The organism is Mucilaginibacter straminoryzae, from assembly GCF_022953055.1.
GTDB lineage: Bacteria > Bacteroidota > Bacteroidia > Sphingobacteriales > Sphingobacteriaceae > Mucilaginibacter > Mucilaginibacter straminoryzae.
In genome coordinates this window covers 173015-230685 of the sequence record NZ_JALJEJ010000006.1, presented here as the reverse complement: position 1 = coordinate 230685, position 57671 = coordinate 173015, and the positions used below count along the sequence as shown (strand labels likewise).

At 43.5% G+C, this 57671-nt stretch carries 42 protein-coding genes (2 of these 42 running past the window's edge); 19 read left to right on the top strand and 23 right to left on the bottom strand.

Translation table 11 applies throughout. From position 1 onward, the window contains the following. A protein-coding gene (locus MUY27_RS14175; RefSeq protein WP_245130838.1) for an aspartyl protease family protein crosses the window boundary here: on the top strand, window positions 1–259 show its final stretch. The gene continues 926 nt to the left of window position 1, outside the view; 259 of the gene's 1185 nt are visible here — the last part of the coding sequence; its start codon lies beyond the left edge, outside the window; the stop codon is at window positions 257–259. 17 nt (window positions 260–276) lie between these two features. Here the strand turns inward: MUY27_RS14175 and MUY27_RS14170 are convergent, their stop codons facing one another. Then, window positions 277–549, bottom strand: coding sequence for a hypothetical protein (locus tag MUY27_RS14170; RefSeq protein WP_245130837.1), 273 nt, complete (start codon window positions 547–549; stop codon window positions 277–279). 350 nt (window positions 550–899) lie between these two features. Between MUY27_RS14170 and MUY27_RS14165 the strand changes: the two genes are divergently transcribed. Continuing rightward, complete coding sequence (locus MUY27_RS14165; protein WP_245130836.1) at window positions 900–3908, top strand: outer membrane beta-barrel protein; 3009 nt, start codon at window positions 900–902, stop codon at window positions 3906–3908. Window positions 3909–3970: 62 nt separating this feature from the next. Here MUY27_RS14165 and MUY27_RS14160 read toward each other — a convergent pair whose 3' ends face one another. The 4 genes from MUY27_RS14160 to MUY27_RS14145 are packed head-to-tail and all read right to left on the bottom strand — an operon-like array spanning window position 3971 to window position 11377. Next, window positions 3971–4345 (bottom strand): response regulator, encoded by a 375-nt coding sequence (locus MUY27_RS14160; RefSeq protein ID WP_245130834.1) that lies wholly within the window; start codon window positions 4343–4345, stop codon window positions 3971–3973. A 51-nt stretch (window positions 4346–4396) separates the two neighbouring features. Next, window positions 4397–9256, bottom strand: a complete 4860-nt coding sequence (locus tag MUY27_RS14155; protein ID WP_245130833.1) for a chemotaxis protein CheB — start codon at window positions 9254–9256, stop codon at window positions 4397–4399. A 41-nt stretch (window positions 9257–9297) separates the two neighbouring features. Further along, the gene (locus MUY27_RS14150; protein WP_245130829.1) at window positions 9298–10824 is read right to left on the bottom strand and encodes a GAF domain-containing protein; all 1527 of its coding nucleotides are present in this window, start codon (window positions 10822–10824) and stop codon (window positions 9298–9300) included. After that, complete coding sequence (locus MUY27_RS14145; protein ID WP_245130827.1) at window positions 10817–11377, bottom strand: biliverdin-producing heme oxygenase; 561 nt, start codon at window positions 11375–11377, stop codon at window positions 10817–10819. The genes MUY27_RS14150 and MUY27_RS14145 overlap by 8 nt, the downstream gene beginning before the upstream one ends. A gap of 192 nt (window positions 11378–11569) precedes the next feature. Between MUY27_RS14145 and lspA the strand changes: the two genes are divergently transcribed. Then, window positions 11570–12088 carry a signal peptidase II gene (gene lspA, locus MUY27_RS14140; RefSeq protein ID WP_245130824.1) on the top strand — a complete coding sequence of 173 codons (519 nt, stop codon included), beginning with the start codon at window positions 11570–11572 and terminating at the stop codon, window positions 12086–12088. A gap of 3 nt (window positions 12089–12091) precedes the next feature. Here the strand turns inward: lspA and pdeM are convergent, their stop codons facing one another. Continuing rightward, on the bottom strand, window positions 12092–12754 hold the full coding sequence (gene pdeM / locus MUY27_RS14135; protein WP_245130822.1) for a ligase-associated DNA damage response endonuclease PdeM: 663 nt from the start codon (window positions 12752–12754) through the stop codon (window positions 12092–12094). Between the two features lie 98 nt (window positions 12755–12852). On the opposite strand from pdeM, the gene MUY27_RS14130 reads away from it, so the two are divergent. From MUY27_RS14130 to MUY27_RS14120, 3 genes are all read left to right on the top strand, one after another. Further along, a complete protein-coding gene (locus tag MUY27_RS14130) occupies window positions 12853–13362 on the top strand; it encodes a DinB family protein (RefSeq protein ID WP_245130820.1) in 510 nt (169 codons plus the stop codon). Between the two features lie 15 nt (window positions 13363–13377). Further along, on the top strand, window positions 13378–14133 hold the full coding sequence (locus tag MUY27_RS14125; protein ID WP_245130817.1) for a hypothetical protein: 756 nt from the start codon (window positions 13378–13380) through the stop codon (window positions 14131–14133). 177 nt (window positions 14134–14310) lie between these two features. Further along, window positions 14311–16443, top strand: coding sequence for a carboxy terminal-processing peptidase (locus MUY27_RS14120; protein WP_245130815.1), 2133 nt, complete (start codon window positions 14311–14313; stop codon window positions 16441–16443). 54 nt (window positions 16444–16497) lie between these two features. On the opposite strand, the gene MUY27_RS14115 is transcribed toward MUY27_RS14120, so the two are convergent. Then, window positions 16498–16992, bottom strand: a complete 495-nt coding sequence (locus tag MUY27_RS14115; RefSeq protein WP_245130813.1) for a DinB family protein — start codon at window positions 16990–16992, stop codon at window positions 16498–16500. A 125-nt stretch (window positions 16993–17117) separates the two neighbouring features. Between MUY27_RS14115 and MUY27_RS14110 the strand changes: the two genes are divergently transcribed. The 5 genes from MUY27_RS14110 (at window position 17118) to MUY27_RS14090 (ending at window position 21924) form a co-directional block, all read left to right on the top strand. Beyond that, window positions 17118–18272 (top strand): ligase-associated DNA damage response exonuclease, encoded by a 1155-nt coding sequence (locus MUY27_RS14110; RefSeq protein WP_245130811.1) that lies wholly within the window; start codon window positions 17118–17120, stop codon window positions 18270–18272. After that, a complete protein-coding gene (locus tag MUY27_RS14105) occupies window positions 18269–19885 on the top strand; it encodes an ATP-dependent DNA ligase (RefSeq protein WP_245130809.1) in 1617 nt (538 codons plus the stop codon). The genes MUY27_RS14110 and MUY27_RS14105 overlap by 4 nt, the downstream gene beginning before the upstream one ends. A gap of 75 nt (window positions 19886–19960) precedes the next feature. Further along, complete coding sequence (locus MUY27_RS14100) at window positions 19961–20917, top strand: DUF2975 domain-containing protein (protein WP_245130807.1); 957 nt, start codon at window positions 19961–19963, stop codon at window positions 20915–20917. Window positions 20918–20919: 2 nt separating this feature from the next. Next, a complete protein-coding gene (locus tag MUY27_RS14095) occupies window positions 20920–21126 on the top strand; it encodes a helix-turn-helix domain-containing protein (RefSeq protein ID WP_245130805.1) in 207 nt (68 codons plus the stop codon). Window positions 21127–21156: 30 nt separating this feature from the next. Further along, complete coding sequence (locus tag MUY27_RS14090; RefSeq protein WP_245130802.1) at window positions 21157–21924, top strand: DUF1835 domain-containing protein; 768 nt, start codon at window positions 21157–21159, stop codon at window positions 21922–21924. A gap of 32 nt (window positions 21925–21956) precedes the next feature. Here the strand turns inward: MUY27_RS14090 and MUY27_RS14085 are convergent, their stop codons facing one another. Continuing rightward, a complete protein-coding gene (locus tag MUY27_RS14085) occupies window positions 21957–22964 on the bottom strand; it encodes an SDR family oxidoreductase (RefSeq protein WP_245130798.1) in 1008 nt (335 codons plus the stop codon). 231 nt (window positions 22965–23195) lie between these two features. Between MUY27_RS14085 and MUY27_RS14080 the strand changes: the two genes are divergently transcribed. From MUY27_RS14080 to MUY27_RS14060, 5 genes are all read left to right on the top strand, one after another. Then, window positions 23196–24470: a hypothetical protein gene (locus tag MUY27_RS14080; RefSeq protein ID WP_245130795.1), complete on the top strand. Its 1275-nt coding sequence runs from the start codon at window positions 23196–23198 to the stop codon at window positions 24468–24470. A gap of 130 nt (window positions 24471–24600) precedes the next feature. Beyond that, the gene (locus tag MUY27_RS14075) at window positions 24601–24993 is read left to right on the top strand and encodes a YMGG-like glycine zipper-containing protein (RefSeq protein WP_245130793.1); all 393 of its coding nucleotides are present in this window, start codon (window positions 24601–24603) and stop codon (window positions 24991–24993) included. 126 nt (window positions 24994–25119) lie between these two features. Further along, the gene (locus MUY27_RS14070; RefSeq protein WP_245130791.1) at window positions 25120–26235 is read left to right on the top strand and encodes an acyltransferase family protein; all 1116 of its coding nucleotides are present in this window, start codon (window positions 25120–25122) and stop codon (window positions 26233–26235) included. A 225-nt stretch (window positions 26236–26460) separates the two neighbouring features. Further along, the gene (locus MUY27_RS14065) at window positions 26461–28893 is read left to right on the top strand and encodes an ABC transporter permease (RefSeq protein WP_245130789.1); all 2433 of its coding nucleotides are present in this window, start codon (window positions 26461–26463) and stop codon (window positions 28891–28893) included. A gap of 133 nt (window positions 28894–29026) precedes the next feature. After that, window positions 29027–29989 carry a phytanoyl-CoA dioxygenase family protein gene (locus MUY27_RS14060; RefSeq protein ID WP_245130787.1) on the top strand — a complete coding sequence of 321 codons (963 nt, stop codon included), beginning with the start codon at window positions 29027–29029 and terminating at the stop codon, window positions 29987–29989. A 19-nt stretch (window positions 29990–30008) separates the two neighbouring features. Here the strand turns inward: MUY27_RS14060 and MUY27_RS14055 are convergent, their stop codons facing one another. From MUY27_RS14055 to MUY27_RS14030, 6 genes are all read right to left on the bottom strand, one after another. After that, entirely contained in the window at window positions 30009–30971 is a 963-nt protein-coding gene (locus MUY27_RS14055; RefSeq protein ID WP_245130784.1) for a pectinesterase family protein, read from the bottom strand. Next, complete coding sequence (locus MUY27_RS14050) at window positions 30968–31732, bottom strand: rhamnogalacturonan acetylesterase (protein WP_245130783.1); 765 nt, start codon at window positions 31730–31732, stop codon at window positions 30968–30970. Before MUY27_RS14050 ends, MUY27_RS14055 begins: the two co-directional genes overlap by 4 nt. Continuing rightward, complete coding sequence (locus MUY27_RS14045) at window positions 31729–33066, bottom strand: pectate lyase family protein (RefSeq protein WP_245130781.1); 1338 nt, start codon at window positions 33064–33066, stop codon at window positions 31729–31731. Before MUY27_RS14045 ends, MUY27_RS14050 begins: the two co-directional genes overlap by 4 nt. A gap of 59 nt (window positions 33067–33125) precedes the next feature. Next, the gene (locus MUY27_RS14040) at window positions 33126–34904 is read right to left on the bottom strand and encodes a RagB/SusD family nutrient uptake outer membrane protein (RefSeq protein WP_245130778.1); all 1779 of its coding nucleotides are present in this window, start codon (window positions 34902–34904) and stop codon (window positions 33126–33128) included. A 9-nt stretch (window positions 34905–34913) separates the two neighbouring features. Continuing rightward, window positions 34914–38156, bottom strand: coding sequence for a SusC/RagA family TonB-linked outer membrane protein (locus MUY27_RS14035; RefSeq protein WP_245130776.1), 3243 nt, complete (start codon window positions 38154–38156; stop codon window positions 34914–34916). 538 nt (window positions 38157–38694) lie between these two features. Further along, the gene (locus MUY27_RS14030) at window positions 38695–39387 is read right to left on the bottom strand and encodes a winged helix-turn-helix domain-containing protein (RefSeq protein ID WP_245130774.1); all 693 of its coding nucleotides are present in this window, start codon (window positions 39385–39387) and stop codon (window positions 38695–38697) included. Window positions 39388–39467: 80 nt separating this feature from the next. On the opposite strand from MUY27_RS14030, the gene MUY27_RS14025 reads away from it, so the two are divergent. Next, entirely contained in the window at window positions 39468–40979 is a 1512-nt protein-coding gene (locus MUY27_RS14025) for a serine hydrolase domain-containing protein (RefSeq protein WP_245130771.1), read from the top strand. 85 nt (window positions 40980–41064) lie between these two features. Here the strand turns inward: MUY27_RS14025 and MUY27_RS14020 are convergent, their stop codons facing one another. Continuing rightward, window positions 41065–44778: an ATP-binding protein gene (locus MUY27_RS14020; protein ID WP_245130769.1), complete on the bottom strand. Its 3714-nt coding sequence runs from the start codon at window positions 44776–44778 to the stop codon at window positions 41065–41067. Between the two features lie 433 nt (window positions 44779–45211). On the opposite strand from MUY27_RS14020, the gene MUY27_RS14015 reads away from it, so the two are divergent. Continuing rightward, complete coding sequence (locus MUY27_RS14015; RefSeq protein WP_245130767.1) at window positions 45212–46567, top strand: alkaline phosphatase family protein; 1356 nt, start codon at window positions 45212–45214, stop codon at window positions 46565–46567. A gap of 166 nt (window positions 46568–46733) precedes the next feature. Here MUY27_RS14015 and MUY27_RS14010 read toward each other — a convergent pair whose 3' ends face one another. The 3 genes from MUY27_RS14010 to MUY27_RS14000 form a co-directional block, all read right to left on the bottom strand. Next, on the bottom strand, window positions 46734–47471 hold the full coding sequence (locus tag MUY27_RS14010; protein ID WP_245130765.1) for a YEATS-associated helix-containing protein: 738 nt from the start codon (window positions 47469–47471) through the stop codon (window positions 46734–46736). Window positions 47472–47473: 2 nt separating this feature from the next. Next, window positions 47474–49213 (bottom strand): NACHT domain-containing protein, encoded by a 1740-nt coding sequence (locus tag MUY27_RS14005; RefSeq protein ID WP_245130762.1) that lies wholly within the window; start codon window positions 49211–49213, stop codon window positions 47474–47476. 444 nt (window positions 49214–49657) lie between these two features. Beyond that, window positions 49658–50071 (bottom strand): hypothetical protein, encoded by a 414-nt coding sequence (locus MUY27_RS14000; protein WP_245130760.1) that lies wholly within the window; start codon window positions 50069–50071, stop codon window positions 49658–49660. A 540-nt stretch (window positions 50072–50611) separates the two neighbouring features. On the opposite strand from MUY27_RS14000, the gene MUY27_RS13995 reads away from it, so the two are divergent. Continuing rightward, window positions 50612–51790 carry a cysteine desulfurase family protein gene (locus MUY27_RS13995; RefSeq protein ID WP_245130758.1) on the top strand — a complete coding sequence of 393 codons (1179 nt, stop codon included), beginning with the start codon at window positions 50612–50614 and terminating at the stop codon, window positions 51788–51790. Here the strand turns inward: MUY27_RS13995 and MUY27_RS13990 are convergent. The 5 genes in view from MUY27_RS13990 to dndD are tightly spaced (at most 13 nt apart) and all read right to left on the bottom strand, a layout consistent with a single transcriptional unit that may run on beyond the window. Then, entirely contained in the window at window positions 51787–52620 is an 834-nt protein-coding gene (locus MUY27_RS13990; protein WP_245130755.1) for a restriction endonuclease, read from the bottom strand. The two genes, MUY27_RS13995 and MUY27_RS13990, sit on opposite strands and share 4 nt — an antisense overlap. Before the next feature lies 1 nt (window position 52621). Continuing rightward, on the bottom strand, window positions 52622–53917 hold the full coding sequence (locus MUY27_RS13985) for a DGQHR domain-containing protein (RefSeq protein WP_245130752.1): 1296 nt from the start codon (window positions 53915–53917) through the stop codon (window positions 52622–52624). Then, window positions 53914–54456, bottom strand: coding sequence for a hypothetical protein (locus MUY27_RS13980; protein ID WP_245130749.1), 543 nt, complete (start codon window positions 54454–54456; stop codon window positions 53914–53916). The genes MUY27_RS13985 and MUY27_RS13980 overlap by 4 nt, the downstream gene beginning before the upstream one ends. Window positions 54457–54469: 13 nt before the next feature. Next, window positions 54470–56032 carry a DndE family protein gene (locus tag MUY27_RS13975; protein WP_245130747.1) on the bottom strand — a complete coding sequence of 521 codons (1563 nt, stop codon included), beginning with the start codon at window positions 56030–56032 and terminating at the stop codon, window positions 54470–54472. Beyond that, window positions 56022–57671, bottom strand: partial view of a DNA sulfur modification protein DndD gene (gene dndD, locus MUY27_RS13970; protein ID WP_245130746.1) — the 3' portion only. It continues 447 nt past the right edge of the window; only the last 1650 of its 2097 coding nucleotides appear in the window; its start codon lies beyond the right edge, outside the window; its stop codon occupies window positions 56022–56024. Before dndD ends, MUY27_RS13975 begins: the two co-directional genes overlap by 11 nt.

Genomic DNA, 57671 nt, shown 5'->3' with positions numbered 1-57671 from the left:
CGGCCTGGAATACTATGCCGATGGCAAGGATTTACATACGATTGTCATCAGCCGGGTGGAACCGGGTTCGGCAGCAGATGACATTGGTTTACGGAAAGACGATATCATTACCGCCGTCAATTTTAAGCCGGTAGCTGAAATGACCATACAGGATATCGACAACATCTTTAAGTCTTATAATGACCGTAGCCTGCTACTCGATATCTTTAGGGATAAAAAGCGACAACGCTTTATTTTAACGCTCAAAAGAAGAATATAAAACCAGAAGTACAGCGGTTATTTTAGCTGGCTGATATTTTCAAAGAAGGCAGCCTGTAGATCGAGCAATGATTTCACTTTTACCTTTTCGCCATAAGTGTCAAAACACATAAAGCGCGCTTTCTCTGGTGAATCGTCTTTAGATTTCTCAAAAAAATTGAAGGTCTCAAAAAAATAGTGCCTGGTGGTGATCCTGTTTTTCTGATCAGTATTCACCGTGTTCAGTCTAAAACCAATCGTGTCGATCCAGTTATGCACTTTGGTATGCAGATTCGCGCCTCTGATATTCATAGCTGACTATTTTTTAGTTTAAAAGGAACGAACGGTTGAAAATTATGTTTTAAGAATTTGTAATTGAATGAGTTGCGTGTTCAAGGGCTGCTGGTTTGTGTGGTAAATAACAACGATTTTAATGATACAGATGATAATTACACCATTCCTTAAGAAACAGTATTAAAAAATATTATGATATGCCTAAAAATGGCCGAAAAAGCCCTATTGTAACATTTATAATAGATATTAAGGTTCTAAATGTAACAATCCTATAGAAAACAAATAATTATACCAAACTAATTGAACCTTTGCACGATGAATGTGTCATTAGGTGACAAATTCAACAATGATATTGATCCAATAGGCAAATGAAACGTATACCCTTATTACTTGTAATTTTATTTTTTGGCTTTTCTTATGCATCTGCGCAGGTTGCGCACGAGGTTAGAGGAACTGTTATTGATTCTACAAAAGCTACCTTGCCGGGCAGTGTAGTTACCCTTGTTTCAGATAAAAAGGATAGTGTAAACGCCGCAGCAGATGTGAACGGCCGTTTTACCTTCCCTAATATAAACGGCACCAAAATCACACTGACTATCAAATCCATCGGCTACCAGACACTGATTAAGCATTACAGCATTGATGCTAACATGCGTGTGGCCGATCTGGGTAATATTCTGTTAAAAGTTGCCAACACCACCCTGAACGAGGTAAAGATTGTCGGGGTGAACGCGGTGGCGGTAAAAGAAGATACCGTTGAATATAAAGTAAGCGCTTTGAACGTAAGACCTAACGCCACCCTTGAGGATGCCTTGAAAAAGGCGCCGGGTGTGGATGTAGACCCGACATCGGGAGCGGTAACCGCGCAAGGCCAGCAGATTACCAAAGTGCGTATTAATGGTAAGGATTACATGGGCGGCGACGTTACCTCGTTGACCCGCAACATCCCGGCAGATCTTCTGGAAAGTATACAGGTGGTAGACGACTACGGCGATCAGGCTAATTTAACCGGTATTAAAACCGGGGAACCTAATAAAGTGCTGAACGTCAACATCAGGAAAGACCGCAACTACGGTTACTCGTTACAAGCAACCGGCGGCGATGGCAGCGACTTATTGCCTAAAAATACAGCGCCGGCTTCGGGAGCCGGGGCATTAACCCCGCAAAGTAATGATAACCGTTACCTGGGATCATTGAATTACTTCAGTTTTAAAGGCGACAGGCAAATTTCTGTTTTAGGAAATCTGAATAATACCAACGTAAACACCTTCTCTTTTGGCAGCCCCAGCGGTGGTTTCGGCGGTGGCGGTGCGGGCGGCAACTTCGGCGGCGGTGGTGGCGGCGGCCGCGGTAACGCTGCACGTTTCGGTGGCGGCGGTAGCTTAACCAGCAGCCAGAACGGTATTACTAATGCACATTCTATCGGAGGTAACTACCGTGATCAATGGGGTAAGCATATTGCGGCCTACGGCAGCTACAGCTTTGCAGATAACAGCACATTTACTAATAGCGTATCGCAACAGTTGAATACCGGCCAATTCCCGAGTAGCACCAACCAGACTAGTACAGAGAACGATAATAATATCAATCACCGGTTTAACTTCAACATTGAGTACCGGCCGGATACCATTAATTACTTAAAGGTAACGCCTACATTTACTTACGCAAAAACGCTTACCCTGTCTGACGATAATGTGCTGAACCAGCAAACATCGCGCACAACGGGGCAGCTGTATACCAGCACGGCATATACCTCACAAACTTATGCGAATTCATCAGCGCCGAACCTGGGTTTAAGCGCAATGTATAATCACCGCTTCAGCACCAAGGGCCGTAATTTTAACGTGTTAGTGAATTTAAGCACCGGTAGCAATGATCAGTCGCAGAACCCCATATACAATTATTCGGCGGGTACACCACTTGCTCCGCTTAACCAGCTGATTACTACTAACAGCAACAATCATGCGGTGAGCACAAGCTTGTCTTATTTAGAGCCCGTTGGTAAAGTTTCTTTTATGGAGCTGAACTACGCGTATAATAATACCTATACCTCCAGCGATAAGGAAACCGATACCTTAAATACTTTTGGTACACGTACCAATTATGCTAGGTTAAGTAACAACTTCAATTATACATTTATTACTCACCGCGCGGGTTTAAACTACCGGGTGATCGAGAAGAAATATAACTATACATTAGGTTTAGGGATACAACCGGCTATTCTTGATGGTAATTCTATCACCACCGGTGTACAAACTCACGTAACAACTGTTAACTTCTCGCCAACGGCCCGTTTTGTTTACAACTTTGCACGCAGCAACTCTTTAAGCATTAATTATAATGGTAACAACAATATGCCAAGCTTTAGCCAGTTGCAGCCTGTTACCGATTTCTCAAACGCGTTATACCCTGTACAAGGTAACCCTAACCTGAAGCCGGAATTTGCCAACAACTTTAACATCAGGTACAACAAATTCAGCTTCCAGACAGGTGATGTAATTTTTGCCAACGCTTCGTTCACGCAAACCAATGATAAGATCTCCACAAATGTGATCACGGTTCCAAGGAGCAAGGCGTTAAGCAATAATGCAGAATACCGCGATCTGCAGAATACCATCTTAACCAGGTATGTAAATACCGATGGTTATTATTCGGCTAATGGCTTCTTTACTTATGCTAAGCCATGGGCTAACCGCCGTTATACATTAATGTTCAACGGAAGCGCCACCTACTCAAATAACGTGGGTTACGTAAGCAGTGTAGACTCTGTAAACGCAGCGCTTACCAGCCAGAAGAACATTGCCAAGAATTTGATATTAACGCCGGGCATGCGTTTCCGCGTAGATCTGACGGATATTGTAGACGTGCAGTTCCTGTCCAATTACTCTATCAATAAAACAAATAACTCTGTAAAGAATAACCTGACACAGGGCGGTGCCAATGTAAGAACCTGGACACTGGGTATCAATGGTAAAAACTATTTCTGGAAAGACTGGACTTTAGGCTATGATTTCAGCCACCAAATTAACTATGGTTATACCGTTGCGGTTACGAACCCTAATATTTTAAATGCGTATGCTGAACGCCGCTTCCTGAAGAACAATGCAGCGACTATTCGTGCTTCTGTATTCGATGCCTTTAACCAGAATACAGGCTTCAGCAGTAACACTACAGCTACGTCTATTACACAAACCAATACCAACAGGCTTGGCCGTTACTTCTTGCTAACGTTCACCTTAAGGTTACAGAAATTTGCCGGAAGAGCGCCTACGCAACAGCCTGGTGAAAGAGGCTTTAGAAGAGATGGCGGTGGCTTTGGTGGCCCTGGTGGTGGTCCCGGCGGCCCTGGCCCGGGTGGTCCGTCACTTAACGAATAAAACGGAAAAACCCTGTTGCATTTGGCAACAGGGTTTTTTTATATCATTTAAATGAGATCTGTTTATTGCTTAACCAGTACGGTGTTGATGATCTGCTCCAGATCATCCAGGTCAAAAGGTTTTGCCAGATAAGTTTCTGCACCTGCGTGTTCTGCCAGTAACTGGATATCGCTATTTGCCGAAAAATAGATTACCGGGATGTTTTTCAACTCCTCATCATTCTTAAGTGTTTGGGTTGCTACAATACCGCCTGCATCAGGGATCCAATTGTCCATTAAAATCACTAACGGATTTACGCTGGATACCTTTTCAATAATATTATTGCAATCGGTATAAGTGTGTACTTCCCAGCCCTGTTCTTCAAGGATGTACGAGCAGATGGACAATATGTCCTCATCGTCATCGAAAATGATGATTCTTTTTGTTGATTCGTCCATAGATAGTTATGCAGAAAACAAATCTAATTATTAATTAAATAATTCCAATTATTATTTTTTTGTCACTGGTATAGAAAACCAGAACGTAGAGCCTTTGTTTTCTTCACTTTCAACACCAATCTCACCATGATGTCTTTTTATGATTTCTGCGGAGATATATAAGCCTAAACCTAAGCCTGAGAATTTATGTGATGATTCCTGCACACGGAAAAAACGGTCAAATACAAAGTCTTTCTTATCATGCGGGATACCGATACCAAAGTCGGTCACGGAAACCTTCAGCATCTGATCAGAAGTAATCTCTAACGTAACAATTACCTTACCCGCTTCTGGCGAATACTTTATGGCATTCGACAGGAAATTGCTGATCACCTGCTCAAGTCGCGGGCGGTCTGCATATACATCTACATCAGCCGCACCCTGGATAATGATCTTATGCGTGTTGATGTTAGCCTGCGTATCTTCTACGCATTCGGTAATTGCTCCCTGCGCGTTAAACCATGCCAGATTAAACAGCATTTTGCCGGCCTGAATACGGGTAACATCCAGCAGGTCTTCTACAAGAGCCGTTAACCTGGCCGTTTGCTTGTCTGCTTTATCTATGAAAGGATAGATATTCCTAACGTCGGAATTTTTACCGGCCATCCGCTGCATAATCTGCAATGAGCCTTTTAAGCTGGTAATCGGTGTTTTAAGCTCATGGCTGGCAATGCTCATAAACTCGTCCTTCTTCTGCATCAGTTGCTTGGTGGCCTCCTGCGCTTTAAGCAGGTCTGTTACGTCAAAGCCGAAGAATGCAATGCCATCAACTTTGCCATGCTCTGAAAATACCGGCGTGAAAATAAAATCGAACCAGCTGCCCACGTCTTCACCCGTGATTGGGTCCTTACGTTTTATTTTAAAGGCTTTACCAATGTATGTACGCTTGGTTTTCAGCACATACTGGTCTATCTCTCTCAGCTTGTTTCCGAATGTCTCTGGATTAACCTCTGCAGTGGTTTTGCCCAAATAGTCGATATGGCCAATAAATTCTTCGAAAGACTTATTCCCGAACTCATAACGCAGCTCTTTACCCCGGCGGATGGTAATTAGCGCAGGGGCATTTAAAAAGATGCTATAAAATTCGTCTTGTTGTTTTTTAATCAGCTTTTGAAGCTCTTTTCTACGGCGCTCGGTTTCCTTCTGATCGCTAATGTTGATAATATAGGCTACTGCATTCGCTTCTTCATTCTCAAGCCTGGCGGCACCCATCAAAACGCTTACCCGCTTACCATCTTTACGGATGTACTCCTTTTCGAACGGTGCACAGAAGCCTTTTTCCGAAAGTTCGTCTACAGCCCATTGTGAAATGGCCTGGTATTCCGGCGGGGTAATTTTATTCCATTTAAGCTGACCGTTTGTAAGAGATTTACGATCATACCCAATCATATTAAGAAAGGCATCGTTAGCCTCTAAAATGGTACTATCAGCGTCTGAAAATACCATGCCGACCATATTAGATTCAAATACCTTACGGAAGCGGTCTTCGCTGGTGTTCAGTTTCTTTTCGGCCTCCATCAGGCGTGTCACGTCCACTATGGAGCCCACCATGCGGTAAGGAGTATCAAACTCGTCGTGCAGGATACTGCCGCGATCTAAGATAATGGCGTAATCGCCATTGGCCTTTAAAAAGCGATACTCGGCAGACCATTGTTTTTTATTGTGGTTGATGGAGTCGTAAACGCTGCTTTCCACTCGCTTACGATCTTCCGGATGTATTTTGTTGAACCAGAACCCAATGCTTTCCGTCTCTTCATTACGGTGGTAACCAAACATAGAGGTGAAGTTATCGCTCCGCCACATGTGGTTAGTCACCAGGTTCCAGTCCCAGATGGTATCGTTGGTTGCTTTTGAAACCAGGTTGAAGCGTTCTTCACTTTCAGAAAGGCGGCGGGTACGCTCCTGCACCTTATCTTCCAGTTCGTCGTTTAGCTTCTTAAGGTTTTCACGGGCGGTGATCAGCTCGTTATAGTTCTTGCGTAGCTTTTGCTCTGCATTTTTACGGTCGGTAATATCAGTAAACGTGGTTGCCAGGCCATCCGCCATTTTTACCGCGACCACCTGGTACCATTGCTGATTGCGCGATTGGTATTCAGACTGGTATACCTGCCCGGTTTCTACCACATTTACGTAGCGTTCAAACAGTTCGTTCTCTGCTAATTGGGGCAGATCGTTATTCAGCGTCAGGTTAATCAGTTCATCCTTATCACGGTTCAGCATTTTCGCAGCAACATTGTTGGCTGCAATGCATTTAAACCCATTGATCTTACCTTCTTTATTCCTAACGGCGTTAAAGGCAATAATGGCGCTGGTGGTAGAATTAAATACACCTGATATAATGTTGTTCAGCTCTGTAATAACAGAGATATCCACAAAGCTGATCACAACACCGTCTTTCTGCTTGTCTTTACGGATGTAAGGCAGAATACGCATCAGGCAGCGGACGCCACTTTTCAATTGTACTTCTTTTTCTATCAGCCCCCCGTTATGTACCACCTGCTGCAGGTCATGTACAAAGTTCTCGGCGTAGATATTATGAGAAATATGGCTGATCGGGCGGCCAATATCCGCTTCGATCAGGTTGATCATCTTAACTGATGCCGGATTAAATTTCCGGATGACCAGGTTGTTATCCAGGAAAACCTGTCCGATGTCTGTACTTTTAAAGTAGTTGTCCAGGTCATCGTTCAGTTCTATCAGTTCTTTGATCTTTAGCTGGTGCTCGGTATTCAGCGTATGCAGTTCCTCGTTCAGCGATTGCAGCTCTTCATTGCTCGACTGCAATTCCTCATTAGCTGATAACAGTTCCTCATTGCTCGACTGGAGTTCCTCATTCGTGGTATCCATCTCTTCAACCGCCATCTGAAGGTTGTTGCGCGTCTCCGTCAGTTCCGCTTCCAGTTCAAGGATGTAGTCGTTTTGCTGAAGATTGTCAATCAGGTTATCCTGCATCAGGTCCTTATCGCCTACGGTATCCAGGCCAGATTCATGCAGCATGATCAATGTATAAGCCATAGCTGATTGCGCATCAGGTGGCTTTACATAGATATTGATCAGCTGATCTTTAGTGTCTTTTTTAATCCGGACTCGTTTAAGCGCAACTTTTTTGTTTTCTTTCCAGGATTTACGGATAGCAGTGTTCAATATGGCGGAGATCTCGCGGGGAACCATATTCAACAGGTTCAGATCCAGCTTTCTTTCAGGGAGCGAAAGGTAGCGCCTGAAATTCCCCATCGTTTCTTTGATCTCGTAATTCTTATCAATATAAATACCTACACAACCAAATTCTTCGGCCAGCAGTTCGTTAACATCATCGGCGATGGTCTTGATTGATTTCTGCGCCGGTTTCAGCAGGTTTTTTATCTTATCGGCAGTATGGTCGCTAACCGGGCTGCCCGTGGTATGGTAGGTGTTGTGTGTAGCATAGTTGATACTACCGGTTTTCTTATAAAATTTCCACTTGCCGTTCACTTCCTGCATGCCATCCTTCAATACGGCGGCGCTTTCACTGGAGCCCAGGAACAGGTAACCGCCCGGATTAAGCGAAAAATGGAACGTGGAAAGCACTTTTTGCTGCAACAGGTTGTTCATGTAAATGAGCATGTTGCGGCAGGTGATCAGATCATTCTTGATGAACGGCGGCGCTTTGGTCACATTATGCCTTGCAAAAACAATCAGCTTGCGGATAGGCGCAATTACTGAATAGTTCTTCCCTTCTTTGATGAAATATTTTTCCATCAGTACCGGGTCTATATCTTTAACCGCAGCAGGCGCATAGCAATTTTTCGAAGCAATTTCTACGCTCGAAGGATCTATATCTGTGGCAAATATTTTTACTTCTAACTGCTTTCGCTGTTTTTGCAGGTAGTCGTACACTAAAATAGCAACAGAATAAGCTTCTTCGCCCGTGCTACACGCGCATATCCAGATTTTTAACGTTTCACCATTTTCCTTGGCATCAACAATCTGCGGGATGATCTGCTGCTCGAGGCATTCAAAAGCCTGTTTATCCCTGAAGAACCGCGTAACACCGATCAGGAAATCTTTACCCAGGGCCTCAATTTCGGCCGGGTCAGATCTAAGGATGTTAACATATTCGGGCAAGTTTGATGTGCCCGTATTGGTCATGCGGCGCGCAATGCGGCGGATGATGGTAGGGGTTTTATATAAGTTGAACTCCTGGCCGCTATTCTTATAGATCAGCGCGAATATTTCGTCCAGAAGGGTATCATCGATCTTTCCTTTTGTAAGTACGTTTACCGGCTTTTGCTTGATATAGTTAAAAAGCTCTTCCTGCATTTTTGCAGGGGGCAAAATAAAATCTGCATTACCCGAGGTGATAGCGCTGTTAGGCATGCCGTCGAACTTGGCCGTGTTCGGGTCCTGAACAATCACCATACCGCCGCACTCTTTAATGGCCTCGATGCCCTTAGTACCGTCTGTACCGGTACCTGAAAGGATAATGGCAATGGCTTTTTCTTTTTTCTCCTGCGCTAAAGTCAGTAGAAAAGTATCTATGGCCGTGTTAGGGCTTTTATCATGTGTCTTATCAGCCAGTCGCAGGCGGTTGCCTTTAATGGTGATCAGCTTATTGTTGGGAATGATGTAAACGCAATCCGGCTGGATCAGCATGTCCTGCGCTGCTTCGAGCACCCGCATATGGGTATGCTTTGAAACCAGCTCTACCAGCAGGCTTTTATAGTCTGAAGAAAGGTGCTGAATAACAATAAAAGCAAAGCTCGAGTTATTCGGCATGTGGTCAAAAAACTCGTGAATAGCCTCTAACCCGCCTGCAGAGGCGCCAATAGCTACCACATACTTTTGCCCGCTAACGGTATTTGCAGTGGATGGTATTGTTTTGGCTTCGCTCATTACTTATTCTAAAAATGCCTTAGTTAATTACCAACGGTCAATCAGTTGTATAATTGCTTGGTCTGAAATTCAAATGCAAAACTGCGCAGCATCTCTGCTGCATTAATTTCGTGGCGGCTCCATGGCAGTGAAGTTTGCCGCACGGTTTGCTGCCATAGTTTAAATGAGTTTCGGGGATGATATGCTTTCCCATCCGGTTCAAAATTGATCGCCTTTTCAGGATCACCGCCCCAGCTTACCGTTTTAACAAACTCTGGTCTGAAGCAGATGATATAGTTCCCTTTATCGGCATCAACCGGGATGGCCAGTATACCGCTTGCAATATCGGCATATTCCGCAGCATCTTCGTAAATGGCTGCTAAATTGTCATTCGCATAAGTTTTAACCACATTCTTGCCTTGCAGCCATATCACCAGATTTTCCACCGAATCTTCGTTAGGCGTTTCGCCAATCCGGGTTTGCTGGTTATTGTTTACTACCACCGCACCTGTAGCATTAAACATATCTAACAGGTTTTGTTCTTTATCTTTCAGCAAGCCTGCCGCCAGGTCGCTTTCGGTATAAACTTTATCAATCAGCGAGGTGCGCTTATTTTGCAGCTCCGCTTCGCGGTCAAACTCTTCTTTACTGTAAATAGAAGATATCTTGTTAGAAACCACGCTCGAAAGTAATTCAAACACGGTGCAGATCTCGTAATTAACGTATTTAGGCGTGGTGTTATGGCAGGAAATCAGTCCCCATAATTCACCGTCTTTGATCACCCTGATAGACATAGAAGCATCAACGCCCATATTTTTCAGGTATTCCAAATGCACTGCGGCAACGCTGCGCAGGTTACAATCTGAAAGATCGATAAATGTATGGGTAATAGGGTTGATGACCGGGTATAACCTCACCGGATTATAATTCCGCGTAGGAATTAAACGGTAGGGGTTCTTCAGATACAGCTGGCGCGCCTGTTTAGGCACATCTGATGCCGGGAAGGTATAGCCCAGATATTTTTCGAGCTTTTCATCTTTCTCCTCGGCGATAACGGTTCCATTCCAGTTGCTGTCAAACCGGTACATCATGATGCCGTCAAATCCAGATAACTTTCTTAATTCACGGACGGCGGTATCGCAAACCTCCTGTACAGAGCCGGCCAGCTCGATATTGGCCATGGAATATTTGATCTCCTGAAATACCTCGGTAAAATAACGGTCGGTATTTTCTGCTACTTTTTCAAGTTCGATGATCAGGTATTGCTCTTTGATATGGATCAGTGCCAGCATACGCTGGTTGGTGGTGTTCACTTCAAAGTTGAAGCTTAGGGGTAACTTACCGGTAGCATCCGTAGCAACCTTTTGTTTCAGGGTTTCAAACTGGGCTTTGCCAAGAAAGCGTTCTATGCTTTTGTTGATGATATCCGCAGGCGGCAGGTTAAGCAGTTCTTCTGTGTTTTCACTTACCTGTACAACGGTAAAATCCTCTTTTTGCAACACCAGCAGATAGCCGTAAGGTTGAATCAGGTTGATGTTATGCAGCGGTAAACTGCCGCAAAATTCCGAATCATAGTTTTTATTAGCCATGCTGCTCTATCCAGTTGTTGAATTTTAAAAAGGTATTTTGCGCGCTGGCAATAATCGCCTGTTCTTCGGCGGGCTGCCATGCCTGGGTGTTGATGTATGTTTTAAAGCGTTCCCACATCTCCGTGGCTTTGCTGCCATAGCTGTTGAAAAAACTAAGCCCGTCCTGGAGGCCAAGCCGATCTGAAACCATTTTACTGATAATGCTTCCGCCCAGTGTTGAACCCTCTATAACGTAAAGTGCGCCAACCGCCTGTGGGATAGTCGTGATCTCTGGCAGGGCCCCGTTTACAGCTTTTGATGCGGGATTGCCGCCGAGGGCTTGAATATCATTAGAAAGGGAACTGGTTTTGCGCCGTTCTTCGTAATCGGGTAGTACCGACTGATCTATCTGATGATTGATCTGGTCTTCCAATCCGCCGAAATAAGAATAGAACAGCTGCAATAAATTAATGTAATCTTCAGCCGATGAAAGGCTTTTAAGTCGGGAGATAATTTTTTTTTCTAACCCCTGATGGTGTGCAGTGGTCTGTTCCTTAATAACGTCGGCAAGCATTAGATAATAAGCAGATGAAAATAGATAAAATACTAAGCTAAGATAAAAATTTTAATTATTGGCAATTAAATTAAGCAGATAGTAAAATTGGTACTGGCGGGATTTTACAATAACGCAAATTAACAACCATTTATTCACACCTGGAAATAATAGGCGTTTTGTATACTTGCAAGCGGCAGAATTCTATTAAATATGCGTAAAAATAAAGGCCTTCGCCTGATTCTGATACTGGCTATCATTGCGGTTAACATCGGTTGCGACCAGCTTTCAAAAAAGATCGTACGTGAAAAACTGTATCCGCAGGTGCAGCTAAGATACTGGGGCGACCATCTGATGATCACCAGGGTAGAGAATACCGGGGCTTTCCTCAGTGCGGGAGACAATATCGGCGGATATGCACGCGTGTTGTTTCTGGCAGTATTGCCCATGGCTGCGTTGATTGGCGCAATGGTACATGTGGTAAAAAATTACCGGATGGACTGGCTGCGGCTTACGGCAATTTGCTGTATCCTCGGCGGAGGATTCGGTAATATTTATGACCGTATCGCAAATGGTTCTGTAACGGATTTCCTGTATCTCGAATTCGGTATTTTTAAAACGGGGATATTCAATCTCGCCGATGTTTCCATCACCACCGGGGTGATCCTGCTACTGATTGTTTTAAACAAACCTTATTTCATGAAAAACAGCGAAAGCAATATGGAGGGTTAGTTGCTAAACCGCAATCACTTTATTCTGCAATACGCCAAATACACGGTCGTCTTTCTCATGCCGGATAGCCACCCTGCCGGTGAAACGTCCAAAGGAAGGTAAAATAGCCTGTTTTAAACCAAATGTAAAACATGGGAGCGTGACTGTTTGCCTGCCCTTACCAGATAAGCGTACACCGGGATGAATGTGACCGCAAAGTACATAACCCTCGATTGAAGGTAGTTTAGCCGCCGTTACCGGGTGGTGCAGCATCAGGAACGGGCCAAGCCGGTACGACTCCGGCGTTTGGATGTTCAGTTCGTGATAATGACTGTCCTGGATAATATCGTGGTTGCCTTTCACCAGGATGATCTTCATCTGCGGGAACTGCTGCCGCCACAATGCAAACCAATCCCAATCGGTATTCATATCACTGTGGAACAGGTCGCCCAAAAAGATCAGCTGCTGCGGATGGTATTGCGCAATCAGGTCTGACAGTACGGCCAGGTCTTCCTGCGCCACATCTTTAGGTATAGCAATACCTGCTTTTCTGAAATGGCCGGATTTTCCCAAATGCACATCTGCGGCAATCAGCGTTTGCTGCTGTTTCCAGTAAATAGCTTTTTCGGGAAGTAAAACAAGGTCTTGCCCTAGCCAGGGCAGTTCGGCGCCTTCACAGATCTTCATTAGTGCAAAGATAAAAAATGCCAATTAATTTAGCATTAGCTTTTCTTATAGCTTTACACCTCTTAGTGCTATATTTGGGCAATACCCAGCCCTGTACCATGTTACCTGACGTTTCAGAATACGCACCATTTTATGCCAACTATGTAGAAACTGCCGCTCAGCTTGGCGATATTGTTGAAACACTGAATCGCCTCGCAGAAGATACTTACCAGTTCCTGATTACTATCTCTAAAGAGAAACAAGACTATGCTTATGCGCCCGGAAAATGGACGATCAGGCAATTAGTCAGCCACCTGATAGACGCAGAGCGCGTTTTTGCCTATCGCCTGCTTTGCATTTCGCGGGGGGAGCAACAGCCGCTACCCGGTTTTGAAGAAAATAGCTATGTGGAGCATGCTGAATTGCAGGGGCGTACTTTAGAAAACATGGCTGATGAATTTAAACAACTGCGCCTGGCTAACCTTTTCCTGATCCATAGCCTTACCGCAGAGCAATTGGCCCTTTCAGGTATTGCCAGCGGAAACAGGGTGACAGTTAACGCCTTGCTATATATAATGGCGGGGCACGAGCTGCATCACCTGCGGATCATCAAAGAAAGGTATCTCTAAGCATGCCGTCTTCTTATGAAATTCTGCTCCCTGCTCTTACTTGCATTGCTATTGCTGCCGGGCTGTAAATCAGACCATGGCAAGATTTTGCTGCGGTTGAAGTACCATGACGGCGATGTGCAAAATATATCGGTAGAGGAAAAGATAGAGGGCCCAATGGTAAGCATTGTTAATAAGACCAGTACCGATCTTACGGTCGACTCCGCTTTGGACGACGGCAAAAGATATGCCTTTATTGCGCAGGTACGCCGCATCTGCTCAGATAGTAAACTGGGCGACGAGGTGCGTCATTATGATTCTGATGATATGCTGGGGGATATGGATAAAGAATCGCGCCGGTTACACGATGCCGTAAAGGACGTATTGCATAAGAATTACAGGTTTGCTTATAACGATCTCGGGGAATTAGTGGATCCCTTTAAAGAGGGGAACCAACTTGCAGAGCCGCCTATAGACCCGGGCCTGGTGCAGCTGAATTTCCCAAAGGAGCGGGTCGGGGTTGGTTACACCTGGACATCAAGAAGAAAAAATCCACTGCTGAATACCTATAATATTTTTACCTACACCATTGCCGACATCAGTGCAGAAAAAGTAGTGGTGCATGCCAAAGGAAACATCAAAGGCTTCAAATCGCTGGTGCGCGATTTTGTAGTAGAAGGCGATTATACCATCAATCGTTTTAACGGCCACTTGCTTGGTGGATACTTTGCCGGAAATGTACGCGGAAATAAAATTCTGATCTCGGTTGTGACCCACGAACAGGGTTTGTAAAATAGCGCTTTAATTGCTTGTGACGGCGATTTATAATATTTGAAACATTATTTCGTAATATTTTATTAGTAATTGAACGATGGCTTTGTAGCTATCTCTTTTTCATTACATTAGCAAAATAAATATACTAAAACCTGGATGTTTGAAACAAAAATTGAATTAGAAACCCTAAAAAGCATGTTTAAGAAATTATATATTGTACTGATACTGGGTGCCGCCCTGGCTTGTAAGGGTGCCCCTAAAACACCTCCAGGGCCGGTTACTGCAGGCGATCTGCATCCGGATGAACAGCAAAGCGTTGTGGTTAAACAGGTGGCCGATCTGATCTCTAAATATAACTACAAAAAGGTGCCGCTGAATGATTCCATTTCGCGCATTATTTATAACCGCTACCTGAAATCGCTGGACGACAACCATAACTATTTCCTTGCATCTGACATCAAAGATTTCGAGAAATATCAAGATGTGCTGGACGATGATATCAAAGAAGGCAACCTGAATAATGTGTTCTACATTTTTAATGTTTATAAAAAACGTTACAACGAACGCATCACTTATTCACTGTCGCAACTGAATAACAACTTTGATTATTCGAAAGACGAAACCTTCACTTTTGACCGTGATAGCCTGCCTTTTGTTTCTTCTGAAGCAGATATGAATAACTTGTGGGCCAAGCGCGTAAAGTATGATCTGCTGAACCTGAAACTGGCGAATGCAGATATGGCCAAGAATAAAGAAACCCTGCGTAAGCGTTACCAGAACCTGATTAGCCAGTCTAATAAATTATCTAAACAGGATGTGCTGCAGATCTTTATGGACGCGCTGACTAATGCCATTGACCCGCATACCAATTACTTTAACCCGGCAAATGCCGCTGAATTTAATATAGATATGTCGCGTTCACTGGAAGGTATCGGCGCATCGCTGCTTTCAGAGAATGATTATGTGACTATTAAAACTGTGGTACCGGGTGGCCCGGCAGATAAAAGCCGGCAGGTGAATATTGATGACCGTATTATTGGCGTTGCGCAAGGTAAAACCGGCGAGTTTGTTGACATCGTAGGCTGGCGTACAGATACCGCAATCACGTTGATCCGCGGCCCTAAGGGCACCATCGTAAGATTGAAATTATTGCCAAAAGGTAAAGCTGCTTCTGATAAGCCAAAGATTGTGGAACTGGTGCGCGATAAAATTATTCTGAAAGACCAGTCTGCCAAAAAAGAGATCCGTACCTATAACGAAAATGGTAAAACAGTTAAGATCGGAGTAATTTCTGTACCGGCGTTTTATCTTGATTTTGCCGCTTATCGCGCAGGCGATCCGAATTATAAAAGTACCACTCGCGATGTAAAATTGATCCTTGATACCCTGAAAAAAGTAGGTGTGGACGGGGTAGTGATGGACTTGCGCCAGAATGGCGGCGGCTCATTGGTAGAGGCTGTAGATCTTACCGGTCTGTTTATTAAAACAGGTCCGGTGGTACAGGTTCGCGACGCACGTAACCGGGTAGAGGTGGATAATGACGAAGATCCGGGTGTAGCCTGGAGCGGCCCGATGGCTGTTCTGGTAGACCGTTTCAGTGCTTCCGCTTCTGAGATTTTCTCTGGCGCAATACAGGATTACGGCCGCGGTATGATTATCGGCACACAAACCTATGGTAAAGGTACCGTACAAAGCGTGATCAACCTTGATCAGGTAATCAGCCCTACCATTAAGGATATGATCGCTAAGATCACTCAAAAGGGAACTAAACAGGCTCCGGGTGCGCTTTCTAAATTTGGGCAACTGAACCTGACGATGGCTAAATTTTATCGTGTAAGCGGTGGGTCTACCCAACACAAAGGGGTAACACCAGATATTACCTTCCCTGCCGTTATTCCGCTGGATAAATATGGTGAAGATACAGAACCATCTGCGCTGCCTTACGACATGATCAACCCATCAACCTATACCAAGGTGGGTGATTTTAGCGCCGTACTGCCACAATTACGCAAGCTGCACGAAGACCGTATGAATGCCAGCGCAAGCTATAAATACCTGTTAGAAGACATTGCCGACTTTAAAAAGCGCGATGCCGAAAAAAGTGTTACCCTTAATGAACAGGTATTGAAGAAAGAGCGCGACGAGGATGAGCAAAAAGCTTTCGAACGTAATAATCTGCGCCGTACCGCTTTAGGCTTAGCACCACTGAAAAAAGGTCAGACAAGGCCAAGAAATGAAGACCTGGATTTCCTGAAGATAGAAGCCGGACAGATTTTGACAGATTATATTGGCATGGGCAATAAGCTCACCAGCAATGTAAATCCGTAACAGATTGATAACCCATAAAACAGAAAAGCGCTTCATTTGAAGTGCTTTTCTGTTTTACAGCGCTTTCAATATATGATCTAGCTGCCTGATATGCCTTTGCGTGTGTACAGAAACAAAGTGTAACATTTCCAGTCGCGTAAGATAACCAACTGTCGGAAACGGGGTGCTGGTGCAAAGTTCATCAAGGTTATCATGGCTTGCTGCAAGTTGGAGGTCGTTGAACGTACTTTTTAAATTGCTGAGCAGACTGTCTTTATCCTGGGGCTGATTACCGGGTAATACTGTATCTGGTGACTTAAACTTCATTTCAAAGTTCAGAAACAAGTCGCGGATCATCTGAACATGCTGATCAGATGGACGTTCGGGAACGGTAGTTGTTCCCCTGATATTATCTAATGCTCCCTGCGCGCTCTTTAAAACATGCTTGGTCACTTGTGCGGCTGTCCAGCTGTCTTTAAAAGGAACCAGGTTAAACTCTTCCTGGTAAAATGAGGAAACCGCGGATACGAATCTGTCTGCGTTTTGCTTTAACTCTATAATCAGTTCCATAACACATTTGTCGGTTAACCAAAAATAAGCGCAAAACTACGTCATGTTGGTGTGTGAAAACGACATTCTAAAGGGGTGATCTCGACAATGAAACCAAATAGTGGCTTAAAAGGTTATTAGTTAATATGCCGAGAAAGCCACTGTTGGAATTTACTGATCGCGGGATTTATTGCCCGCAGGGCAAGTTCTATATCGATCCCTGGAAACCCGTGGACGACGCAGTGATTACTCATGCCCATTCAGACCATGCCTACTTGGGGCATAAACATTACCTGGCACACCATCTTTCACGTGAGGTTTTAAAATATCGCTTAGGGGATATTCAGTTGCAAACGATTGCCTATGGTGAAACCATTAATAAGAACGGCGTGGAGATCACCCTTTTCCCGGCAGGTCATGTAATCGGATCGGCGCAGGTAAGGGTGGTATACCAGGGGGAAGTTTGGGTAGTGTCCGGCGATTACAAAACTGAAGCAGATGGTGTTTGCGAGCCTTTTGAGCCGGTGAAATGCCATCACTTTATCTCTGAATGTACTTTCGGCATGCCCGTATATCAATGGAAACCACAGCAGCAGCTCTTTGATGAAATGAACAACTGGTGGCGGCAAAACCTCGAGAATAACCTGGCTACTGTTGTCGTCGGTTATTCTTTAGGAAAAGCGCAGCGCATCCTGCAAAACCTCGATCTGTTTAACGGGAAGGTTTACACGCACGGCGTGATCGAAAATACGAATGAAGCCTTGCGCCGCAATGGAATAGAACTGCAACCCACTACCCGCATTACACCGGACACCCCAAAAGAAGAAGTACGTAAAGGAATCATCCTGGCGCCGCCTTCCGCCGTAGGCTCTGCCTGGATGCGCAAGTTTGGGCCATACAGTTTTGGCTACTGCTCTGGCTGGATGGCGCTGCGCGGTGCTAAACGCAGGCGCGCAGCCGACCGTGGCTTTGTACTATCAGACCATGCCGACTGGAACGGGTTGATCAGTGCAATAGATGCTACCGGTTGTGAATGCGTGTACCTCACCCATGGATACACCGCCAGTTTTACCCGCTATTTAAACGAAATAGGCTTTAACGCCCGCGAAGTGCACACCCTCTATGGAACAGAAGAGGAAGAAGCTGCCTCTCCCCAGGATAGCCCCACCAACCTCCCCAAAGGGGAGGCTTCAAATGAAGGAGAAGTAAATAAAGTCCTCTCCGCTGGAGAGGATTTAGGAGAGGTCGGTATTTTGGGAGGGGCTAAGGATTTAGGAGAGGCCAAAGGGGGTGCGATATGAAAGCATTTGCCCAACTTTTCCTCTCACTCGATGAGACTAACAAAACCAATGAAAAGGTGAAGGTGCTGAAAGATTACTTCAACTGCGTACCCGACACCGATAAGATGCACATGCTAGCGCTTTTTACCGGCAGAAAGTCGAAAAGGCAGATCAATAGCACGCAGTTCAGGTTATGGGCTATCGAAGCGCTGAAAATTCCGTCGTGGCTTTTCGAAGAAAGTTACCATGTGGTAGGCGACCTGGCAGAGACCATTGCCCTGTTGTTTCCGCAAAATAATACCGGCGGCAGCAGTAAAACACTAACAGAGTGGATAGCCGAGATCAATAACCTGTCCACCTACGGCGACGAAGAAAAACGCCATTGGCTGCAGCAATCCTGGCAGCTGCTGGATACGCAGGAACGCTTTGTATTTAATAAAATACTGACGGGCTCTTTCCGGGTAGGGGTGTCGCAAAGCCTGGTGGTGAAGGCTATCGCAGATATTGCCGACCTGGATGCCGCCGTACTAACCCACCGTATTATGGGCAACTGGCGGCCGGAAGACTATACCTTCAGAGAACTTATTCAGCCGCAGCAGGAAGCCGAAGATATCTCCAGGCCGTATCCTTTCTTTTTGGCTTATCCCATACAGGAAACCTCTACCGTGCAGAAATCAGTAGAAGATCTGCAGCAAACCCTTGGTGAGGCTTCGGAATGGCAGGCAGAATGGAAATGGGACGGTATCCGTGCACAACTGATCAAGCGCGATGGGCAGTTGTTTATCTGGAGCCGCGGAGAAGACCTTTCGACTGATAGATTCCCAGAACTACATCCCTTTATGAACGAACTGCCGGACGGAACCGTACTTGATGGCGAAATTCTAAGTTTCCGCCAGGGAAAACCTTTGCCTTTTAATGTGTTACAGGCGCGCATCGGCCGGAAGAACCTGTCGAAGAAAATCCTGGAAGAAAGTCCGGTGGCTTTAATCGCATATGATTGCCTGGAATATGAGGGAAAGGATATCCGTGAGAAAACACAAACCGAGCGGCGCGAACTATTAGAGCACTTGCAGGCTAAAACCGCCTATCCGGATGTGTTCAATATCTCAACCCTAATTGATTTCGATAGTTGGGAAAGCTTAAGCAGAAAGCGGCAGCAATCGCGGGAAATGATTGCCGAGGGGATTATGCTGAAGCGAAAAAGTGCCACTTACCAGGTTGGCCGTAAGCGTGGCGACTGGTGGAAGTGGAAGATAGACCCGCTTTCGGTAGACGCAGTGATGATCTATGCGCAAAAAGGTCATGGCCGCCGGGCAGACCTGTATACCGACTACACTTTCGCTGTTTGGGACGGCGATAAGTTAGTTCCCTTTGCTAAGGCGTACTCAGGGCTGACAGATGCCGAGATCAATAAAGTGGATGCTTTTGTAAAGCGGAACACACTGGAAAAATTCGGCCCGGTACGTACAGTAAAGCCCGAATTAGTTTTTGAGATCGGTTTTGAAGGGATTAATAAGTCTACCAGGCATAAATCCGGCGTAGCCCTGCGCTTTCCGCGTATCCTGCGTTGGCGGCACGATAAACCAAAAGAAGAGGCGGACACGATAGAAACACTAAAAGCCTTTCTGGAATAAATATTTATTGTAAAACAATAAATATTGTTGCTTTTTCAATAATTTATCTTTTCATTTGCATCAAATCCTTATGCAATGAAAAAAACCTTTAACACAGATTTAATTGTGAATGCGTTAATACTATTTGCCGTGTTAGCGTATATCGTACTTGGAGTTTTGCCGTTAATATTGATAAAAAAGAGCGACCCGTTTTCAGGTTGGGCTGAATCTAACTGTTACCAAGTTAGTGGTCACAAAAATTCATATGCTGTCTCAGACACGCTCCCTTACTATCAATACAAGAAAAAGTTAGAAGAACAAAAAAATAAGCGCTACTATACCATTAATGGCATACAATCAGGTCTTTCACCGGTATCTCGCATCTCATTCTCCAAGTCACAGTATTTAGACGCGCGTAGCATGATGCAGTGGAATCATACGAAATTGGGAATTCACCGCTATTTTATAGATCTGAATGGATGGATATTAAACCGGTACATTGACGAGTACAAAACAGACAGTATTAGTTTTGAGGTAAAGAGCGGTAAACCATACCTCTACAAGCCGTTAATTTCTAAATTAAAAGATAATAGCGGCTGTCAATTACTAACCTATACAGAAGAACCCGTTAAGTATTGGCAGCTCGAACGGCATGCCGGTATTAGTATACCTGTAAGCGAATCCTTTTTTAATGTCGCCAGGTGGATCATTATGCCGGTCTCGTTTGGGTTGATTGTATACTTTCTTTACCTTATTGCCTTGTTTTTAAAGTTTATCGTCGATGTTTCCAGGGGCGCATCGTTTACAAATGTTAATTTGAGACGTTTGCTGATTATTGCCGTCAGCTTACTGGTATATCCATTTCTGCGATTTTTTACTGACGGTTTAGCCTGGATCATTTTCCATACGTATTTCAATAGTGATATCAGGATGGCCGGTTTTGATTGGGGTAACGCATCCCGTTGGGTAGGCGCAGGTTTAGTATTTTTGCTTTTATTTAAAGCCTTCAGGCAGGCAAAGAAACTTCAGGAAGAACACGATTTAACCATCTGATTATGCCCATTATAGTAAACCTTGACGTGATGATGGCTAAACGAAAAATGTCATTAACAGAGCTTAGCGAAAAAGTAGGCATTACCATGGCTAACCTTTCTATCCTGAAAACCGGTAAGGCCAAGGCGGTAAGGCTGGAAACCCTCGAAGCCATTTGCAGAATATTGAATTGCCAGCCGGGAGATATCTTAGAGTACCGGGACGAATAAATACGGATTGGAATTGTCTATCTTTACGCTATGTCTGCCATCCTGCATATTTTAAACGGCGATGCTACGGCCGCCGGTTTTAACACTTCTGGTATTGAAGGCGACGCCATTATCTGGCGCGAAGTATTTTCTGAAGGGCCGCTCAGTGCTGCCATTGATGCGGAGTTTTGGAATACCCGTGCGCAGTGGATCAGTGAAACCTTTCACACAACGCCGGATGAATACCGTGCAAATGTATTAGGCCAGTTGGAAAAGCTGGGCAATCCGTATACAGAAATAAACCTTTGGTTTGAGTTTGATCTGCATTGCCAGGTGAACCTGTTAGGTGTAATGCAATTGCTAAGCCGCCAGATAGACCTGGATGAACCGGTTATATCGCTCATCTGCCCGGATAACTATCCCGGTGTAGAAGACTTTCGCGGGATGGGGCAATTGACTGGCGACCAGCTGGAGGATTTGTATGAGAGCCGGGTGCAATTATCCGAATATGATTTTAAGCTGGCAGCTGAAGCCTGGGATGTTTATGTGAAGCAGGAAGGGCCGGCATTGCAGCAATTTATACAAAGCATAGGCTTCTGGGGGAATATGCACATGCTGAAACCGGCGCTGGAGGCGCATTTAAAACGCTTGCAAAAGAATGAGAACGGCCTTAACCACATCCAGCAAACGCTAAAGGATATTTATGATAGCGGCGTTACGGAAAGGGCAGAGATATACAAACAATTCTGGGCGAAAGAGAAGATATATGGTATGGGCGATAGCGAACTGGACGCCTACCTGCAATCCATAGGAATATAAAAAAAGCGCACTGTAAGGTGCGCTCTTGGCTTTTATGGTTGGCCACCGCCGCCTGCTGCACCGTATACCTGCCCAGTGGCATAGCTGGCATCTGATGCAGCTAATTGTACATAAATAGAGGCCAGTTCTACCGGTTGCCCGGGCCTACCCATTGGTGTTTGCCCACCAAAGTTCTTCAGTTTCTCCTGTGTCGCTCCGCCGCTTACTTGTAAAGGCGTCCAGATAGGGCCAGGGGCTACACCATTTACCCGGATACCTTTAGGGCCCAGTTGCTTCGCCAATGATTTTACATAGTTCATGGTTGCCGCTTTTGTTTGCGCGTAATCGTACAGATCTGGTGAAGGATCATAAGCCTGTTCAGAGGTGGTACCGATGATGACTGAACCCGGTTGCAAATGCGGCAAGGCGGCTTTGATAATCCAGAACGGTGCATAAATGTTGGTTTTCATGGTGGCATCGAAATCCTCGGTGGTGATATCCAGGATAGATTGCTTTGACTGCTGTCGGCCTGCATTGCTGACAATAATATCCAATCCACCCAATCCTTTTACGGCGTCTGCTACCAGTTTCTGGCAAAAAGCTTCGCTTCGAAGATCGCCGGGGATAGCTACCGCTTTGCGTCCTTCGGCTTTAATCAATTCCACGACTTCACGGGCATCCGGTTCCTCGGTTGGATAGTAGTTGATCGCTACGTCTGCCCCTTCACGTGCATAGGCAATAGCGGCCGCACGGCCCATCCCGGAGTCGCCGCCGGTGATCAGCGCTTTTCGTCCGGCTAATCGTCCTGAACCTTTATAACTGGTCTCGCCATGGTCTGGCCTTGGATTCATTTTACTGGCTAAACCCGGCCATGGCTGTAATTGCCCCTGGAATGGTGGTTTAGGATATTTAGATGTAGGGTCTGATAGTCTTTGCGGCTCGAAGGCGTTTTCCGTCGGTGCTGCATTTGCAGGGAATACCGGTGCCACCGTGGCTGCTGCCAGGCCCGCACCTAACCCGCCAATTACCTGGCGGCGGGTCAATTTATCTTTTTCATTCATGGCGATGTATAATTGTTTATTGAAGTAACCTGTTGTTGTACAATAGGTTTTTAATTAAAAAGAAAAAGTATATTCTTTAATGCTATTGAAAAGCTCCCATCCTGAGGTTCAATGGTATTTGGCAACTCTCTTAATGATTTAAAAGATTTAACCTGTGTGGATATAAAGCAAATCTATGTAACAATAAATTTAACTCTTGCGTAAAATATGACACCCTAATGATTTGAACGCATGAAGAAAAGATTGTTGCTTTTTACACTTGCGGTGCTGCTATTTGCCGCTTGTAAAAAGGATGACCTGCAGACAGCCCCCGTTGATGGCGTCACCCCAGCTACCATCGCTGTGACAGCTAATATTGCTGATACCGCAACCGTACCCTCTGGTTTACCAAAGCGATTGGGCTTCGGTACTGATGGCGACCCCGACCGCAGCAGCGAGTTTATACAGGAAGGCGATTATGAATACCAATACCTGGCTGGGGATATTTTTAGCAACGGTTGGAGAACCTGGAACTACCCCGACGGTGAATTCGGGCGTAAGATCCTAAACCAGGCCACTAAGGCCGGCAAGATCCCCGTGTTTAGCTATTATAACATCGTGCCTGCGAAAAACCGTTATGAAGACCCGGGTTTTACCAACCTGAACGATACGCAGGTGATGAACAAATATTTCGATGATTTTAAATTCCTGCTGCAATTATGCAAGGCCTACGGTAAAACGGTAATTATCCATTACGAACCAGATCTGTTCGGGTATTTCCAGATGTTTAAAAACGACCCCTCAAAAGGCACTGTTAAAGTAAGCGCAAGCAATAATGCCGAGGTGAAGGGTTTTACCAATGATGCAAAAGGACTGGCGAAAGCTATCGTAAGCTTACGTGATAAGTATGCACCAAACGTATTGCTGGCCTGGCACGCTTCGCCCTGGGCGACAGCGCACGATCTGATCCGCGATAAAATGGACCCCGAGCAAACGGCTGCCGCAACGGCCGCTTACTATAAATCTTTAGACGCAAATTTCGACCTTATCTTTTCTGAATTTTCAGACAGGGATTCCGGTTATGATCTGCTGGTGAAAGGCATCCTCAATTCAAGCTGGACCACGCAAGCTGCATCCGGTACTACCATGAGCGATTTCGACAGGTTTCATCGCTTCCTTAAAGCATTGCATTTAAGTACAGGCAAAAAAATAATGCTTTGGCAAATTCCGATGGGCAACAGCATTACCAAAACTTGTAACAACACGCTCGGTCATTACCAGGATAACCGCGCAGAATATTTTTTACAGCCGGTGTTGCAAAGCGGTAACCAGGAGAAGTTAACGCAGTATACACAGGCGGGCGTAGTAGCATTTCTTTTTGGCAAGGGTAATAATGATTGCACCAGCTTTATGGATGCCCGCCGCGACGGCGTAACAGCAGCTAACGAAACCGCTGATGACGATGGTGGCTTTCTACGTAAATCTATTAAGGCTTACTATCAGCACGGGGCGATATCCCTCAGGTAAAAGCAGCTTCCGCATGAAGTCGCTATTGTAACATTTCTGACGACACATGGCTGTCCGACTATAACTGGTTAAACCTTGTGCGATAAAAAGTATCAGATATGTGTAATTAGTTAATTAAAACAATAGGGATATGAAGAAGCTAATTTTTGTTTTCGGAATGATAGCAGTAGTAATGTTAACCAGTGTTAACGTTCATGCGCAAAATAGACCAATGAGTTCACAAGCTAAAGGCGCAATTATAGGCGGTGCCGGTGGTGCTTTGCTGGGCGCTTTAGTTGGTAAGGATGTAAAAAGTACTTTGATAGGTGCAGCAATTGGTGCCGGTGGCGGTTATATTATCGGTAACGAGCACCAAAAGAACCAGGACCGCAGGGCAGCCGCTTATCGTGCCGGGTACCGCAACGGTTATTATACCAACAACCGTCAGGAAAGCGCTTACCGTACCAGGTATTATAATACCCGCAATACACAGCACCGTTATTATGATAACCGCTATGTTAGCAATTACCGCAGAGGTTACTAAACTGTTTATTTATAAAAGGATTGATTTCTAAGTTACCGTAACAGCCCCTGGTGAAAACCAGGGGCTGTTGTGTTTTAATAATATTGCCAGTATATTCACGATTGAAACCAATTATTTCAATCCTTAATGACCGATAACCGAACACTGGCTACAAAGCCGCACTATGCCATATTGGATGGCCTTCGCGGCGTTGCCGCCTTAATGGTGGTTATTTTCCACATCTGCGAACCCCATGCACCAGACCATCTCGATCTGATCATCAACCACGGCTACCTGGCAGTCGATTTCTTTTTCCTGCTTTCGGGGTTTGTGATCGGTTATGCGTATGACGACCGCTGGACTAAGCTGACTATCGGCGGCTTTTTCAGGAGGCGTCTGGAGCGGTTGCAACCGATGGTAATTATGGGGATGATCATCGGGGCGATCTGTTTCTACTTCGGCGATTCAAAAGCGTTTCCGCTCATCCATACCATCCCGATGTGGCGCATGCTGGTGGTAATGTTGATCGGATTTACACTTATCCCGGTACCCATTTCTATGGATATCCGCGGATGGCAGGAAATGCACCCGCTGGATGGGCCCGGATGGTCGTTATTCTTTGAGTATATTGCAAATATTCTTTACGCGCTGGGGTTAAGGAAACTGCCTAAATGGGCGTTGACTTTATTAGTGGTAATCTCTGCAGGCGCGTTGGTAAATCACCTTGTATTGGGAAAATACGGCGATGTGATCGGTGGCTGGTCGTTAAATGAAGAGCAGCTTAAAATAGGTTTTACCCGCATGATGTTCCCCTTTTTTGGTGGTTTATTATTGTTCAGGGTTGCTAAACCTACGCATATCAAAAATTCATTTTTATGGTGCAGCGTGTTGCTGGTCGCAATTTTGTGTATGCCGCGTTTGGGCGGGGCAGAAAAACTCTGGCTGAACGGTTTGTATGAATCTGTTGTAATCATCGCTCTTTTTCCGCTCATCGTGTATATGGGTGCCAGTGGCACGGTAAAAACCGGGCGCGAAGCTAAGATCTGTAAATTTCTGGGCGATATTTCTTACCCCATTTACATTACACACTATGCGTTTATTTATGTCTATACAGGTTGGGTAAGCAACCATCCGGGCGTAGGCTTTACTACTGCGTTGCCCTGGGCTTTGCTGGTTTTCTTCGGTTCTATTACCGTGGCTTACGCCTGTTTAAAGCTATATGACGAGCCGGTAAGGGCCTGGCTAAAGAGAAAGGTGGCGTAACTGGCGTTAAAGGTATCAGCGGTAAAATTGGTGTTGCACTGAGTTTGAGGGATCAGTTATAGTGATCTGATGAATTTATCACTGTACGCTAACGGGCGTGCGTTCGTTCGCTTTTGATACACTTAGTTATTTCGATTTAATGTAATCGACTGTAAATCTGTTTGTTGTTGTTTTGGAACAGCCTTTTCTGTAGTTGAGGCAATTACCACAATTAACATTTGCCGTATGATACGCAACTACATCAAAATAGCTTTTCGCAACATGGCCAGGCACAAAGGTTATTTTGCCATTAATGTGTTTGGACTGGCGATAGGTTTGGCCGTATGCCTAATGATCAGCCTGTTTGTGATCGATGAATTAAGCTACGACAAGTACAACGTTAATGCTGATCGCATTTACCGTGTCAACAGCTTTATCAGGATCAACGGGAGCGGCGAAGTATCACGGGATTCCCCGGCGCCACTTGCAGGTAAATTGATGAGCGATTACCCGGATGTGGAGCAGGTTACCCGGATCACTAACGGCGGAAATATGCTGGTATTAAAAGGAAATGAAACCTTTGTAGAACCAAACGCTTTTTTCGCCGATCCGAATATTTTTAAGGTTTTCTCTTTGCACCTGATCAACGGTGATGCTAAAACTGCCTTAAACCAGCCGAATACCATGATCATATCGGCTTCAGTTGCTCAAAAATATTTCAAAAGCACCGATGTGACCGGTAAAACGTTAAAAGTTGATAACACTACTTTTTACAAGATAACAGGCGTAATTGAAGACATGCCTGCTACTTCACACGTCCACTTTAACTTTCTGAAGACGACGGTAGGCATACCTGAAAGCACTTCCGACTTTTGGCTGAATAATAACTTTGCCACTTACGTACTGCTTCGCCCCGGGGTAATCGGCGAGAAATTAAATGGTTACCTGAAAACCATGGCCCATAAGTACGCCGAACCCCAGTTGGTGAATATTGCGCATAGTTCTTTTGCAGATCTGGAAAAAAACGGTGGCGCGTTTACCTACAGTTCTATTCCTTTAACAAAAATTCACTTATATTCTAATGCTACGGACGAGGCAGAGCCCTCTGGTGATGTGCGTTATGTATATATTTTCAGCATCATAGGCATCATCATTATTGCTATTGCCTGTGTTAATTTTACCAATCTGTCTACCGCCCGTTCTTCTGGCCGTGCAAAAGAGGTTGGGGTAAGAAAAGTACTGGGTTCGGATAAGTACAGCCTGATCGCCCAGTTCCTTACCGAGTCTGTAATTACCAGCCTGATCGCTTTGGTAATTGCCGTATCCATTTCTGTTTTATGCCTGCCTTATTTGAACCAGTTAGCCGGAAAGAACATTACGATTGGCTCGTTTAATAATATCGGTCTCTTCGCGGCAGCGCTGGCAATCGCTATCATCACGGGCATATTGGCAGGCCTTTACCCTGCGTTCTTTTTGTCGGCTTTCGAGCCTATACAGGTGTTAAAAGGCAGGCTATCCGCCGGGTTTAAAGGCAGCTGGCTTCGAAACAGCCTGGTGGTATTTCAGTTCACAGCCGCAATTGTATTGATTGTTTGCACCATGGTGATCTACAACCAGCTCAACTATATCCGCAATAAAGATTTAGGTTATAACCGCGAGCAGATGGTAGTAATTAAGAATGCGTATGCGTTAGGCAGCCATGCGAAAGCATTTAAACAAGAAGTGTTACAAATACCTGGTGTGGTAGCGGGTGCGCGTTCCGGGGCCTTGCCTACTTCAAACGCAAATGACTATAATCATAATGCTTTTTCAAAAGATGCATCCATGAATGCCGCCGGGGCCATGGTATTTACAGATTGGATCATCGATTCTGATTTTATACCGGCAATGGGCATGAAAATGGCCTCCGGGCGAAACTTTTCGCGCTATATGCCCACAGATTCGAGCGGGGTATTGATTAATGAAACAGCCGCAAGCCTGTTAGGATATAAAAATCCCTTACAGCAGAAATTGTACGATTATGATAATAAAGCCGGAGCTGTTCCCCACCAGGTTATCGGTGTGGTGAAAGATTTCAACGTTGGTTCTTTAAGGGAAAAGCCAGCGCCAATGGTTATGCGTTTGGCCAATGGCGGAGACCGGTTTGTGTTTAAGATCAAGTCGGCAGATGTGCACGGAGTGATGAAGCAGATTGAAGCTACCTATCACGCAATGGATAGCAAAATGGCCGGGCAACCGTTTTTATACTCTTTCCTTGATGACGATTTTAATAAGATCTATCAATCAGACCAGCGCACCGGAAAGTTGTTCGTCATCTTTGCCTTCTTTACCATCCTGATCGCCTGCCTTGGTTTGTTCGGCCTGATTACTTACGCCGCTGAACAGCGTAACAAAGAGATCGGTATCCGTAAAGTTTTGGGTGCTACGGTGGCTAATATCACTACGCTGCTTTCAGTAGATTTCGTAAAACTGGTATTAATTTCGACTGTGATTGCCAGCCCGATAGCCTGGTTTGCCATGCACCGGTGGCTACAGGGATTTGCATACCGGGTGGACATCAGCGGGTGGACCTTTGTACTGGCTGCGCTTACCGCTTTAGTTATTGCCCTATCCACCGTAAGTTTCCAGGCAATAAAGGCGGCGTTGGTAAACCCGGTTAAAAGCTTAAGGAGCGAGTAAATGGGGCGACATTTATTAAACTTCTTTAAAGACGATTATGCCTTTTGAAAATTCAAAGGGCTTTTCGTTTTGATGATGGGTTTAAGGTGACTTGTGCTTATATTTGATTAATTTTAGTGCTTAAATCTGTCACATGTCAATTAAGCATAATCTACCCTGGACCGAATCGCCGTTTTTTGAACAAGAATTAGCTGCTTCCGGGTTAAGTGATCAAGACAAAGAATTTGTAAAAAACTTCGCTACTAATGGCTATGTGATTTTTGATCCGCAATTAGATGATGTCGTTATTGAGGGGATAAAAAATGAACTGGTAGAGGCGCATCAGAAATACGCGGAAAAGAACAAAAAGGTACATTTTTCGCCGCACCGTATACAGGATGCCTGGCAGTTTAATGAGCATGTAAAACAGGTGGCCGTCCATCAACCCATACTTGATAAGCTGGAGCTGCTCTACCGCCGCAGACCTATCCCGTTTCAAACTCTGAATTTCGATCGCGGAACGCAGCAGAAAACTCATTCTGATATGATCCACTTCAGTTCTATACCGGAACGTTTTATGTGTGGTGTATGGGTAGCGTTGGAAGACGTGACCGAAGATAACGGCCCGCTGCACTACTATCCGGGAAGCCATAAACTGCCTTTTTACGATATGGCCGACATGGGCGTAAAAGCGTCGGACAGCCTAAAGATGAAGAACGGCTATATGAATTATAACGACTATTATGAAACCTTTATAGAAGAGGTGACTAAAGGCTTGGGCCTTCAAAAAGAGAAGCTGCTGATTAAAAAAGGCCAGGCCTTGATCTGGGCAGCGAATTTGTTGCACGGCGGTGAAGTAATTAACAAAGCGGGGACGACACGCCATAGCCAGGTATCGCATTATTACTTTGAAAACTGTACCTATTATACGCCGCTGTTTACTGATATGCTGCTGAAGAAGATCTTCTTACGCGATATCGTCGACATTGCTACCGGCCAGCATGTGCCGAACAAATACCTTGGCGATGTGGTCAATACATCTAATCCGCTAAAAAGACGGTTAGCCAAAATGATGCCTGCCCGTTTGCTGCGGTTGTACAAGTCTATTAAGGGGTAAGTCGAGCGAAACCTTCCTGCTAAAAAGCAGCAGGCTGCCAGCCGTCAGCACCGCTAAGGATATTTTTTACATTGTATGCTTTGGCTTCGTCATCTGTTAACTGCCTGCTCCAGCTAACTCTTGCCGCCGCACTCGCCCCCGGCCCTTTACTGTTGTATTCGGCAAAACGTGCTGTTTTTTCATTAGCTGCATTGTGCCAATTATCCCAGCCTTCGCTTTTGATCTGTTTATCCAAAAAGCAATTGAGGTAGGTTACGGCAGCATATGGCCGCCACGGGCGGCCGAGGTAAAAGCTTTGTTCTTCAGCATTGCCGGTGATGCGGCATTTATTAAAAATGTACCCATAAGGAACGTTTTGCGGGGTAGATGCAGCGGTAACATAGCCGCTTCGGATCAGGTGGATGTTACATCTTTCGAACCAGGCAATGGCAGCACCGAAGATAAAATCGACAGTACCTTCGATGTAGCAATCTTCAAAATACTCGCGCAAGCCCGCGCCGAAGGTATACAGCGTATCCTGAAAACCCAGGAAACGGCAGTTTTTAAACCGGTTACGGTCGCCGCCCACCCATACTGCAACAGCCTGTCCGGCGGATATCCCTGCAGTGTTTTGAAAGGTGAGATTTAGCGCGGTGAAATTATTGGCGTAGATAAAAAAACTTGCCGAGCCAGACGTACCTATTGCCTTGCCGGTGCTGTCTTTACGCTCATGGTAATCATCATAAGTAAGGATGGTTCTATCGCGGTCTTCACCGATCATGGTCACTTTTATTTTCGAAGCCTGAAGTCTCAGCTTCTCTTTATAGATGCCCTTTTTAATAAAGATAGTGGTGGGTGTTGCACTGCTATCTTTTACGGCATCGAGCGCTTGCTGAACAGTTTTAAAATCACCGGTTCCGTCTGCGGCGACTATGATCTTTCTGCCCTGGCCTAAAGCAAACTGCCAGAAGAAGCAAGCCAGAATTAATAGTAAGCGTTTCATTTCATAACCGGTTTATTACGTGCAATGTGTGAATCTAAATCCGGTAAAATCTTTACCAAATCTGCCAGTACCAGTTCGGCCATCCGGCGGGCGCCCAATTCGTTAAAGTGGGTGTCATCCTGTTTACCGTCTGGATAATTTGGGTGTTCGCCGGGAGCCAGGTGGTTAAATAGCAGAACAGACTTTTCCGGTCCGAGTTCCCTAAGCAAATTCTGGCTCTGCTGATCAAGGTCTATCAATAAAACATTGTTTGCCTTGGCGACATCGCGCACGTATTGGGAATACTCCGGATGCGAAGGTTTTAGCTTTCCATCCTGGTCAAAAGTGCGGCGTGCTACCGGTGTGATCAGTACCGGGACAGCTTTTTTCTGCCTGGCGGTATTCACAAATTCAAGCAGGTATTTTTTATAGTCTTCTGGCGTAGTATAGCTTTTCTTGGTGGGAACCTCGTCATTATGGCCAAACTGGATGAGCAGGTAATCGCCTGGTTTCATGCCTTCGGCGACGGGCTTCCACAAACCCTCTTCTACAAAAGTGCGTGTGCTGCGCCCGTTCCTCGCCCGGTTATCAATCGTAATCGTCGAATCGAAGAAATTAGCGAAAGGCATTCCCCAGCCTGTTTCGGGGTAAGCCTTTTTCTCCTTGACAGACATGGTGGAATCGCCGATCATATAAATAGTTGCCTTTGAAGGGGCAAGTGTAAACGCTAATGCAAATGCAGCTGCCAGTAACAGGCAACCGGTGATCAATTTTTTGTTCATATCACATCTTTAACCAAACTGTTCAGGTAAACTTCCAGGTTGGTGTATTGCTTGTCTAAATTGTAACCTGCGGCGTCAGCACTGTTGGCCGGGTTCAGTCCGTGTTGTTTTTCCCAATCGTCTGGTATGCCGTCCTGGTCCTGATCGGCAGGGGTGGGCAGCGTTTTCAATTCCGGCCATCCGCCTACGTCTTTTTGTGAATCAATGATGCCGTCATGATCGCTGCCTTCAGTTGGTTTTCCACTCACTACATCCTTCAGAATCCGTAGATCCACCTCATCGCGATGCAGGTTAGCCCCAGCTTTTTGCAGTACAGACTGGTATGCATCAGCAGCATTTTGTGTAGCTATATTTACAACAGGCAGGGGAGCGTCAATTTTCGCGGCGGCTACTGATGCCCCTTTTTCGCCCTGCGCGCCAAGCCAGTTATCGCTTGTGATTTTTGCATTCCCTGCTAAAATATTCCCGTTGATATAATATTGGCCCAGCGGCATCCAGGGGTTAACAATACGGTTATACGTTTTAACCGTAGCGGGCCCTGCTTTGTAGTAGTTATTCACCATATTATACCTGCCGCGCTCACCGCCATAGGTACTGTTACTTCCCCAGTTGAAGATGACATTGTTAACAAAATCTACCAGTTCGTCCGGCTTGTTAGGCACGGTCTCAGAACCGCTGAAGCGTGGGTTGCGGCTGGTATGGCTGGCCAACAAATTATGATGAAATGTAGCGCCTTCGCCGCCCCAGATCCCGCCATAGCCGTGCGGACCTTTTGGGTGGAACGAATTTTCCAGGCTTTCTGCTATGATACACCATTGCATGGTAAAATTACGGTTCCAGTAAAAAGAGGCTGTTTCATCAATAGACCAGCTCATGGAACAGTGGTCGATGATGATATGATGGTGCCCTTTACCGTTAAAGGAATCATCCGGATGTTTGCGCTCATCACCCATCCGGAAACGCATAAAACGAACGATCACATTATCTGCATCTACCGTGGTGGTATAGTTTTTCAGGCAAATGCCATCGCCCGGGGCAGACTGCCCCGCGATCGTTAGGTCGCCGTTTTTGATCACCAGTGGGCTTTCCAGTGCGATAGTACCAGATAGGGCAAAAACAATCGTTCTCGGTCCCTTTTGTTTGATCCCCTCCCTGAGGCTACCCGGACCGGCATCATTCAGATTGGTAACCATATAAACTCTTCCCCCACGGCCCCCGCTGGTAAATTTTCCGAAGCCTTCTGCCCCCGGAAATGCCAGAACAGAGTCTTTGCTTAAAGCATCCGCCTGATGGTACAATAGGGCGGATAACAGCATAAAGACAAATCTTTTCATTGGTATAAAATTAGGAAAGGCTACCCGGATACAGGTAGCCTTTTGAAAGGATTAATAGTTTAATAACCAAAATTTTGAGTTAGCAACGGATTGGCATCTATTGAAGGCTGCGGTATTGGCAACACCTCGCTATGGCCTGGCTTGAAATATTGCGCCACGCTTGTAATGTAAGTGGTGGTGAGTGAACTTACCCAGTTAACCCTTGTATAACCTGTTGGTACTGTTGACGGTGATGGCGCATAAAGCGAACTGCCATAATTGATGGTCTGCTGCGCGTTCTGGTACGTCATGGTTTGCGGCAGGTTGTTATATGGTGCCTGCTTGTTAAACATGGCGGTAAGGTTGGCGCGTGTAGCGGTTAAGGTTGAGTTGAACAAGTTCCAGCGGATCAGGTCGAACTTACGGATACCTTCGCCACCAAATTCAAACAAACGTTCATTTGCAAGTGCGGTAAAAAATCCTGTCTTGTCTGTCGGGATGGTGCCGATTTTGGTTGCATCGCCGTTAAAGCCACGCAAACGAACCTCGCGCAATGCTGAGATTGCCGCAGCAGAAGGGCCGCTGTTCAGTTCGTTATCAGCTTCTGCATACATCAGCAGCACGTCTGCGAAACGAAGGATAGGCCAGTTAATGCCGAAGTATTGCGACGCAGAGTTAACCGGAATAGATGGATTGGTGATCCAGTCGCGGCGGAACTTTCCGCTAGGCAGGCCGATTAAACGCTGCAAGGTTTTCGTACCATCAAAATTGAAGAAGTAAGGGCAGATGGTCACATCGCGGCGTACATCGTTCTGGTCGAACGCATAAAAATAGGTAGGCACCGCAGTAATGCTGGAATTACCTAAGCTGGTGCTGCCGTTCACGCTGCGCGGGCCGTCATAGTAACCCAGTTTGCTGTCGGCTATGCCGGAACCACCGGCCATAGCAACTTCAAACATAATTTCACCCGTAGGGTCAAGCGTATGCGCATCCACATAGTTCTTAAATAAGTTTTGGAAGCTGCTGTTCAGGGTATGCTGGTCACGGCGCTGAAGCAGGTCGTTACATTCATCACGGGTGATCTGGTAATATTTCTGATAGTCTGAAGTGCGGTCTACCTGGCCGGTGCTGGTGTTTAGCAGGTAACCACCCCTGAATAGCGCAATACGAGCGCGTAGGCCTTTAACCGCACCTTTGGTAATCCGCTCGTCACGTACCACTTCTGTCCTCCACGGCACCAGGCTTTCTGCAGTTAATAGGTCGTTCAGGATACGGTCATAAATCACTTTTTGGTCTGTCCGGGTAATATTAAGCGTAGGCTGGTCGGCAGATGGTTCCCATTGTGCAGGTACATCTCCCCAGTTGCGCATCAGTTCAAAATAAAACTGGGCACGTAGTGTGAGCGCTTCCCCGTATAGTCTTTTCAAAGCGGCCTGGTCGCTCGCGCTGCCACTGGTATAAGCTGCCATTTGCGGGATATACTTGATACAGATATTAGCGCGCTCTATCCCGGTGTACAGGTTTTCAAACGGTGCTTCTATTTGTGCGTTTTGCGCGGTAGCCTGGTAACGTGCAATATCGCGGCGGTCGTTATCCGGCGAGGCGTTACTGGCAGGGCCTACAAAGTCGTCGGCATCCACGGTATAATACATACTAAGGCGGATACCGTAGCCAGAGTCGCCGGCTAAACGAGCGTATATGCCCAGAACAGCGCTTGTTGCGGTATTAACGTTGGAGAAGGCTGCTTCTGTAGAAAATGCAGAGACAGGCTGTTCATCCAGATACTTTTTACACGAATTTAAAAGGGTTAGCATCACAGTACACAATAACCCTAAAATGCTATATCTAAATTTTTTCATGACTTTTAATTATAAGCTAAGATTTACACCAAACAGATAGGTACGGCTGCGCGGATACGCAGAATAGTCTACGCCGGGCGTTACCGGGGTACCGCGGCGTGCGTTTACGTCCGGATCGTAACCGGTATAAGGGGTTATCAGCCCCAGGTTGTTGCCGGTAGCATAAACCCTTAGTTTGCTTACTTTAATTCTTTTCAGGAATTCGCCCCTGAACGTGTAGCCTAATGTGATGTTGTTCAACCGCAGGAATGAGGCATTTTCTACCGCAGAAGAAGTAGGGTAGAAGGCTGCACTACCCGTAACCGGTATAGAATATTTAGCGTTTGCATTTAGCGCAGCTAACTGATCCGGCGCGATACCTGTTACCACCCCATTTGTTACGCGTTGTACCAGGTTGCCACTTCCGTCGATAGTTTTCCAGCGATCAGCTACCTGGGCCAGTAAGTTGGTGTTGGTAGTGTAACCGTTGGTGAATTCAATTTTATTGGCGTTTAGTACCTGACCTTTTAACTGGAAGTTCACGAACACGCTCAGGTCGATCCCTTTGTAGGTGAACTGTTGGTTCAAACCGCCGGTGATCTTGGGGATGGTATGGCCGATCACAGTTTTATCAGCATCGGTAATTACACCATCGCCATTTACGTCTTTAAACTTCACTAAACCAGGTTGGGCAACACCAATTACTTTTGAGGGATCAACTACGCCCGGTTTTAAGGTATAGGTTTGGGTGGCGGCATTATAATTAAAGTCGTCAACTTTATAGAACCCGTCGCTTACGTAACCCCATACACTACCCACAGGCTGGCCCACTTTTACAATGAAATCTGCCGGTTGGCCGGATACACCCCAGCCAGAACCTTGTAAGTAAGAAGTTTGTCCCGGTGCCAATGCCAGTACCTTGTTCTCGTTATAAGACACGTTGAAGTTGGTTGTCCAGGTGAATGATTTTTTCTGGATAATGGTAGCATTTAACTGAACTTCGGCACCCTGATTTTGCGTTTTACCAACGTTACGTAATTGGGTGGCGTAACCAGAACTGGTCGCTACCGGTACGTTGATCAGCAGGTCATTGGTGGTGTTACGGTAAGCATCAAGAGAAACCTGTATACGGTTGTTCAGGATGCCAAAGTCTACACCGACGTTTTTAGAAACGGTAGTTTCCCATTTCAGGTTAGGGTTAGGCAGGTAATTCGGAACAAAACCTACCGCAGTAGTACTTTCATTTAAACCGTAAAAGCTATTGGCACTGAAAGCAGGGGTGAACAAGTAATCTGCGATACGGTTATTACCCGATGTACCGTAGCTTAAGCGAAGTTTTAGATCTGAAATGGCTTTCACGTTTTTCATGAAGCTTTCGTCTGAAACACGCCAGGCAAATGATCCGGAAGGGAAGTAACCCCATTGTTTACCGGGTGCAAATTTAGACGAACCGTCTGCACGCAGGGTAAAGGTAAAATAGTACTTCTTATCCAGCGTATAGTTACCACGGCCAAAGAAGGATAACAAATGGCTGGTAGCGTAGGTGTTTTGCGGGTAAGAAGGTACAATGGTACCTAAATTCAACTGGTTAAGCGCCGTAACCGGGTCTATACCGATAGGGAATAGCTTAAACTGGTTGTTTAGTGATTCGGTATGGTAGTTATAAAATTCGTTACCGATCAGTACATTGATGTCGTGGTGTTTTGACTTAGCGGCAGCATTGTTAAAAGTGATCACGTTAGACAAGTCCATCGTGTTGATACTGGTATTTAGCGTACCTGCTAAAGGCTGTCCGTTACCATTAATCCGCGCATTGGCCGTGTACACATCGTCGAAGCTGTTCTGCTTTTGATTGGTGAAATCAAACCCGAGGGTTGATTTGAAAGAGAAATATTTGTTGATGGTATAATTGATGTACCCGTTTAAGTTGGTAACAGTCTGGTAGTTTTTTCGGTACTGCGAATTGGCGTTCAAAATAGGGCTTAATACACCTAAGTTGTTACCGGCAGCGTTCGTTTCGTCCAGATAGGCCTGGTCTATCACATCATCTGCCGCACCGTTAAGGTTGAACGGACGATATTTTACGGCGTTGCGCAGGTTGTTATAGGTGGAACCGCTGGCATTTGAAGTACCTGCACCGTTTACTACCTGCGAATTATAGCGGGCGTTGAAGCCTACCTTAAATTTATCTGAAACGTTATGATCGAAACGGAAGTTGAGCAGGTTACGCACATAGTCTGAATTTAACACCGTTCCCTCGTGCTGGTCATTGGTGTAGCTAAGGTTAAATTGGGTTGTTCTGGTACCGCCGTTGATGCTGATATTATGCTGTTGCTGGAGTGCCTGGCGTCCAAGGGCTTTCTTTTGCCAGTCTACAAACGGTACGCTTTTGAACCTTGATAAAGAATCGAAGCTGCGACCGTAATTTTTAATGTACTGGGTGCTGTCTGTACTCGGGCTGAAGCGGTTACGCTCGTACTGGTAAACTACGAAATCATAAGGGTTCAACACTTTTAATTCGCGGGCAAGATTACTAACACCCACATATCCGTTGTAGTTTACGGTGGTCTTTTGTTCATGGCCGCCTTTGGTGGTAATAATTACCACGCCATTTGCACCACGTGCACCGTAGATAGAGGTGGAAGCTGCATCTTTCAACACGTCGATTGACTCAATATCCTGGGGCGAAATACTGTTCAAACCGTTTTCTACCTGCACCCCATCGATGATGTACAGCGGAGAGTTATCCTGCGTGATGGAACCGCCGCCACGTACGCGGATCTTAATGTCAGCATCTGGCGAACCTTCTGACGAGGTTACCTGCACACCTGCTAAACGCCCTTGTAAGGCCTGACCCGCAGAAGCAACCGGGATATCGCGCAGTTGCTTTGCAGTAACAGATGATACCGAACCGGTAAGGTCACGACGTTTTACGGTGGCGAAACCCACCGCCACAACTTCGTTCAATTGTTGTGCATCGCCCTGTAGCTTGATATTCACCTGCGATTGGTTACCGCTGACATTTACCTCTTTGGCTTTATAGCCCAGGTAGCGGATAACGAGTGTGGTGTTACCTTCAGGTACGCTGAGTTTAAACCGTCCGCTAATGTCGGTCTGCGTACCGCGGGTAGTGCCCTTAATCAGCACACTGGCCCCTACGATAGGGTCGTTAGTTTCCTGATCTATGATCTGGCCGGTGATTTGCCGGGTTTGCGCCCAAGCTACTTTTGAGAGCAGCATCAGGATGCAAACTTTAAGTAAAGATTTAATCATAATCTGATATATTGGTTGTTAATTGGCTAACAGCAAAAGCTTCCCGGCAGCAATGGGCAAAGCGCGGCCAGTGCAGTCAGATGTGCTTTTTAAAAAAAATTCAGTAATTGTAAAGTTTATATTGGTAATCCAGATTTTGAGCGATTAAACTGCTATTCTGATATAGTAAAGGCCAAAATCTTTTAGCAAGATTAAAGAGCTGTGTTGAATAAAAAAAGGATATGGGCAATAAAAACTATGCAATCGTTTCCGGGAACGTTTCCAAAATTGCGTGTCGGAATATGGAATGCCTTTTTGTTGTGTTTATGAAGTGATTAGCTTTATTTAATCCGGTCAATAGAGGAAATGATCGATAGCTTAGTGTATTGAGTGGTAAAGTAAAATTGAGAAAACGAGCCAGCCCCAATTCAAAAGATAGTTGGAAAAAAGCCAAGCAAGCGATTGACAAAAATCAGCTGTACTGCGGTGTAGTCTACTTTGTCTTAAACCCGGCAAAGTGGTAGACACACTCCACCTCACTTGTCTGGCTAATGTTTAATCAGAACATTTTTTGGCGATGCAATTTTCCCTGTAACTTATGTTTTAGATGATTTATAATAGGCATGTGAGCTTCCCACTGTCCAATTGGGACACGCAGATTGTTAATGTAAAACTCTGGTTCAGCATCGCCGTTGGAAACCCATTTATAAGCGTTCCGATTATCATGGTAGGTAACTGAGTTTATGGCACCGGCCTGATCAAAAATATTTTCGCTGGCAGTAAGGCTTTTACTAATTGCTTGGTTATCGCCTTGCGGAGTTTTCCAATGGGTATTTGCAAAGAAGTAAATGAGCAACAGCAGAACTGCGGCCGTGGCGCTCGCCTTAACAATAATAGCACCGTTCAATGACGAACGGCGAGGCAAGTGACGCGATACTTCTGTAATTGTTCCACTGCATAGGTAGCCCTTTTTGGGAACGGTCTGTATGATCTTTTTGTTGGTGTCCTGTAGCGCTTTTCGCAATGCAGATATAGCCTGTGTAAGTCCTTCGTCTCCACCGCCATAGTTTTGCCAAACTTTTTCAACAAGTTCTTCCCGCAAAACTGTCCGGCCTGCGTTTGCCGTTAAAATACATAGCACTTGCATTAAACGGGTTTCGAGCCGGTTATTCGTCCCTGTATGTTTATCGGTGATCAGGTTTGTAGCAGGGTCGACCAGAAAGCGTTCATTTAAGATAAAACGTTGCTCCATACCCAAATATCACAAATTCTTCAGCTTTTCTAAAGCTTTTCTATAGCTGGGTTCGATTATGTGGCTCTTAGGTTTGCACCATGAAAAAATTAGTGTTAGCCATTTTAATCGCTGCCGTTCAGCAGCATCTGTTTGCCCAGAAGTTAGCGAGCAGGATAGATAGTATGTTCGGTCAGAAAAACTACTTCAATGGTTGTATCCTGGTTGCAGATCATGGTAAGATCATCTATCACAAGGCGTTTGGATATGCAGATGTAATGGCAGGTAAATCCCTTGATACTAACGCTCAATTTCAAACCGCATCTGTTTCTAAAGTATTTACATCCGCAGCAATTCTCCAGTTAGTTGAACGCAAAAAACTGAAGCTGAATGATCCGGTAAAAAGATATCTAAATGAATTCCCTTATCCTGAAATTACGATCCGGCATTTATTAACGCATACATCGGGGTTACCGGACGTGGAGATCTATGATACCCTGCTTGGCAGTGATCAGGAAAGGATCATTAAAAATACAGACCTTATACCGGCTTTACAGCTGTCCAAAAAGCCATTACACTTTATACCCGGAACTAAGTTTGACTATTGCAATACCGGTTATCAACTGTTAGCCTTGCTGGTAGAAAAGATCAGCGGTCGAACCTTTTCTGATTACCTTCAAAGAAATATCTTCAAGCCGGCGCACATGTATCATTCCTACCTGAGAGCAGGCCTCCAGGAACTTCCGGTAAAAAATCAAACGATATGGCCAATGTATACGGTGGTTCCCCGTGATGTTGATAGTATTGCTGCTGAACGGAAACAGCCCTTTGAAAAACAACTCTATTACGATACGCACACGATGGGCGCTACTTATGGTGACCAGAACATCATTTCGACCACCGGCGACATGTTGCGCTTTGAAAAGGCGCTGATCTCAGGGAAGCTATTCAACCGCAGCCTATTGAACGAAGCCATTGCCCCATTGACATTGAACGATGGCCGGTGTTATACAGAGAATAACCAGGCTTTGGGCGGTGATGGGAGCGCTTACGGGTTTGGCTGGGAGACTCATATTGCTGGCAATGACACCATAATCGGGCATTCGGGCTATAATCGCGGCATTTATGTTCAATATTATATCGACCTGAGAAATGATCGTACCATTATACTGTTCGACAATACCGAAGGGGCGTCATTCCTTCAAAAATTTTTGAATGTGTTGTGTGTTCTAAAGGGGCAACCTGTGAAAAAGGTTGATCTCCGGTCGTCGGCAGTACGCCTGTATGGACACGATTTGCTGACCGGAAATTCTGAGATGGCGCTTATTCATTTAAACAAAATGAGGCTCGATACGGCAAATTACCGATTCACGCCGCAACAAATGAATCAACTGGGATATGATTTCATGAGGTCTGGGCTTATTGATAAAGCAATGGAAACATTCAAGATCAATCTGCTACTTTTTCCACAAGATTTTAACCGCTATGACAGTTATGGAGACGCTTTACTTGCCGCCGGTAAGAAGGCAGATGCACTTGCCATGTATCAGCAAGCGCTCTCACTCAATCCTGGTGCTATAGAAATAAGAAAAAAAATTAATAGGTTACGATGAAGCAAATAGCGGCTTTTTAGTTTAAAGATTCATTTGTATTGTAAGCAGAATCTTTTCTGCCAGCCCCAGCTTTTAAAATCTGAAGCTACGCCACCGGGAGCGAGAAACTGAATTCTGATCCATGACCAAGATCGCTTGTTACCCAGATCCTGCCGTTATGCCGTTCAACAATTTCTGCACTCAGGTAAAGGCCGATGCCAAAACCGGCAACATGCTGGTGGTTACCGGCCCGGTAGTAGCGGTCGAACAATTTTTCCTGGTCGACCTGCTTTATGCCGATCCCATGGTCTTTGATAGAAACAATCACTTCACCATCAGCGCATTTGCAAGATACTTGTATCGGGGCGTTATTTGGCGAATACTTGATAGCGTTGCCCAAAAGGTTAGATAATACCGAGCCGATTTTATCACGGTCTGCAGTGATCATCATTTCGCCGACGGAGTTGAAAGTGATTTCGTGCGACGTCATGTATGATTCTGTTTCTTCGATCATTTCACGTACCAGTTGACTCACTTCGAACGGTTCTTTGTTCAGCTGGATCTTGCCCGATTCGAGCCGCGAAACATTAAGAAAACCATTGATCATGGTGGTCATTTTTCTAAACTGGTTGGTCATTTTGTCCAGTTTATCTTTAGCAAAACTATCGCTGGTTTTGCGGGCATGCATCTGCAATAGTTGAGCGTACCCATTAAGTGAGGTAAGCGGTGTTTTAAGTTCATGACTTACCATGCCTATAAAATCGTTCTTGCGTAATTCGTCTTCTCTACGCTCTGTGATGTCCAGTATGGTGCCGATAACAAATTTTACCTCTCCGTTTTCGTCTAATTCAACCTTGCCGGTGGTATTCAGCCATTTGCGTTTTCCACCGTCAACGGGCTGCACCTGGTAGTCTTCTGAAAAGCCGCCTTTATTTTCTACAGCCTTGGCGATGGCCTGGTAAACACGTTCCCGGTGTTCTGGTATTACCACTTCAAGCGTTTCATGGAAAGATAGTTTTGTACCGAACGGGATGCCGTGGATCAGCCGGGCGCGATCAGAAACAATTAATTCATCGGTGCCCCAATCTGTTCGCCAGATACCCATACCGGCAGCATCCATCGCGAGGTTAAGGGTGTCATTCGCTTTGGCAAGAGCCGCATTGGCTTGCTCCAGTTCTTTGCTGGCCATTACAGTACCTGTAACATCTGCGGCAACGGCCATTAGTCCGGTAGCCTGGCCGTTTTCGTCTTTCAGGCATTCGATCGTCAGGTTGATATACAGCGTCTTGATCTGGTTGCCGTGGATAAAATCAACCGGGATATCCTGCGAAACAAAATGCTCGCCGGTTTGCAGTACCTTATCCATAACGTCTTTAAATCCCTGCGTTTCCAGCTCGGGGAGCGCGGTGAATAAGCTGGTGCCAATCACCTGTTCAGCTATTTTCCCCCAATAGCCCAGCATACGGTCGTTCGCCAATTCTACCACATGATCTGCACCGCGGTAAATGGCTATGGCAACTGGTGCTTCGCGCAGCACACGTCGCAATTGATATTCGGCATGCCCCCGCACTTTGATGATCTTGATCTGTGCGCGTACCTTAGTGAGCAACTCTGCCGCAGAGAAAGGTTTTACCAGGTAATCATCTGCACCGGCTTCCAGGCCATCTATACGTGCCTCTTCACCCGCACGGGCAGAAAGGAAGATAACCGGCAGGGTGCTGGTTTCCGGTTCGTTACGCAAAACGCGTAGCATCGCCTTGCCGTCCATTACCGGCATCATTACATCGCTTAGTATCAGATCTTGACGGGTAGATTTAATGATTTGCAATGCTTCTGCGCCATTTTTGGCGGTAGTGATGGTAAAGTAGGGGTCTAACAACCGCTTCAGATAAGCGCGCATATCGCCGTTATCATCTACAATCAGCACATGGGTATCTTTATCTTCAGAAATGTCCCGGTGGCCGGATACATCGCCCGTTTCGGTAATAACAGCTTGCGGAGCGATGTTTTTGCCTTCATCCTGAAGTAAGCTAAAAGCCTCCTGTATAAATGCGCCCTTCAGTGCCGAAGAGTCTGTTTCTTTAGCAGTATCCAGCACATGCTCTTGCGGCAGGTGGTGTTTGCCGACCGGAATTTGCACCGTAAAGGTACTTCCTTCGCCTTCCACACTATCAACAGTGATCTGCCCGCCGTGTAAATGCACCAGTTCATGCACCAGTGATAAACCGATACCCGTGCCTTCGTGCGTACGACCGGCAGAGTTTTCTACACGGTGGAAACGTTCGAACATGTGTGGTAGTTCTTTTTCAGGGATACCAACACCGGTATCGCTTACCTTCAATACTACCGACCGGCCTACCTGCGCAAGGCTGATGGTGATTGAACCTTCAAGGGTATATTTAAACGCGTTAGAAAGCAGATTCAATACAATTTTTTCCCACATCTGCCGGTCAACGTACACTTCATCCTTATGTGGGTGGCAGTCTACGTTCAGCTTCATGCCTGCTTTTTCGATAATGGAACGGAAACTGCTGGCCAGATCGACAGTAGATTCACAAAGGTTTACCTGCTGATAAGCAGCCTGGGCACGGCCGGCCTCTACGCGGCTATAATCTAATAAATTGTTTACCAGTTTCAGCAATCGCAGGGCGTTCCGATGCGTAGCATCTACCGACGAGCGGCTTTCCTGATCTAAATTATTTTTGCTTAACAGATCTTCCAGTGGCCCCAGCATCAGCGTAAGCGGTGTGCGGAACTCGTGACTTACGTTGCTGAAAAATGCTGTCTTTGAACGGTCAATCGCGGCGAGGGCTTCGGCTCGCTTTTGTTCCTGTTCATAGGCATAAACATTGGAGATTGCCGTATTGAAGGTATTCCCCAACAGGTTATAAAAGTTGCTGTAATCGGTATCCAGGGCACGGCAGGCGCTAACCCCGGCGATAATAAAACCGAATAATTCTTCCTGACCGCTTAACCGCAAAGGTACCAGCATGGCGGTAGAGGGGCTGATATCGTACGGCTGGCAAGTAAATTCGCCGAAACGGCTCCCCAGGTCGGTAACTTCCTGAATCATACCGTCCTGAAGCAGTGCCTGTACCGGCCAGGCGGTATCAGCCTTAATATCAATAGTATCTGGAACCATTAACGTACCGGCTTCCAAACCGGCATGATTGATCAGGTTGGCTATACCCTGCTGGTGATCAATCTCATAAAGCATCAGGAACGGGATGTCCAATACATAGTCCTGGTACTTTTCAGCCGTAACGCGGCCAATTTCCGCAAGCGATTTTACTTTGCTGATGGATTCGCCCAAGTCGCGAAGTACCTGGGTACGCCTGGCGCTCAGCATTTTTACCGTGGTTTCGGTAATGGGGTGGAAAATTCCGCCTACCCCGCCAGATTCATCACGGATCGGGGCGAAGGAAAAAGTCATCCATGATTCTTCCAGGTAACCATAACGGTCAAGGAACATGCGCTGATCGCTGATATAAGTACCTTCGCCCTGCTCGCCACGGGCAAAGGCATCGCCCACCACCGGCAATGCCGTTTCCCAGCAGATACGAAAGTTCTGGCCCATTGATTCTGGGTGTTTGGCCCCGCATATCGGCCGGTAACTATCGTTGTAGATCTGGATGGTTTCTGGCCCCCAGGCAATCAGTATTGGAAAGGTTGATGATAAACAAAGACTGACAGAGGTGCGCAAACTTTGCGGCCAATTTTCTACCGGCCCTAATGCTGTTTTCGACCAATCCATCGCACGGATCAGTTTGCCCATTTCGCCACCACCGGATAAAAATTGCTCAGTACTTTCAAGGATCATATCGGCGTAAATATACAGCTTAACATCGCAACGCTAACATTAGCACTACACGGGGGAAGAACCCTGTACACCCCTTGCCGATTAAATCCTCTGCCTGGTAAAGTACCTTCCCTGTTACAATATAAAGATTTTCGCGCCTGATGTGCTAATGGCAAGTGATTATAACGACAGATTGGCTTTCTTGTTTGCCCGGTAAATCATGTCAAATACAACGGCAGGTTGTTATTGTTTTAAATGGCCTTCAATTATTGCCTTTTATAAGTCTGCCTTTGCAATGGCGTTTCATCACCTATCCTCCTTTAGCATTACTCCAATTTTGAAATTACCTAACAGTAAATAGACATTGTTCACAAAAACTTAACATTTTAATAAAACTTTTTTTTGGGGTAAAGCGGCTGCTTTGTGCTCTTTATGTATATCATCCGAAACATTTATGAAAAAACTATTGAGTAGTATCGCGGCCTGTCTGTTTGCCGCAACCATCGTCCAGGCGCAGGAAAAGCATGTGGTGTTGATCAGTGTTGACGGTCTTCGTCCCGAGTTCTACATGGATCCCAGTTGGAATATGGTTAACTTACGCCAGGGCATGCAAAAAGGCGCGTATGCAGAAGGCGTGCGCGGCAGTTTCCCTACGGTAACTTACCCTTCGCACACCACCATCATCAGCGGCGTATTACCGGCCAAACATGGTATTTATTACAATACCCCGGTTGAACCGTTGGGTATTACCGGTAAGTGGTTCTGGTATTATAAAGATATTAAAGTACCTACCTTATGGACTGCCGCCAAAGAGGCCGGGCTAACCACCGCCGATGTAAGCTGGCCAGTAACCGTTGGTGCGCCGATTGATTATAACCTGCCCGAGTACGTGATTTTGCCGCAGGGTAAAGGCGAGAAAAAAGATGAGATTAAGGCGATGTACCAGGAATCAAACCCGAAAACGCTGTTTGAAGAAGTACAGGAAAACGCGATCGGTAAGTTTGGAGATGCTTACGGCGCAACGCTCGACCTTTATAACAGCGACCAGAACAAAGCCCGTATGGCCGCCTACCTCATCCGCAGGTATAAACCGTCTTTTATTGCGGTACACATTGCGCTTACAGACCATTTTGAACATGAAGAAGGAAGGGATGGCGACAAAGTACGGTCGGCAGTTGTTGGCGCCGACGTTGCTATAAAAACCATTATGGACGCCGTTGAAATGGCCGGGCTGCAAAAAAATACGACCTTTATTATTACCGGTGACCATGGGTTTGTAGATATCCATACCCAATTTAATCCGAATGTGATGCTGGCGAAAGCGGGGTTGTATGATAGCGAACATAAAGAAAACTGGAAGGTTTATTTCCAGGCCAGCGGCGGCTCTGCCTTTTTGCAGTTGCGCGACCCGAAGGATAAGGTCACATTAAACAGGGTGAACAAAGCGCTGGATGAGTTACCCGATGGGATAAAAAAGCTTTTCCATGTGTTGGATAAGAAACAGGTAGCTGAAGCACAAGGCGACCCTAATGCCGCCCTGGCGCTGGCCGCTTATCGTGGTGTTAGTTTTGGTGCAACTGCCAGCGGTGAACTGCTTAGCGCAGTAAAAGGCGGTACGCACGGCTATTTGCCGACTGATTTTAAAGACATCCAGACTGGCTTTGTCGCTTTTGGAAACGGTATCAGGCCCGGGGTAGTGATTCCGCTGATGGGGCAGGAAGATATTGCACCACTGATCGCCCGATTGCTTGGTCTTAAATTACAGACAGACGGTATACTATATCCCGGCATTTTAGCGGTAAAGAAATAAGCCGGTACAACGGACATTCGTCCCTGAAACGATAGACAAAGCCTCGCAGAGAAATCTGCGAGGCTTGGTGGTTTTTGAATTTTTCAATTACTCACGTACTGCCTAAAACTGTTTTCTTGGATAATGTATTGCAGTTGCATTGCGATGTTATTTTATCAACTAATTTTTAGTCAGTAGTTTGCAAAGTGAGTTGCCCGAGTTTTGTTAAAGCCCATACATCATTACCGGACAAGGTTGACAACTTTCTAACAATTCCTTGATTTTCCAAATTAATCAAAGTTGCTTCTACTATCGTAGGCTCTTGTGACAATTCCTTAGCAATACCGTTTACGCTACGGAATTTAAACTTTCCTTCAAAGCTATTAACTATCGCGCGCATTACTTCTGAGAAGTCAGAACTAGCTTTGTTGCTATGGCTTTCGTTCATGTCAAATCTATTTATAGAATTATCCGCATCAATATTTAAAAGGTCTGATTCACTTTCGATTAGTGCATCAACTTTTTCCTGATTTTCTAATACTTCTTGAGAGGTTTTTTCAAGTTTGTCATACGTAATCGCAACCTCTTCCTTAGTCTGTTGGATCTCTTTTAAAATTTTCTCCCCTATAGAACCAATAAAACGATCTGAAAAATACCCAGCTATGAAGCAAAATCCAGCAAAAACAAAGTAATTTATATTGTCAAAATCTTTATTAAATTTAATTAAACTACTTGATAAAAGATGTAAAAATAATGGAGTTAAGATAGCAGCTCCTATTCCGGAAAGAACGAAATTGAAAGGCTGTAGTTTAGGCTTGGGAAAGCTTCTAAAATAATTTAAATATCCTGCAAATCCCCCAATTGTAACCATTAGAATAACTAATATGATATTATGAGAAGTGTTGTCGTTTATGTTACAAGACATAATTAATTATCTATAAGGTCAATTATAAAACTATCGCTTTTTATTTCCTCGCTTAGGTATATTTTTAGAAGTCTTATAGCTTTAGGAAGTCTACTTTTAATATCTTTTCCGTATGTTTCATTAAGTTGTTTTATTTTTTCGACTCCACCTGGTGAAACTTTCCGATTTATTTTTCCTTTCTTTTGTGTTAAAACGATATGATCTTGAATGTATCGAACTCTATGTTGGGAATACTCTTTTAGTTTGGTTAATAAATCTGAAAGAATAAATAAATTTGAATGGGTTACAACTAGATAATATTGTAAGGACGTAAGAATACCCTCGCATTTTGAATAATTAGCAATAGATTTTAGTGTATCGTTAGTATGCTCTAGAAACGGAATGGTGAGACTTTTTATAACTCCTATTTGATCCTGTTCTACTAACAAGCTGAAAAAGTTATCTTTTGTGAACAGCTCGATTATGTCGAAGCTTTTTAATGACAGGAAAATTTTCGAATAAGCTTCGTTTTTTTGTTTATCTCCTAAAGATACAACGTATAAACTAGCAAAATATTCCTGTAATGACCTATGAGGAAAAGTATAATCAAGGCCTTCTTTTTGAAGGATACAAATGGCTACTGTAAAGTCGTCTAAAAGGTAATCATTCTCAAATGTAAGCGTCCGCTTAATTTCTTTAATTTTGTTAAAAACGTTATTTAGAAATACTTCGTCAAAAACAAAAGCTTGTTTAAAAAATGATATATAGGAAAATACTTTGAGAACATGTTCAAACTGTTCTTTACTTAATCCAGATTTTTTTTCCCTATCATATGCAAGCTTTGACATGCTATCGTGAAGTTGAAAAAGAGAATCAAATACTTGTTTATAAAACGTACTTTTTTTCGGTGGAATGTTAGAATAGGTTTGAAAAGTTAAGATAAACATCGACAGCAATAAAGGATTGCTTAGGAAGGTTTTATATGACTCATTACTGTCTTCGTTAATAGCTTCTAATATTTTCGAAGCAATTTCTAATTCGCTTACTGGTATTTGTTTTCTGACAAACTGGTCTATTTCATCGTCATTTAATTCACAAACAGAAAAGTTTGAGAAGCGGGTTAATAACTCAATGTTAGTATATGGACGGGACGTGAGTAAAAAATAGTTATTGGCAAACGTTCTAGTAAAATCGTTAATTTCTTTTGTTGCACGTTCTTTAATATTCGAACTTAATTCGTCATAACCGTCAAGAAAAAAGATAAATCCGCCCAGAGATAAAAGTTTATTTAGCTCTTTTTTATCTAAACTAAGTTGCTCGGCTTTAAAAATCTCATCCTCCAAGTAATTATAAAGGGTCCCTTCATATTTATTTAAATATCTAAGTTCAACCTTAATTGGCGTCCTGAAGTTTTCATCTACACAATTAGTATAAAGATATTTTACTATTGTGCTTTTGCCACTTCCAGCAGTGCCCAGTAACGTAATTAAGTTGTTAGCAGTAAATAGCTCTTCAGATGACCGAGTATCTATTCTAATATTTTTATGGTTATTTCCATAAGGTCTTATAAAAAGTGGTTGATAGAAATCGTTCAATTTTACAGGTTCAGTTCTGTAAATTATTGTTTTTGAGTAGTAATTTCTTTTGTACTCCTCTGCTTGATATTCGGCTAATCGCTTTAAAATTTTTTCGTCTAAAATGGTGTTAAACTGCTCCTTTAATTTTTCAAGATAGCTTTCAGCTTTGATCGATAGTTCTTGCATTACAAATCAGGTGTGTGCGAAATTGCTCATATTTGAAAAAAAAACACTTTCGCTAATTTTAAAAAGTATTGCAATCAATGAGAAGGCAGTACTATTATGATATTTCAGGTTAATTATTTGTTACGTAAATGTATGAATAGATATCTATAAATTATATAGCGTGTTATAAAAGATAGCAAATATTCAACTTAAGAAAGTTAAATCTTTAGACACGGCTTCAAGCACAAAGCCTCTAAGATTTCTCTAAGAGGCTTTTTGGTTTTCAGCTAGCGCAGACCTGGGCTAAATTCGAACCGCTTTAAGGCAGATTTACAACGTTTTTCTAACGATTATTAAGAGTTTGATCCGGCTTTGAATGCGAGGAATAATAATTAACATTCATCTTAAAGATTGACAATTACTACAGTTGAGGATGGTTGCGGGAACGCAAGGAACAATTACTCATTATTTAATCTTTTTATATTCGTAAGCGGGTCCGTCTGCGGCGGTTGTGCCAAAAAGGATGGTCTTAGGGCGTGTTTGAAAATTTTCCAGACTTGTGGGGTTGGTAAACTTTATCATTCCGAAGCGCATGCTGTCTCTGGTCTCTGTTATTTTTATGCTGTAATTTCCTTGAGCTTGAATTTTGTTACCCACATATCGTACATATGTGCTGTCGCTATTCAAGATATATTTATCTCCGTTGCCTGGTGCTAAATCTCCTGACTTTCCCCAACCTGTATGTACCCGGAGCAGTTCCCAGGTTCCAAATACGTTTGTTAAAGCAGGCTTAATTTTGTTTGAGGGAGAATTATCTTCGCTTTTTTTGCAGGCTATTATAGTAACAACTAAGGCGGCAAGTAAAAATTTTCTTTTCATCGTTTAAAGGATTTTAATTGATTACGATAAAAGCAGAGGGAATGCTACAATAGCCAAGAGAAATTGCCCAATAGCGGACAACCCGTATAAAAAGAAAAGCCCCTGATTTTCATCAGAGGCTTCCTGGGTAGCGGGAGCAGGACTCGAACCTACGAAGTTATGAGCCCGACGAGCCCCTAAAAAGCCTCTTTCTTGTAACTTGTGTACCTTGTAGTATACCGGCACTCCATTAGTTAATTGTAATGCTAATTTAAGCTGCTTTAACTTGTAAAGCAATAGCTAGTGTAGGTGGACTTCTCATATTGAAAGTTGTTAGTGAAACCATAAGTTAATTATGGAGCTACACTCAGGCTAAGGGTTAACTAAGTAAAGGAGGAACGGAATAAATGGGCATAGGAGTGTAAGCATGAGGGTTTATGCCGTAGTTCCTTTAAACGTGTTAAGCCTGTCGCCTAACTTCGCTTGAAATGATTAATGTGTGTATTTAGTAAAAAATATGGCATTGTTACATTACAGTAGATATGCCACTATCTTTGGAAGATGAAATCAGTAATTTACTTAGATAATAACGCTACAACTCCTATTGATCCTAGGGTGTTGGAAGCAATGATGCCATATTTAACTAACAACTTTGCTAATGCTAACAGTACTCATCAATTTGGGGTGGAAGCTTACGAAGTTGTTAAGACTGCCAGAAAACAGGTTGCAGACTTGATTGGAGCCGAAACAAACGAAATTATATTTACAAGTGGTTCTACTGAAGCTATAAATTTAGCAATTAAAGGTGTTGCCGAAAATTATTCAGATAAAGGCAAACATATAGTTACGGTTAAAACTGAACATCATGCAGTTTTAGACACTTGTCAGTACTTAGAAACGAAAGGTTTTGAAGTAACCTACCTACCAGTAGGGACCGATGGATTAATTGATTTGCAGGCTTTAAAAACAGCGTTACGTCCAGATACGATTTTGGTATCAGTGATGTATGTAAATAACGAAACTGGTGTAATTCAACCTATAAAGCAAATAGCTCAGCTAACTCACGAGGCGGGAGCATTGTTTATGACTGATGCTACACAAGCAGTTGGTAAAATGACTGTGAATGTAAACGAAGATAATATTGACTTACTTTGTTTGAGTGGACATAAGTTTTATGCTCCAAAGGGCATAGGCGCGTTATTTGTAAGGCAAAGACGCCCTAACAGAGTTAAGCTACCTGCTTTGATACATGGGGGTGGACATGAACGTGGTTTAAGAAGCGGTACACTGAACGTACCCGGAATAATCGCGTTAGGTAAGGCTTGTGAACTTGCTGTTAAGGAAATGAAAACTAATGCTGATAGGATAAGAGAATTGAGAGACTATTTAGAAGCTGAATTACTTAAAATTCCTGGCACATCAGTAAATGGAAATACTGATTATAGACTGTATAATGTGACAAATCTTTGCTTTAAAGGCGTTGATAGTGAAGCAATGATTATGGGTTTGAGTGAAATGGAAAATGATTTACCTCTAATGGCTGTGAGTAATGGCAGCGCTTGCACGTCAACCTCTATAGAGCCAAGCCACGTTTTAACCGCGATGGGGCTTAATGAATTCTTAGCTTTTAACTGTATAAGATTTAGCCTGGGAAAGTTTAACCATAGGGAAGAGTTGGAAGTTGTAATCGCTGAAGTGTCTAAAACAACTGACAATTTACGTGCTTTAAATTTTCGCTAATCAGTTTCATCATTTAATACTTGATCTAATGCATTCACGTAGACTGGCATCATATCAATATCAACCCCAAATTTCTTTTCAATCATAATATCAATCAAAGCATTTCCATCAATTAATATTATAGGTACAGCACCCCTTTTTCTGGTAGCGTTTAATGCCTCTTTTGAAAATGTGGAAGTAGTAAAAATTATACCTTGCTCATAGTCACCTTGTATTGCACCCCTAAACTTATCAATTTCAGTACGGCTTACTGTATTATTCCTCCAGCGCTTACATTGGAAGGCGACATTTAAATGAGTTATACCCACCTTTAACTTTCCATGACCATCTAAGCCGCCGTCTTTTACATAATTAGTTACCAACATTTCTACAAATCCGTAAGCTTCAAGTAGTCGCTTAGCGAATATTTCAAAAGTTTTCGGCTCGACAGACTTGAGCTGATACAACATATTGTCCTTAAACGCTACACAATGCTTTTCGTGTATTTTTTCAAGATCATTAACAGTGGAGATCAACTGATTTTTGAACGTTTCGTCCCTTTTAAAAACCTTTGTTGGATCTATAACTTTAATCCCTGAGGAACTAGAATTGATTAGTGAATATTTACCATCTATATGGATCTGAAATACCTTGTTGGGTTTAGCCGTAGGAAAATCAACACCTGCGCAATGACGCCGAATTTCAATTCGTACTATATTTTCGGGATGTGCAGCATTAAATCTATACAGATCATGAGTAACTATAAACGTGTAAATTTCTTTTGCAGATAGTGGGATTAAATTACGATTGAGTGTTTCAATTATCGCCTCTCTAATAGTACGTCTTTTCATATCAGTCCGCTACTTCTTTGGGCATAAAAGAAGCCCCAAATATTTTGGCGCCTATTTCATTGTACAAAATATTAACGGATTTGCTCGTTAATGGAAACTTTTTGGGTTCTCCCCTATCTTCAAAATCGATAGTCGATGCCGCTTGAAGTTTGTTTTTATAGAAAGTTAAATCAAACCGCTCTTCTTCTCTACATTTTTTTAATATATCAACAAGAATAAGCATTAAAGCACGATAGCCAACCGTCGTTTGCAATATGTTTGGTGGACCATCTATAGCCCAATAGTGTAAATTTTCTCGCGATACAAAAACTTCGTTGACAGCCTTAAAAAAAGTGTTTAATATTTTAATGATTTTTGCGTCTTCGTTATTACCGTAATACTTTCTAAAAGGCAAGAAAGAGTCAAAGTGTTTATCCTTCACATAATCTCGACTTTTGTTCTTTTCAATTTCTGCTTGTTTAAGATTGGGAGTAATTAAATATAAAATAGATTTTACCATCGCCGATTGTGACAAAGCTGGAATTGTGTCTTTTTGATACTTGGCTCCTGCTAATTTCATCCTATTGAATAGGGATGATTTCTCACTAGCATTTAGAGCTAAGACTACTTCTAAAGCAGTTTTTTGCGGAGTGTCAGATTTAGATAACCCGAATAAACTGTAAACAAGATCTTCCGAAACTTTAGTTTGCGTTCTATTTATAGTTGAGAAAATCATTGCTTGATACTCAAGCGTAGGATCGATAAAAAAAGAAACAATTATTTCAAAGTCTAATAGTCTTTTTAATAAGGCATTTTCTTCTTTTAATTCAATCTCATATTTTGCCGTGTCGTCAGATGTGCGAATACTAATTTCGAGATTTTTTATTTTATCACTAACACGTTTTATTGCTTTTTCAATACCCGCAATACGATGTTGGCCATCAATAATTGTTATATAAGTATCCCCATCTGGTTTTTTATTTTCTGTTATGACAATATCTTTTAAATATAGATTCGTATGATTATAATCTATTTCTACGGTTTCTTCAATAGCTATTGACGGTAGAGATACAACGATGTTTGTTGGGAAAAAAGCATCTGTATCATAAATAAGAAAGTCAGCGATGCCATCCACCTTTGTGCCACTAATTTTCCTTTGAACATCATCGTTATATTTCGGCTTATTAGCCTCATCATAATCAATAACAATTCGGTGTGTATACCTAATGAACTCTCTCAGGAGGGACATTTTAAAGGTTCCCAATAGAAAAGCTTGATTGTTTTGCCTTACTATTCTAGTTTCAACTAACTTGCTCATTCAATTGCTCCCTTTAAGTTTTTAACATTGTCCGTTATTACTTTGTCATAGGAGTTTTCAATCATTTCTTCCTGTAAAAGGAAAAGTTTATTTGAAATATTGAGAGCTATGTATACCGCAAAAAAAGATAATGTTATTTGACTCCATCTCGTCCACGGAGTAAGAAATGGAGAGGATATATTTTGAATTGCAAATAGCGAACTCGATAGTAAATAAGACCCAAATGCATATAATATAAGTTTCAATCTAGTATTCGAGGTTTGTAGCCCATATTTTTCTTCTTTTTCTTTATTAAACTTTATTAGGAAAAAAGACGCTGCCACAATTATGTTTATCGCAATTAATGGAACAACACCATTAAATATTAAAGCATAATAATTTGCTATTGCAGAGGATTTGGATGTGTAACAAAAAAACAAAAAGGTTATAAAAACAGTGAACATTGGAAATCCAACGTTCGCAACATTCCAAATAAATAAAGTATCTGTATTACTTTCTTTAATTTTTTTAAATAATGTTTTTTCGATTTTTGTAAACATATGATAAACTAGTTTAGGCTTTAAATAATTCGCAAGTCGTATATTCTTTCAAATTTGAAATCAACTGATATTTCTTGATTTGCTCCATGCTATTTTTCAGTCTTTGTATTTCTTTATCCCCAATTCCCAAAAACTTCTGCATCAATTTAATATTGGTTTTGTCTTTGATGTCAAACAGAAAAGCTGTTTCACACATACTGCTAAAATCAAAAGAGGGTTGATTAAATTCATCTATTCCCTGTGATAGCAACATGACCGATACGCCTTTAGATCGTATTTCTCGAAGTATCTTTTCTAATAGTTCTTGAGATTTCTTTTCTTTAAATATCGTATGTGCTTCATCAATAATTAATACATACCTCATGGCTTGATAATTGCCCTCAATAGGTGCATTATCCATATTCATAAAGGTGTTGTAGATGTAATTAATAATTAGAAATACCGATGTAAAGCGAACGTTATTAGGTAAATCACCAGATAAACTTAAATAGTAGTTTCGGTTTAAAAACTCGTTTTTAAAGTCTGTAGATGTTTCAAATAAATCTAATTCCCCTAAACTTTGCAATACTTCCTTTAATGTGCTGGCTTTTTCACCCTCCATTTCAATCACGCGTTGGTAAATATTTTTGAACGAGGGATATAGACCATTTTTCATACTTCCAAAAGCATCACGTGTGGCGTCTTTTAAAGTCTGTTGCTGATTTTTACCAATCCCGCTGTAACTAGCTATAATATCAACAAACTTGTTAATACCCATTATCTTCTTTTTATCATTTACATTGTCGATAAAAGACAGTGGATTAATTGGAAACGGCTTAAAAGGCGCCTTTATCAAAGTTGTTTTAGTACCCTCGAAAAAGGCTGCGTTCTTCTTTTCATCATCCTCAGAGATGCCTTTAAAATCTAGAAATATATAATTAACAGCCCCTTTAGAACTTTCTACCACTTGCTTTATCAAATTGTTCGCAAAGAAAGTTTTACCTGTCCCTGAATTACCAGCTACAGCAACGTGAGCGTTGTTATGAATGCTTGTATCATTTAAATTAAAGTAAATAGGCTCATCATCGAAGGTTTTACCTACTAACAACTGAATTAAACCAGAAAAATAGCTTTTGCTTGCAACTCTACTAGTGCGCGTTTGCTCATCAAAAATAATTGCATCATTAGAGACATCACCTTCTTCCATCTTATCTATGCCTGCTTCAATGTACTCGAGCATAAAATCTAATCCGGTCAAATTCTTATTATCTAAAAACAGCTTGTTCATCAAAGCTAACCCATGGTCAATATGCATCTTAATATACTTGCCAATATCTTTATCAGTCTTATATAGTCCATAGTGCTGGCAAACTAAAGCCATATAGTAATGCCGGTATTTGCCAAACAAAATATCGTCTTTGTATTCTTTACCCTTACTATCTTGCAGGTCTGTTTCCAAATTGAGTTTTATTCTTTTGGATAAAGAGTAGGCAAAAGCAATGCGCGATATATAGTTCTCGGTTCCTAAATTCAGTTTTTGAGTTAATTCCCGAACAACATTTTTGTTGGTTTCCGAGGTTCTGATGTTAATCAGCATTATTATACATTGTATTGTAGGTTTGCAAAAAAGTTTCGGTATCTGTTGTTACAAATTCACTCTTATCCTCATGTATATTATTAATCAGATAAGTTTTGCTGATATTGGGTAATAGCATAGCATATTCGCGCGCCGTTAACTCTTTGTTTACTAGAGGGAATATAACAACTTGATCCGAGATGTGAGGGTAAAAATATTTTACAATATTTTCTGCATGGTGCTCATCAAATTTTTGCATTGGGGAATCAATGAATACCGGGAACTGAATGTTACTTTCTTCTACCAAACCCCTTAGCAATGCTGTAGCATACATTTGCTGTTCTCCTTTTGATAAAGACTCTTTCCTAATTTCTTCGCCTCTTGCATTCCTAAGCCTTATATCAATGTCTTCACCAATAATGTCAACATCTACATTTTGTATAAATCCTTTCTTGTGCATCAGGGTGTCTAGGCCCTTTAGAATTTGACTCTCCAAGGAATGTTTCTTTTGTGCCTTAAAATTACTTATGACACTTTTTAATTCGTTGATCAAGCGACTAGTAACGGTATACTTATCTTTATTTTTTTCTGATACAGCGAGCTTACGAGACAGCACTTCAATCTGCTTTCCTTTTTGTATCTTTTCATTCGCAAATTGACCAATTTCGCGATTCAGCGAATCAATGGTATCATCAATCCGAATAATTTCTTTATCTAAGTCTTCTTTCTGCTTTCGGAAATCAATAATAATTGCGTCTTCCTGATTTGCCTCAGCATCTCTTATCTTACGTCGGATGGCACCTAGTTGATTTCTTATCTCATTATAATCCGCATTTATTCGCTTAAATGATTCTCTAAATGACAGTTGAATGTTGCTTAAGGTTGTTTGAAGTTCATTCTTTTCTGATTCTGAAAATTCATGAATTACTTTAAAGTCTGCTGGTAAATCAAGAGTCTCGCTAACTAAATACTTTCTAATAAGTTTATCAAAAGCATCCATATAGAACCTGTCCACTTTAAAATCAATGGCTAGGTTACTCGGCTTTTCGATTTTAAGGAGTTCTGTTAAAATTTTATTTGATACTTCCTTTGCGTTGTCCTCTTTATATTGAGCCGCCTTAAATTTCGCCTCATTATTTAACTGATTGCTTAGCTCAACAAATAAGCCGCCAGCAATAGCGAAAGGAATAATTTCAAAAGATTCTTTTAATTGGTTTTGTATATCGGTTTGCTTTTGAATCAGCTCTTCTTCCTGAACACGTAATGCTTGCAGCTCTTCGACCGTTATCAAACTACCTGCCTTTATAAGCTTTTCCTGAATGTCGCGGGATTCTTTAGCCTTTTCGCTTTTCTTCTCGCGGAGCTCTAAAATTGTTGCTTCATGCTCGGCAATTTCATTTTCGCTTTTTTTAACATCAAGATACAATTGCTCTAGAAGGTTCTTTTCAGCAGCACTAGCAGAATCTTGTCTCAACTTAATCTGTAAGCTCTCGAGTTCCTTCTTTAGATCTTCGTATTTTTTTATGCCTAAAACCTCGGAGTATGCTTGGCTTAAACTCCTTCTTTGTTCAGCAGTATTAACCTCAGCAAGGCTTACTATCTTTTCAGCATCGAAAAAGAAAAACTTGGCAATTTCGATAGGCATTATAAATTCTCGTAT

Coding starts and splice junctions, on each gene's coding strand:
- MUY27_RS14170 (WP_245130837.1), bottom strand. CDS start 549: ATGAATATCAGAGGCGCGAATCTGCATACCAAAGTGCATAACTGGATC.
- MUY27_RS14165 (WP_245130836.1), top strand. CDS start 900: ATGAAACGTATACCCTTATTACTTGTAATTTTATTTTTTGGCTTTTCT.
- MUY27_RS14160 (WP_245130834.1), bottom strand. CDS start 4,345: ATGGACGAATCAACAAAAAGAATCATCATTTTCGATGACGATGAGGAC.
- MUY27_RS14155 (WP_245130833.1), bottom strand. CDS start 9,256: ATGAGCGAAGCCAAAACAATACCATCCACTGCAAATACCGTTAGCGGG.
- MUY27_RS14150 (WP_245130829.1), bottom strand. CDS start 10,824: ATGGCTAATAAAAACTATGATTCGGAATTTTGCGGCAGTTTACCGCTG.
- MUY27_RS14145 (WP_245130827.1), bottom strand. CDS start 11,377: ATGCTTGCCGACGTTATTAAGGAACAGACCACTGCACACCATCAGGGG.
- lspA (WP_245130824.1), top strand. CDS start 11,570: ATGCGTAAAAATAAAGGCCTTCGCCTGATTCTGATACTGGCTATCATT.
- pdeM (WP_245130822.1), bottom strand. CDS start 12,754: ATGAAGATCTGTGAAGGCGCCGAACTGCCCTGGCTAGGGCAAGACCTT.
- MUY27_RS14130 (WP_245130820.1), top strand. CDS start 12,853: ATGTTACCTGACGTTTCAGAATACGCACCATTTTATGCCAACTATGTA.
- MUY27_RS14125 (WP_245130817.1), top strand. CDS start 13,378: ATGAAATTCTGCTCCCTGCTCTTACTTGCATTGCTATTGCTGCCGGGC.
- MUY27_RS14120 (WP_245130815.1), top strand. CDS start 14,311: ATGTTTAAGAAATTATATATTGTACTGATACTGGGTGCCGCCCTGGCT.
- MUY27_RS14115 (WP_245130813.1), bottom strand. CDS start 16,992: ATGGAACTGATTATAGAGTTAAAGCAAAACGCAGACAGATTCGTATCC.
- MUY27_RS14110 (WP_245130811.1), top strand. CDS start 17,118: ATGCCGAGAAAGCCACTGTTGGAATTTACTGATCGCGGGATTTATTGC.
- MUY27_RS14105 (WP_245130809.1), top strand. CDS start 18,269: ATGAAAGCATTTGCCCAACTTTTCCTCTCACTCGATGAGACTAACAAA.
- MUY27_RS14100 (WP_245130807.1), top strand. CDS start 19,961: ATGAAAAAAACCTTTAACACAGATTTAATTGTGAATGCGTTAATACTA.
- MUY27_RS14095 (WP_245130805.1), top strand. CDS start 20,920: ATGCCCATTATAGTAAACCTTGACGTGATGATGGCTAAACGAAAAATG.
- MUY27_RS14090 (WP_245130802.1), top strand. CDS start 21,157: ATGTCTGCCATCCTGCATATTTTAAACGGCGATGCTACGGCCGCCGGT.
- MUY27_RS14085 (WP_245130798.1), bottom strand. CDS start 22,964: ATGAATGAAAAAGATAAATTGACCCGCCGCCAGGTAATTGGCGGGTTA.
- MUY27_RS14080 (WP_245130795.1), top strand. CDS start 23,196: ATGAAGAAAAGATTGTTGCTTTTTACACTTGCGGTGCTGCTATTTGCC.
- MUY27_RS14075 (WP_245130793.1), top strand. CDS start 24,601: ATGAAGAAGCTAATTTTTGTTTTCGGAATGATAGCAGTAGTAATGTTA.
- MUY27_RS14070 (WP_245130791.1), top strand. CDS start 25,120: ATGACCGATAACCGAACACTGGCTACAAAGCCGCACTATGCCATATTG.
- MUY27_RS14065 (WP_245130789.1), top strand. CDS start 26,461: ATGATACGCAACTACATCAAAATAGCTTTTCGCAACATGGCCAGGCAC.
- MUY27_RS14060 (WP_245130787.1), top strand. CDS start 29,027: ATGTCAATTAAGCATAATCTACCCTGGACCGAATCGCCGTTTTTTGAA.
- MUY27_RS14055 (WP_245130784.1), bottom strand. CDS start 30,971: ATGAAACGCTTACTATTAATTCTGGCTTGCTTCTTCTGGCAGTTTGCT.
- MUY27_RS14050 (WP_245130783.1), bottom strand. CDS start 31,732: ATGAACAAAAAATTGATCACCGGTTGCCTGTTACTGGCAGCTGCATTT.
- MUY27_RS14045 (WP_245130781.1), bottom strand. CDS start 33,066: ATGAAAAGATTTGTCTTTATGCTGTTATCCGCCCTATTGTACCATCAG.
- MUY27_RS14040 (WP_245130778.1), bottom strand. CDS start 34,904: ATGAAAAAATTTAGATATAGCATTTTAGGGTTATTGTGTACTGTGATG.
- MUY27_RS14035 (WP_245130776.1), bottom strand. CDS start 38,156: ATGATTAAATCTTTACTTAAAGTTTGCATCCTGATGCTGCTCTCAAAA.
- MUY27_RS14030 (WP_245130774.1), bottom strand. CDS start 39,387: ATGGAGCAACGTTTTATCTTAAATGAACGCTTTCTGGTCGACCCTGCT.
- MUY27_RS14025 (WP_245130771.1), top strand. CDS start 39,468: ATGAAAAAATTAGTGTTAGCCATTTTAATCGCTGCCGTTCAGCAGCAT.
- MUY27_RS14020 (WP_245130769.1), bottom strand. CDS start 44,778: ATGATCCTTGAAAGTACTGAGCAATTTTTATCCGGTGGTGGCGAAATG.
- MUY27_RS14015 (WP_245130767.1), top strand. CDS start 45,212: ATGAAAAAACTATTGAGTAGTATCGCGGCCTGTCTGTTTGCCGCAACC.
- MUY27_RS14010 (WP_245130765.1), bottom strand. CDS start 47,471: ATGTCTTGTAACATAAACGACAACACTTCTCATAATATCATATTAGTT.
- MUY27_RS14005 (WP_245130762.1), bottom strand. CDS start 49,213: ATGCAAGAACTATCGATCAAAGCTGAAAGCTATCTTGAAAAATTAAAG.
- MUY27_RS14000 (WP_245130760.1), bottom strand. CDS start 50,071: ATGAAAAGAAAATTTTTACTTGCCGCCTTAGTTGTTACTATAATAGCC.
- MUY27_RS13995 (WP_245130758.1), top strand. CDS start 50,612: ATGAAATCAGTAATTTACTTAGATAATAACGCTACAACTCCTATTGAT.
- MUY27_RS13990 (WP_245130755.1), bottom strand. CDS start 52,620: ATGAAAAGACGTACTATTAGAGAGGCGATAATTGAAACACTCAATCGT.
- MUY27_RS13985 (WP_245130752.1), bottom strand. CDS start 53,917: ATGAGCAAGTTAGTTGAAACTAGAATAGTAAGGCAAAACAATCAAGCT.
- MUY27_RS13980 (WP_245130749.1), bottom strand. CDS start 54,456: ATGTTTACAAAAATCGAAAAAACATTATTTAAAAAAATTAAAGAAAGT.
- MUY27_RS13975 (WP_245130747.1), bottom strand. CDS start 56,032: ATGCTGATTAACATCAGAACCTCGGAAACCAACAAAAATGTTGTTCGG.